This window comes from Fructobacillus fructosus KCTC 3544, assembly GCF_001438695.1.
In the GTDB taxonomy this organism is placed as follows: domain Bacteria; phylum Bacillota; class Bacilli; order Lactobacillales; family Lactobacillaceae; genus Fructobacillus; species Fructobacillus fructosus.
Genome location: NZ_JQBH01000011.1, coordinates 1 through 57,671, shown reverse-complemented (window position 1 = coordinate 57,671; position 57,671 = coordinate 1). Strand labels below are relative to the sequence as shown.

The following is a 57,671-nucleotide window of genomic DNA, read 5'->3' as shown; positions in this document are numbered from 1 at the left end:
GCGTTGACACCAACGACGGCGCCGGCGACTTTGGCATCGAGCTTGGTGTCCCAAGAGGTGTAGGAACCAAGACCGGCTGGCAGATTGGTTGCCACAACACGGATAACCCCACCGAGGGTGTCACCATCGCGCTTGGCCTGGTCGATACGGTTGTGGATTTCGTCGACCTTGCTTTGGTCTAAGATGCGAAGGTCATTTGATTGGATGAGCTGTTCGATTTCTAACACGTCAATTGATCGATTGCCGGCCGCTTGAATGCCACCGATTGATTCGACGTGGCCCACGATTTTCACGTCTAACGCTTCCAAGACTTGCTTACAGATGTTTCCGATGGCTACACGCATTGCCGTTTCGCGGGCTGATGAACGTTCCAATACGTTTCTCATATCTCGGTGCCCGTACTTCATGCCGCCAACCAGATCGGCGTGGCCGGGACGGGGACGGGAAACAGCCCGTAAAGTGTTTTCAGCATTAGCTGGGGTTATCGGGTCCATAATCTTGGACCACTGAGCGTGATCGCGGTTTTTGATTGTTAAGGCGATTGGCGAACCAAGCGTCACACCGTGTCGCACGCCGCCCGTGATGATGATTTGGTCATGTTCAATCTTTTGACGGTTGCCACGGCCGTAACCGCCTTGCCGAGCAGAGAGTGCTGCGTTAATTTCGTCGATGTTTAGGTGGAGCCCGGCTGGGATGCCAGTTAAGATACCAGAAAGTTCTGGTCCGTGTGATTCGCCTGCAGTAATGTAGTTGATCATAATGTTGTCCTTTATTTCAGTTGAGATATGGGGATGTAAAGTCGGTTATTGTCTCTGAATATCCAGGTAATCGATTCTTATTTATTCAGTTGGTTACTCTTTGCTGCCTGGTACTTTTTGGATTGATCCATAATTGCTTGAATAATGGCTTGGTTGTAAGGCACCAGTTCTTTTCTTGGGCTTTCCTTTGCGATTTTGTCTAAGACGATACCTTCGCGCTTCAGATCTTGAATCGCTAAGGTGCTCTTCTCCTTGTAAAAGATAACGTCTGAGACAGCGGTAAAACGTTGATCGATTAGTTGAAGAATTTCTTTGTCGATTTTGTCGATGGTTTTCCGAGCATCAGCTAGGCTCCGACTTTCGTTTGGTAGGCAAATGTAGACGGTGATGGCAACGAGCAGTGAAAGAATGGCCATTGAGGCATCGGCTAAGATGATGTTCAGGCCGGGCACCTTAATGAGCACCCCCGTGATAATTGGCACCGTGAAGGAGGCAATGGAACCGAAGATAAAGAAGGTACCGGTCATTAGCCCTTTTCGGTTAGGGAAAATCGTCAGCAATGAATTCAAGGCAATTTGCATCAGGCCGCCAGCGGCTGATAATCCAAAGAAGAAGGCTGCTAAGTTGGCAAGCAAAACATTTTTCGTTAAGGCAAGCGTGACGATTGCGACTAGGGAAAGAATGTTCAGACCAAGGAAGAGAAGCTTTTTCACGTTGAAGCGGCTGAGAGTCGAAGCAACGATTAAGACCCCGGTAATGGACCCAAGACTGTAGAGGGAGAGGAGGAAGTGGGCAACACTTTTGGAGAAGCCGATTCCTTCGGCGAAAATCGTAATCCACTGGGTAAACCAGATCATGACGGCCATGGAGGAAAAGCCGTAAACGAGCAGTGCGATGAGCAAGATGACTTTCTTGCCACTTGACACTTGTAGGGCTGGCTTGGTGGCTTGAATCGTTTTATCCCGAATTTCTTTAACCGGTAGCGTGATGATGTTGATTAAGTTCACGAGTAAGACGGCCGCGGGCACCATGAATGATAAGCCAAACCAGAGGTGTTCGTTTGCCAGAAAGAGGACAATCATTGGTAAAAGAAACTCGCCTGTCGAGATGAAGGCTTTTAGTAAAACGGTATTTGCCGTTCCTTTTTTTGACACTTCCTCCAAAAGGGGATAGGTTGCTGAATCTAGTGCAGAGTTGGCAATGCCCATCAGAACGGTCAGTGCATAAGCCATGGAAAGTGAATGGTTGATTGGGGTTAAGACCAGGAAAATCAAGTAGGTGCTGATTCCGATGAGAAGCGAAGTCTTTCGACCAAAATGGTCGGAAATGAAGCCCATCAAAAGGTAGGCGACCAAACGGCCGATGCCGATTCCGGAGAGAATGAACGAGGCGGTGGTCAAGGAGCTGGACCAGTTATGAGCGAGTTGGAGAAGGTTTTGGGTAAGAATAATCATTCCAAAGCCGTGGACGAAATAGTTGGCGTAGAGACCGGTTGTGAGTCGTATGTTCTGGCTAGCTTTCATTCGATTTCCCTTCTAAGATGTTTTGTATTTGCCTGAGTTCATTGATTCGGACTTGTCCTGGGGCGGATGCCTCCTTTTGACTGAGACAGGCAAAAGTAATGGCTGACTTGGAAATGGTCGTGGCTAGACGGCTGATGGTACCGATTTGGCCCATGGCCATCGAAACGACCGGTTGATCATGGAGCTTTGCTGCTTGTTCGCTGGCTGACATGGTCCGAAGGGCGTCTTCTGAATCATTTGCCATGGTGGCAATTTTGAGTATGTCGGCCTCGGCCTCTGCCATCTCGTCGAATCGCTCGGCCAATTGCTTCGCCGTGGGCGTTTTGTCAAAGTCGTGAGAAGAAGCAATGATTAATTTGCCAGCTTGGTGTGCTTTTTTAATCACCTTGTTAACTAGTGCTGGTCCCTTACCAATCTCGACATCAATGATGTCGACGTCTAGGTCTGTGAGATGAATCAGTAGTTGTTCGTAATCGTCCGGTATGATGGCAAACTGCCCGCCTTCATCCTTAGTTCGGAAGGTGGCAATGAGCGGTGTTTCCGGCATGACTTGGCGAATGATTTGGACGGCGGAGCTAAGTGCCTGTTCCTCTTGCCATTTTTTGAAAAAGTCGATTCGCCACTCAACAATGTCAGGGGATGCTTGCGCTGTATTGTTGGCATCGGTTACCAGGGCAGCGTCGTCAACTGAGGTAAGCGGAAGTGCGACTTTGGCTGATTCTTTACCGAGAATAATGTTTTTAATGGGAAGTTCTTTGCTCATTTTCTTTGTCCTTTGCTACCATGGCCGCCTCGACCTTATCGATTGGCATGTCTTGGCCGGTCCAGAGTTTGAAAGCGGCTGCGCCCTGTTCAATCATCATGCCTAAGCCGTTGTATACGGCTTGGAGTCCGGCATCCTTGGCCACTTCCATGAGTTTTGTCGTTCGTGGCGCATAAACTGTGTCGTAAACGACCAAATCTTTTTTCAACCACGTTGGGTTTTCAACCAGCGATTTGCCTTCCAACGGCTTCATGCCAACGCCGGTGGCATCGACGTAAATGTCGGCCCAGGCAAGGGCCTCCTTGAAGGCCTCCTCGTCTTCCAATGCCAAGGTCGAAGCCACTGCATCGGTTTTGTCGTTAATGGTTTGGGCAATATCTTTTGCATTTTGCAAGTGGTCGTCTTGTCGGTTGGCAACGCGAATTTCGACTGCTCCTTCAATCGCTGATTGAGCAGCGATTGGAATTCCGGCGCCACCAGCACCGACAACTAGTACCTTCTTTCCTTTGACATCGTGACCTTTTTTCTTCATGTCATTAACGAAGCCAATACCGTCGGTTGTGTAACCGGTCAAGACGCCACCGTCGTTGACCACGGTGTTAACAGCGCCTGTTAAATCAGCGGACTGGTCCAGTTGATCGAGATGCGGAAGGATGGCCTGTTTATTCGGCATGGAGATGTTGGCTCCCCGCATGTCCAGTGTTCGAAGTGCCTTGACACCATCTGCTAACTGCGGTCCATCGATGTCAAAAGCGAGGTAGGCGTAGTTTAAACCGAGTGCTTCAAAAGCAGTGTTGTGCATCGTCGGGGACATGGAGTGCCTTATGGGATAGGCCATTAGGCCGATTAAAATCGTGTGTCCATCAATTCGTGTCATGTGTATTTCCTTTCTTGGCAAACAAAAAAGCCGACTAGGTTAAACCTAGTCGGCCTGAAACGTGAGTAAGGAAAGACTTCCCGCGATTTCATGATTGGCGACTAGATTTCTTACACCTAGTCAGCCAAGTTAAAAATGACTCTTACTACCTAGATGCGAACGTGTCGGCACGTCCGCATCAAATCCGGACGTGCTATCTAAAGTAATAAAAGCCGTAGTAACGGTTCATCATGTTAATCGGTAATGATTTCATCGTCGGAATCCCTTTCCTGAAGTTGTCTCTATTAAAACATGCTTGAGAAATGAATGCAAGATAAAATTAAAAATATTTTCATTTTATTTCCATGGCGATTTGATGATTTCATTGGTAATATTGGGCATTATATGTAGAAAACGTTTTCTTTTAATTAGAAATCTTAATCAAATTCATTTCAAATGAGTATATTTTAATTTTACTCTTGACAAAGTTTTCTCTGCTGGTTAAGCTAAGAGCAATTAAATATTCGTCCAAACAAACCAAGGATGTGGAGATCAAGATTGTTGTGCACGCAAAGAGAGTCACCGATGCTGAGAGGGTGATCGAACGCAGGCAGTTAAATGGACCACGGAGGGTTCTTCTGAAAGAGTAATCAAGTAGGGGAAACGTCAGGCATACGTCAGTTGCCGGGGATATGTTGGTATCTCGCTAAGGAGGGGTTGAAATGACTAGTTTTTTTGGCTAGCTTCTTTTTCAACTCAATTAAGGTGGCACCGCGGAGTAATCCGTCCTTAACAAAGCACTTATTGTTTTGTTTTGGACGGATTTTTTAATGGATAAAAATCTGCGAGGTAGCTGAATTGAAAAAGAAAACAACTAATCTAAAGCAAGCAAGCCAAAAGAATCCCAATCCTGTAGTGCTTGTTGAAATGGCAACACCTGAATTTGATCCATACGCTGTTATTGAAAACTTTACTGAAACCGGTGAGCCAGCTATGGTTTTTGAACGAAACGGTCAAACGACGGTGGTCGTTAAGCCAAAGAAGGTATTGAGAATCAACAATGGTCAATTGTATGAAAAGAATGGTCACAATCAGACATTTTTAACCAGTGATCAACCGATTGAAACCCTAAAAAAGCGCTTCGATCAAACCAGTTATCAGCGACTGGAACAGGGGCCTTTTTTCCAGCAGGGCCTGATTGGTTACTTTGCTTATGACTTTGCCCGGTACAGTCCAGATGTTCATTTAAAAAAAGTTGAAAACGAACGTGACCTAGTTGATGCCGACCTGTTCTTACCAGACGTGGTGATTACCTATCAAGAGGAAGAAGCTAAATTAACCCTGACAAAGGTTATTGAGGCAGAGGAAAGGCCGCAGGACGTTGAAAAAGAATTGGTGGACTACGGACAAAACATCTGCAAGATAAGTAAACGGTCGGCTTCACAAGCGAATACAAAGGGAGAACTGACTTTTTCGCCGCGCTTTTCAATGGCAGCATTTGAAAAACGGGTAAAAGAAGCTAAGGCGCACATTGTCCAAGGTGACATCTTTCAATTAATTTTGTCTAACCCGTTAACGGCGGAAACGACTGGACAGCTCGATATGTTGTCATTCGGCCGACAGTTACGGGCGGGCGATCCTTCTCCCTATCATTTCTACTTTCGAGACGGCGATTTTCAAGTCTTAGGCGCTTCGCCCGAAACGCTCATTAAAAAGACTGGTGCCCAACTCTTTTCCTATCCACTGGCCGGGACGCGGCGTCGTGGGCGGACAGCTGAAGAAGAGGAACGTTTTGAAAAAGAATTGCAAAACAGTCAAAAGGAACAGGCCGAACACAACATGCTCGTTGACCTCGGTCGGAACGACCTTGGACGGGTATCGGAATTTGGCACCGTTCGCGTGACCGCCTTACAACGTTTACTGAAATTCCCGAACGTGATGCATTTGGGCTCAACCATTGAGAGTCAGGCCAAAAAGCAGCTAAATCCAATTGACTTGGTCTTAGCGACTTTACCAGCCGGGACCCTGTCCGGGGCACCGAAGATTTCTGCCATGCAAATCATCAATAAATTAGAAGGGCAAAAGCGGGGCATCTACGGGGGTGGTATTGGGACGTTGGATTTCAACGGGGATGTGGATCTAGCGATTGGCATTCGAATGGTTTACCAAAAGGGCGAGCAAGTCGTTATCCACTCTGGTGCTGGGATTGTTGCCGATTCTAAGGTGGAAGAGGAGTACTTGGAATTCCATAATAAAAGTGCCTTGATGATGAACCTACTCGGTGGAAGGGAAATGAACCATGATACTACTAATCGATAATTACGATTCCTTTACTTACAATTTGTACCAAGAAGTCGGGCGACGAACGGACCAAGTCATTCGAGTCGTTAAAAATGATCAGGTAACCATTGCTGATTTGGCGGAAAAGTCGCTGCAAGGATTAATCTTATCCCCAGGCCCTGGACGGCCAGATGAAGCCGGGCGAATGAATGAAGTGCTCAGAGCAGCCATTGGGAAAGTGCCCATTCTGGGTGTTTGCCTAGGGCATCAGGCAATTGGCCAGGTATACGGTGGCGAAATTACCTTAGCGCCACTCATGCACGGACGAACGTCTTTAGTGCACCAAAGTCAAGGTGGTCAATCCCCACTCTTTGCTGGTTGTCCGGCTGACTTTATCGTTGGTCGTTATCACTCGCTGATGATTAATCCGACGACATTGCCTGCCGGTCTGACCGTCACGGCCATGGCTGACGATGGCACGGTTCAAGCGGTGGCCGACGAAGCCAACCAAGTCTACGGTGTCGAATTTCACCCAGAATCGATTATGACTGATGAAAAAGTCGCAGATTTAATTTTTAGAAACTTCTTAAAGATGACGGAGGCCCCTCATGTTACAACAATTCACTGAAAAAATTCAAAACAAGCAGTCACTGACTTTTGACGAAAGCAAGGCCGCCATCCAGGCGATGATGTCTGGTGACGAAAGCGACGTGGCCATCGCCTCCTTCTTGACGGCTTTGGCCGACAAGGGCGAAAGCGATGTCGAAATCGCTGGCGGGGCTGCCGGAATGCGGGCCATGGCGAAGACCTTTCCAGCACAACCCGATGGGTTGGACATCGTTGGAACGGGTGGTGACCACTCAAACTCCTTTAACATTTCCTCAACGACTGGAATTTTGTTGGCTGCCATGGGGGTAAAAGTCGTGAAGCACGGTAACCGCGCTGCTTCCTCGAAATCTGGGGCAGCTGACGTTTTGGAGGCCTTGAACTTTCCAATCCACCAAAGTCAAGAGGCGAGTGAGTCGATGCTTACAAGGGAAAACTTTACCTTCCTTTTCGCACAGGATTACCACCCAGCCATGAAGGCGGTCGGCCCCATTCGCTCAAAGTTAGGAATTCGAACGATTTTTAATTTGTTGGGACCATTGGCTAACCCGGCGGCTCCTGAAAAGATGGTGCTCGGTGTTGCAAAGCCAGAATTATTGGAACCAATGGCACAAGTGCTACACCAATTGGGCGTTCAGCGAGCCAATGTCATTTATGGGACGGATGGCTTAGACGAAGCCTCGATTTCCGCGCCCACGAAGATTGTTAGCTTGCGTGGGGATGCCGTCACTTATCAAACGATTAAGCCGGAAGATGTCGGATTAAAGTCGGCGAAAAAGTCAGCAATCACCGGAGGTAGCGGGGAGGAGAACGCTCAAATCACCCAAGCTATCCTAGCTGGGAAGGAGAAAGGACCCCGGCGAGACGTTGTTTTATTAAATGCTGGTATTGCTTTGTCGGTTGTTGATTCATCAATCAGTATTGAACAGGGAATTAAACAAGCACAAGCAGCCATCGACTCTGGTGCGGCCATCGCGAAGTTAACGGCGTTGACAAAGAAGGAAGTGTTGCAATGATTCTAGACGATTTAGTGACCGCAACCAAAAAGCGGCTGGTGGTGGAAAAGCAACAACTGCCTCTGATTGAACTAAAAAAGCAGGCGGAAAGTCTACCGGTGATGAATCCGAACGAACTCTATCAGCGTTTTTTAGCACCAACGCTTTCGATTATCGCTGAGGTGAAAAAAGCCTCGCCCTCTAAGGGGTTGATTGCCGAAGACTTTGACTACCTGGCCATTGCTAAGGAGTATGAAGCGGCCGGGGCGACGGCCATTTCGGTGCTAACCGAACCGGATTATTTCTTGGGCAACATTGATTACTTAAAAACGATTGCCGAAGAGGTGCCAACTCCGCTCTTGCGGAAGGACTTCACCATCGACCCCTACATGATTTATCAGGCAAAAGTCGCTGGCGCCCGAATGATTTTGCTGATTGTCGCGATTTTATCCGATGAAGAGTTGTCGGCTTATCTGCAGCTGGCCCACTCCCTTGGGTTAGCAGTCTTAGTTGAAGCGCACGATGAAGAAGAAATTAACCGGGCTTTAAAAGTCGGCGCCCAAATGATTGGCGTTAACAATCGCAACCTCAAAGACTTTACCGTGTCCTTTGAGAATAGCAAAAAGCTGCGTCACCTGATTCCGGAGACCGTGGCCTTTGTGGCCGAGTCGGGTGTCTCAACCGTAGCAGATATTCAAGAACTAAAGAAACTGGGTGTTAACGCTGTCTTGGTTGGTGAGGCGTTAATGAAGGCGTCAGACAAGAAGGGTTTTATTAAAGAGGCGCTGGAGTAGTTCATGACAAAAATTAAGATTTGCGGGCTAATGACGAGAGCCGATGCCGAAGCTGTTAATCAAGCCCAGCCAGACTTTGCCGGTGTGGTCTTTGCAACTGGGCGGCATCGAGTCACGATCGAACAAGCCGAATTAATACGAACCACCTTGAATGATCAAATCCCCCTCGTGGGTGTCTTCACTGACCAGTCGATTGAGACCATTCTTTCTTTATATCGAAAAAAGATTATTCAAATCGTTCAATTACATTTACCAAGAGAGCGAAAGGATGTTGAAAGATTGAAGGCGGAAGGTGTTTCGCTTATTCAGGTTGCTGTGGGATTTGAACAGATTAAAAAAATGGTCAACAACCCCCAAGATGTTTCAGATTATCGGCTAGTTGATGCAGGCTCGGGGTCGGGCCAGCAACTGGATTGGGCGACTTTACCAGATTTAACCCGGAACAAAACGTTCTTAGCTGGCGGGTTGAACGTAGCCAACCTTCAAAAAGCGATTGACCAAGTTCAGCCGTACGGTGTTGACTTATCCTCCGGGAGTGAACAAAACGGTCAAAAAAGTCTAAAAAAAATGCAAGCACTCGTGGCGATTGCCCACGGAAATGGAGAGAAGAATGACTAATGAGAAAACCGGCCGCTTTGGCCAATTCGGGGGGCAATATGTGCCCGAAACCTTGATTCCAGAATTGAATCGGATGGCAGCAGCCTATGAGGAGGCAAAGCAGGATCCAGCTTTTCAACATGATTATCGCGAATTGTTGGCCAACTATGCGAACCGACCATCGTTGCTATATTACGCTAAGAACATGACGAAAGACTTAGGCGGTGCCAAGATTTACCTTAAGCGTGAGGACCTGAATCATACGGGAGCCCACAAGATTAACAACGTCATTGGGCAGGCGCTTCTGGCTAAGCGGATGGGTAAAAAACGTTTAATTGCTGAAACGGGTGCCGGTCAACATGGTGTGGCGACGGCCACCATTGCCGCGCTCTTTGGTTTTGAATGCGACGTTTATATGGGAAAGGAAGATACAGACCGGCAGCAGTTGAACGTTTATCGTATGGAATTGCTCGGTGCGACAGTTCATCCAGTCGAGACGGGTACCAAAACGTTGAAGGATGCTGTCAATGCCGCTTTACAGGCCTATGCTGCCAATCCGGATGACATCTTTTACGTCATGGGATCAGCGACCGGTCCTCATCCGTATCCAAGCATGGTTCGCAACTTTCAATCCGTGATTTCAGAAGAATCTAAGCTCCAGCTACAAAAGGCCGAAGGGCGTTTGCCTGATAAAGTCGTGGCCTGTGTCGGAGGCGGTTCCAACGCCATCGGGTCGTTTGCCGCTTACATTGATCAGCCAGCAGTCACCTTGATTGGTGTCGAAGCAGCCGGAAAGGGACTTCATTCAACGGACACGGCGGCGACCATTGAACTCGGTTCGACCGGAATCTTTCACGGGATGAAATCACTCTTCCTGCAAAACAAAGCAGGGCAAATTAATCCGGTTTATTCGATTTCCGCCGGTCTGGACTATCCGGGCGTCGGTCCGGAACACGCTTTTTTGGCAGCTACTAAGCGGGCAAAGTATGTGGGAATTACCGATGATGAAGCGGTAGGGGCTTTCGAGTACATTGCCAAACAGGAAGGTATTATCGCGGCGGTGGAGTCCTGCCACGCCATTGCTTATGTTCAGAAATTAGCACCGACTTTGCCAAAGGATGAAATTATTGTCTGCACGGTTTCTGGCCGTGGTGACAAGGACGTGGCAGCCATCGCAAAGTATCAAGGAGTCGAGATTAATGAGTAAAATTCAACAGTCACTATCCAATCAAAAGTCGTTTATCGCCTTTGTAACGGCGAACGATCCGGACCTGGAAACGACCGTGCAAAACGTTTTAGCATTGGCAGAGGGTGGGGCAGACTTGGTCGAAATCGGAATTCCTTTTTCGGACCCGGTCGCTGATGGACCCGTGATTCAAAAAGCCGATGTGCGAGCGCTGAAAGATCCGAATCTACCAGTCGATGACATTTTTGAGGCGGTCCAAAAGATTCGCCAGCAATCTGACGTACCCCTGGCCTTTTTAGTTTACTGTAACATGGTCTTTCAGTATGGTTATGACGCCTTTACCGCAGCCTGTGCAAAATATGGCGTGGACGGGTTGATTATCCCCGACCTACCTTACGAGGAACAGGGGGAACTGACCCCCTATACAAAAAAGCACGGAATTGACTTGATTCCGCTGGTGACTAGTCAGTCGGGCGACCGGATTCCAAGGTTGGTCAAAGGGATGACTGGCTTTGTTTATCTGGTATCATCCAACGGTGTGACGGGTCAGCGCTCAGAGGAAGACTTTTCACAGAACCTAGACCAGCTAGTTGATTCAGTTCGTCGGGCCACTGATTTACCAATTGAGATTGGTTTTGGTATTCACAGTCCGGAACAGGCAAACGAAATGGCTGCGTTAGCAGATGGTGCCATTGTTGGTTCTGCCTGTGTGGCAATTTGTGAGCAATATGGTCGACAGGCACCAGCCCATTTAAAGGACTATGCGCAAGAGATGGTCACTGCAATTCGAGGTTGATTAGCTTTGGTGATAGACTTTTTTAGTGAAAATTAAAAATAAATGAAAAAACTATTGCACTTCTCATTTTACTATGTATAATAAATAAAAAAGACAAGGAGAAAAGATGATGTTGAAGTCAAAGACGATGTTAAACAACTCAAACATTATTGTAGCCATTATTATTATTACCTAATAATGTTGGCTACTACTTTAAGCTGCCAGCATTTGTGAAAATGACTGGTGGCTCTTCAACAGATTTTTTTGTTAGACGCCAGTAAAATGGCGTCTTTTTTTGTTTTAAAAATACAGGAGAAAAAATATGACGAACGAAAATGTAACACAAGAAGCAGTTGCCGAACCAAACGCGCTGCCAGAAAAGAAAAAGAATTCCGTTGTTTATGAAGTGTCACAGGGTGTCTCCTATGTCATCTTGTCGGTATTGGGAATGGGCTTTCTCCTTTCCTCACTGGGAAACATCTTCCACTTGCCCGTTTTGGTACAGGCCGGTTTAATGGGGCAAAAGATGCTGGCACCCGCACTTGGTGTTGGGGTAGCCATGGCCATGCGTTCTAATATCTTGACAACAGGGGCCGCCTTAATCTCGGCCACAGTCGGATCAAACGCCGTTTACTTCGCGACAACGGCCGTACCACACGCTCAAACAGCAACCCACTGGGTAGCGAATCAACCGGTTGGCTCACTTGTCATGACTTCGGGACAGCCCGTTTCCGCCGTCTTTGCCGCCGTTTTCGCGGCCATGGTTGGTAACTACCTGTCGGGTAAGACGCCTTTGGACATGATGTTAGTACCTTTTGCCGCTGTTGTTGCTGGTACGGTGACTGGTTTATTCGCCGCTACCTACACGACGCCATTCTTGAACTGGATCTCTGAATCATTGGCCAAGACCATGGAAGTGAACCCATTCTTAGGGGCCTTCGTTGTTGCCTTCTTCTGGTTCCTCTTCTTAATGACACCCGCTTCTTCGGCCGCTTTGGCCATCGCTGTTATGCTTGACCCCTTGTCATCTGGGGCAGCAATGATCGGCACGACCGCTGGCTTCGTGATGTATCCCGTGATGTCTTGGAAGCAAAACAACCTTGGCGCTTTCGTTGCCCAAATTATCGTGACACCAAAAGTTCAGTTTGCGAACCTGTTGAAGAGCCCCCTGCTTTTCTTCGGGCCAGCCTTAATGGCCGCTGTCTCAGCCATGGTTGCGGTTGGTGTCTTCTCATTCAAAGTCCCTTACGCCCTTGCCGGCATGGGCTTGAATTCATTGGTTGCCCCACTGGCTTTGGCCGGGACAAACCTGCACACTTTCGGACTCTATGTTCTCTTCGGCATGTTGCTGCCAGCAGTGGCTGCCGTGGTTTTCTACTACCTGATGACAAAAATGGGTCTGACAAAGAAGAACGATTTGCACTTGGATTTGGTTTAATCAATGGTTACTAGTGAAACGTTTATGTAAAAAATGGAGGATTGAAAAATGACTGAAAAGCAAATGACGAAAAAGGGAATGGAACTCGCAAAGGCACTTTATGAAGCCTACAAAACGCAAAAGCCCTTGCAAATGGCCGACTGGACTGGTGTTGTGACGACTGACGATGAAGCCTATCAGGTTCAAGATGCTTTGATGAAGCAAAAGGGCGAAAAAGTCGGTGGCTATAAAGTCTCGTTGACGAGCCGGGAGACCCAGGACATGTTTGATTCCAACGAACCACTCTACGGAGCTCAGGTGGAAAGCCACTTCGTTAAGTCCGGCACTGCGTTGTCCTTGTCCAAGGATTTGATGGATCCACTGACAGAGGTTGAGTTGGTCTTTACTGCCAAGGAAGATTTGTCAGCCACTGATTCATTGGAAGAATTGGCGAAGAAAACAACCGTGGCACCCGGTGTGGAAGTGCCGGATTGCCGTTTTGCGGAATGGTTCCCTAGTTTGAACAAGTACTTGGTCATGTCCGATGCTGCCGTTGGTGGTTATGTTGTCTATGGAGAGGGCAAGGACACGACGGATTATTCCATGGATGAGTTGGCCAATGTGTCAACGAAACTTTTCCACGATGGTGAAAAAGTTGGCGAAGGAAAGTCCTCAGAAGTCCTTGGGAACCCGTTGAACTCCTTGCAATGGTTGGTTAAGAAATTGGCTAGTCAGGGGAAGACGCTAACAAAGGGGCAAAAGGTTTCCTCAGGAACCTTTTTGTTGCCACCTCACTTGACAGAGGGTAAGTGGGAGGCGACTTTTAACGAAGGCATGCCAACCGTAACGGTTGAAGTCACAAAGTAAGTAAAAAAACGCTGGTTATCAACCAGCGTTTTTTTTAGAAAATTAAGTTCAAACCGAAATAGATAATGACAAAGCCTAGCATAGGCGAAAGAAACTTATTCAGTTTCTTTTGATCAAAGAGGCGGAGTACGAGCGGTGTTAGGACGGAACCAGCAATGCCACCAGCCATCAGGAAGAGACCCGCGGTCCATGAAATTGGGGAACCAGCAGCTAAGTGACTGAACAAGCCAACGACGGCTAAAACCCAGAGAATGTAGGTTGTTGTTCCCGTTGCTTTAACGGCTGGCAAACCAATGATGGACAAGCCGGCCACGACCGCAGAACCACCCGATAGGCCACCAAAGCCAACCATCAAGCCGGAAATGAGACCGAAGAGAAGGGCAACTTTAGACTTTTCGTTAACCACCTGTTCTTTTTTCTTCTTGCGAAGGTTTTTGTAAAGGACAACACAGCCCATGAAAGTTAATAGGCAACCAATGGCTGTTTGATAGATGACTGCGGGAATGAAGCGGGAAACGGCGGTTCCGATGATAATGCCGGGAATGGCGGCGAAAATGAGCCGATTACCAATCCGTAAATCAACGTTTTTAAGTTTTAACTGTGTTAGGAAGCCCGAAAGAAGGGCAAACACCGCAATGAACAGAGAAGTTGGCACCGCCATTTCCGTTGACATCGCCAGTGAAGAGGTCAAGACACCCAAGTAAAAAGTCGCGCCGCCGCCACCAATTAGCGTAACGAAGCAACCGATTAAGAAACCATATAAAATAATTAACATTTTTTTCTCTCTTGTAATGAAATAATTGCTTTTTTTAGTCTAACAGTTTCCTTTAAAAAGAACAAAAAAAGGCCGAATATTCGGCCTCTCTTTTGCTATCGTGGCAGTTGGGAAATCAAAGCATTTGTTAACATGACTTAATTAGGTAAATCGTTAAAATTTTAGGAAGTATTTTCAAACGGTTGGGTGTCCGTTTGAAAACATGAATCGTACTAAACCAAGTTTAGTCAATTGAATGTGTAATTGAATGAAAAATAGAATAGGGTTTTAAGACAGTAATACTAGGAGTATCTGCCACGATTTCTAGCAAGTTCAGTGTAGCACTACCTAGTGATAAATACAAATATTTTAAAATATTATACATTTTTAAAAATAAAGTTTTGCAGAAAAAAACAACCCTAAGCTGGGTTGTCATGATGTTTATTTACCAGGCTCACGAAGCCATGGTTGATCGCTCTTTTCGTTAATTGTCAGGATGCGCTCCAACGTGTTTTGCGCAGCAGGAACGAACATTTGTGGTCGGGGATTAACTGGGATAAAGGCGACATCAAGTGTTTCATCACCATCCGCCTTTAGATGGCTAGTATCTGTGCCCGCCACCAGTTTCACTTCAAAGCCCATTGAAATGGTCTCCTGAGCATCGCCCCAAGAGTTCTTGGGATTAACGTGAGTGGCGATTCCTAGTAGACGAACCACTTCAACGTCTAAATTCGTTTCTTCCTTAAATTCGCGAACAACGGCTTGCATTGGAGAGTCTCCATATTCGAGGAAGCCGCCGGGGAAACCATAGCCCACCTTGGAATCACCACGTTTTTCCAAAAGAATGGCATCGTGTTTTTCGTTCCATAATACGCCAAAGGCAGAATTGAAAATCATGCCTTCGTGACCGACTTTGGCACGCATCCGTGCAATGTAATTTTCTTCCATTTCATCTAGTCCTTTCGCTTCTAAATATATTTTAAGCTTCCGCTATCATAACGCTGTCAAGGTGAAGAAACAACTGCGGAGAGGTGTCCGTGTTACAATGAAAGAAGTAAAAAGAAACAAGTGGGTAAAACATGACAGATAAGAAAGTAGCCGTTTGGTACGAGCATCTTCATACAGAAAAGCATACTGGTGCACGAAGGGGACGACTCCATACACCACATGGCACCTATGAAACGCCGATGTTCATGCCCGTTGGAACCCAGGGAGCGGTTAAGGGTGTTAACACTCGAACATTGAAGGAAATTGGTTCTCAGTTTATCCTAGCCAACACCTATCATCTCTGGGTTCGTCCCGGAGACGAACTGATTGCACAAGCCGGTGGGTTACACAAATACATGGGTTGGGACCAGGCGATTTTAACTGATTCGGGTGGATTTCAGGTCTTCTCCCTTTCCGATGCTCGCAAGCTGAAGGAAGAGGGGGTGACGTTCCAAAACCATGTTAACGGCGACAAGATGTTTTTGTCCCCGGAAGTGGCCATGCGAATACAAAACAACCTAGGTTCAGACGTGATGATGCAGTTGGATGAGGCAATTCCGTATTTTGAAACCTATGATTATATTAAAGATTCCATGCAACGGTCGCTTCGCTGGGCAGATCGAGCACAAAAATACCACCAAAAAACGGATACACAAGCTCTTTTTGGCATTGTTCAGGGAGCGGGTTTCCGAGACTTGCGGACTGAATCCGCAACTGAATTAGTTAAAATGGATTTACCTGGTTATGCCGTTGGGGGACTTTCTGTTGGTGAATCTAAAACAGAAATGAACCGTGTTTTGGACTTTACCGTGCCGCTCTTGCCGGAAGACAAGCCACGTTACTTAATGGGAGTGGCTGCTCCCGATTCGCTGATTGATGGGGTCATTCGTGGTATCGACATGTTTGATTGTGTTTTACCAACTAGAATTGGCCGGAAAGGTACACTCATGACCTCAAAGGGTCGTGTGGTCATTAAAAATTCCCGTTATAAGGCCGACTTTTCACCAATCGACCCAGATTTGACTTATTATTCCGATAATCCAATTCGAAAGAATCAGTTCGGCAATTTAGCCCAATATGATTTACCCAATTACAGTCCTTACCAGAATTTGTCCCGCTCCTACTTGCACCATCTCTTTAACGCTAACGAGCGTTTGGGGGCTCAAATTGCTTCCGAGCATAACCTTCGCTACCTCCTCCACTTAATGGAAGAAATGCGGACGGCAATTGAAGAAGATCGGTTATTGGAATTTAGGGAACGGATTTTGGAAGAGTACGGTTATAATAAAAAGAACGCACGACTTTTTTAAAATCTGGTACAATGTAACAAATAACTAGAAAAAGGAAGCAACTCATGCAAAACTTTATCCTCCCCTTGATTTTGGTTGTTGCCATGGTCTTTTGGATGCAACGCACACAAAAGAAGCAGCAGGCACGCCAAGCAGAAATGAAGAACCAAATGGTGAAGGGCTCTGACGTCATCACTATCGGCGGTTTGCACGGTAAGGTTGACCGCGTGAACGAAGCCGACAAGACGGTTGACTTGGACTGTGAAGGCGTTATCTTGACTTTTGAAGTAACGGCTATCCGTTCCGTGAAGAACGCCGAAGCAGCAAAGCCTGCTGAAACAGCAGCACCCGCTGATGAAAAGGAAGCAGACGATGCTGAAGAGAAGAAGGAAGACTAAGGTCTGATTTCTTAAGCAAAAGCAGTACCCTTTTGGGGGCTGTTTTTTCTTTTCCAAGTTTAAAAGGGCCGTTGTCAGAAATGGGTCAAATGAACATTTTTGACTATCATCTGCCGTTTATCTTTTAAAATTTTGGTGGTAAGCTAATAATCACAGAATATTGTAGAGGGCGTAATGCCTGTAAATGAACGATTCAGAGACGTTCAAGGACTCTTCTTAAAGAAGAGTCCTTTTTAAAAAAAGATGATTGAATGGGGAGAAATCGATGGAACTACTAATCACCTATGCAAGGCCCTACTGGAAAAAAATAACGGTTGCTATTTTAGCAGTGACGATGATGGCTTTAGCAACACTGACGCAACCACAGTTTTTGGAAAAAATGATGGCAGCGATCATTGCTGACAAGAGTGACTTGATTTTAAAAAATGGTTTTTATCTGTTATTGCTTGCTTTGGTCGGTATCGTCGCCGGTGTAACCGGTACCTACTTTGCTTCGCAAGTATCACAATCCGTGGCTGCTGATATTCGTCAGGCCGAATACGAAAAAATTCAACAATTTTCACTGGAACAGGTGCAGTCCTATAGTTCGGCCAACCTGGTCGTTCGATTAACCAACGATATTAACCAGGTGCAACAGTTGGTGATGCAATCCCTACAGATGGTGCTGCGAGTGCCTATTCTTTTTGTTGGGGCCATTATTTTGTCCATCTGGACCTTACCTTCCCTCTGGTGGGTGGTGCTCCTCATGATTGTCTTGATTGTGCTTTCTTCCAAACGGATTTTTGCCATGATGGGCCGTTATTTTGGGAAAATACAGCAACTAATTGACCAAAATAACACGCTCGCACAGGAAAACTTGAGTGGTGTTCGGGTCGTGAAATCGTTTAATCAGCAAGGGCAAGAGGAAGCATCCTTTGCCCAAAACACCCAGGAACTAACGGATGTAAACCGTCGAATCGGCTACCTCTTTAACTTGATGTTCCCAATTTTCATGTTGATTTCCTACGCAGCAATCGCGGCTGCAATGCTCTTTATTTCGACGTCGATTAAAGAAACGCCAGATCAGTTAGCTAAAATCACACCGTTCATTACCTATTTGAATCAGATTTTGATGGCACTTTTGATGTTGGGCATGATTTCGACTTTTGCTTCCCGTGGCTTTGTTTCATTGAAACGAATTGCGGGGATTATGGCGGAAAAGACGGAGCATCAGAAAAAGGGCAATCAGCTAGCAATGGCTAAAGAGCACTTTTTAACCAAGGAACTGACAGTTCGAGATGTTTCCTTTACCTACCCGAAAGCCGAAAATGCCGTTCTACATGACCTCTCTTTTACACTTCCTGCTGGGCAAACACTGGGTGTGGTCGGTTCGACCGGCTCTGGAAAGTCCACACTGGCCTTGCTACTAGCACGACTTTATCAGGCAGATGCTGGGCAGATTACGGTAGATGGCCATGCCATTGAAGAAATTGCTTCCTCTGATTGGCACCAGTCGGTGGCCATTGTGATGCAAAAGCCAGTTCTGTTTTCAGGAACAATTGCTTCTAATCTAAAGATGGGCAAGGAAGACGCTAGTCCGGAAGAAATGGCTGAAGCAGTTGATGCAGCTCAGGCTGCTGACTTTGTTGATGCTTACCCGGATGGATTGGAACATGAAATTGCGGAACGTTCTGCGAACTTGTCAGGGGGGCAAAAGCAACGCCTTTCTTTGGCCCGGGCCTTAGTGAAAAAGCCCCGCTTGCTCATCTTAGATGATGCAACCTCCGCCTTGGATGCTCGTTCAGAGCGCCGTGTGCAAGATGTTTTGGCTAACGACTTTCAAAAGACAACGAAGGTCATTATTGCCGAAAAGATTGCTTCAATCATTCATGCAGATCAGATTATTGTGCTTGATGCTGGTCAAATCGTCGGCGTTGGTTCACACAATGAGCTGCTATCAAACAGTCCGGTCTATCGAGAAATTTATCAAAGTCAAAAAGGGAAGGGGCAAGAAAATGATTAAACGCGCGGTTCGCTATTTTACAAGTTATTTAACGCCCTATTGGAAGGGCTTGATTTTGGCGGCTACCCTCGTGTTGTTGGGGACCTATGCCCAGATTAAGGCGCCACTTTATCTTGGGGATGCTATTTCCGGCTTAACAAAATACTTGACGGCCTCCTTTACACCAGGTGCCCATGCGTCTTTACATGACTTTTATCAGGCATTGATTGGAATGGTGCTCTTTTACTTGCTTTCAGAAATTGGATTGGTTCTGTCCGGGCTGATTATTTCACGGGTCTCCTCCGATTCAGTTGGTGAGATGCGAACCGGCCTCTTCGCTAATTTGCAAAAGAAGACGATTCGTTATTTTGATTCACACCAGGACGGGAAGATTTTGTCTTTGTTCACTTCTGATTTGGATAACGTGTTCAATGCCATGAATTCTGCCGTTTTTCAAATTTTTTCTCAAGGTGTCCTTTTCCTTGGCATCATCTGGATGATGCTTGAAAAGTCGTTGACAATGGCGCTTGTAACGATGGCCCTTTCACCGGTTGCCATCGTAGTTGCGTTGGTCATTGTTAATCAGGCCTGTAAGCAAATTGAAAAGCAGCAGCAAGCTACCGGTGATTTAAATGGTTACATTAATGAACAATTATCCGGTCAAGCGGTCTTACTGGCGGAAGGTCGGCAAGAACAATCGATTGAATCGTTCCGCCCATTTAACGAAACGCTTCGTCAAGCCAGCCAAAAGGGGCAGTTCTATTCAGGACTCCTCTCACCCTTGATGCAGGGCTTTTCACTCTTAAACTTAGCCATTGTGATTTTCTTTGGTTCGTGGTTAGTGCTCCATAATGGAATGGATAAGGCCGCTGGTCTGTCCTTAATTGTCGTTTTTGTTACCTACTCTCAACAATATTTCCAGCCAATTTCTCAGTTAACGGCCATTTATAACCCACTTCAGTTAGCCATTACTGGGGCAAACCGGATTCGAGATGTCGAGGAGATGCCAAATGAAGTGAACGTCGGTCATTTGCAGGCTGGTCCATTAAAACGTGGTGTGGCTTTAAGGCATGTTGACTTTGCCTACCAAGAAGGACGCCCCATTCTAAAGGATGTCTCCATTGACGTGAAGAAGGGGCAGATGGTGGCCCTGGTGGGACCAACCGGTTCAGGAAAGACCACGGTCATGAATTTGCTGAACCGCTTCTATGACTTGAACTCAGGTGAGATTACCTATGATGGGACACCAATAAAAGACTTTGATTTGGAATCGTTGCGGCGCCGTGTTGGCATTGTTTTACAGGAGTCCGTTATTTTTTCAAAGTCGATTCGTGAAAACATTGCCTTTGGAAAGCCCGAAGCGACTTTGGCAGAGGTTGAAGATGCGGCCAAACAGGCCAACATTCATGACTTTATCATGAGCTTACCCGATGGCTACGATACGCAGGTGACGGGGGCGGATAACCTATTCTCGACTGGTCAAAAGCAATTGCTGTCGATTGCTCGAACCATTCTGACAAACCCTGATTTGCTAATATTAGACGAAGCGACGGCCAATGTTGATACTGTGACGGAAGCGAAAATCCAATTAGCGATGGAAAACGTCATGAAGGACCGTACGTCCTTTGTGATTGCTCACCGGTTAAAGACAATCTTGTCTGCCGATCAAATCGTTGTTTTAAAAGACGGTCGGGTCATTGAAAAGGGGACACACGAGCAGTTGCTGTCCGAAAAAGGCTTTTATTCCGAACTCTATTACAACCAGATGGTCTTTGATTAGATATGGGCTTTTGGCTGCCATTTCGAAAGATGGTATAATATTGGCACTACGTTTAACTTCGCGAATGAATGGGGGCTTGGCATGAATATCGGATTATTTACAGATACTTATTTTCCGCAAGTATCAGGTGTGGCAACGTCTATCCAAACCTTAAAAGATGCACTCGAAGCTCAGGGGCACCAAGTTTATATTTTTACAACAACGGATCCAAAAGTTAGTAAAGATGCTGATGAACCACATATTTACCGCTTTTCTTCCTTACCATACTTTGGATTTAAAGACCGCCGTTTGACTTTTCGCGGGTTAATCCAGGCTGTTGAAATTGCCAAAGAGGTGAAGCTGGATATTGTGCATACTCAGACGGAGTTTTCACTTGGTCTAATTGGGAAGTACGTTGCCCGGCGATTGAAGATTCCGGCTATTCATACCTATCACACCATGTATGAAGACTATACTCACTATGTGGCAAAGGGAATGCTAATTAAGCCTTCGACCGTTTCCCATCTGATGAAGGCCTATCTCAAGTCCATGGACGGTTGTATTGCCCCCTCTGAACGAGTGAAAGAAAGCTTACTTTCATATGGCGTCGATGATATTCCGATTCCGGTTATTCCAACCGGTGTTGCCATTAAGGAACTAGGTTCTGGTAGGGAAGACTTACACGCGAAGTACGGGATTAAACCCGGTACCCCAGTTGTTTTGTCACTCGGGCGTTTGGCCTTTGAGAAAAACATTGCCATGACGATTTCGGCTTTTTCTGAAATCTTGGAACAAATACCCGATGCACGCTTGTTAATTGCGGGGGATGGTCCCGCTAAAAAATCACTTCAGGATCAAGTAGAAGAACTTGGTCTGCAAGACGCGATTACTTTCACTGGAATGGTGGACCACGACCAAGTGGCTGATTACTATCGTTTAGCAACGGTCTTTGTTTCTTCGTCTGATTCTGAAACCCAGGGCTTGACCTTTATTGAAGCCCTAGCCTGTGACCGCCCCTTCGTGGCCATTCACTCACCATATCTTGATCAGCTGGTGACGGATTCAGCCATTGGAAAGCTGGTTGACGACTATGACGGTTTCATTGATGCTGTCTTGTCTTACCTAAAGCGCCCTGATTCGAAAGAAGATGAGCAAGTTCGCCGAGCAGCCGTTAAGAACGTTGACGCAGACACCTTTGCGAACCGTGTTCTTACCTTTTACAAAGAAGTAATCCAAAACTATAAACAAGATGAACAGGCCGATGATTCTGACCAATTGAACGATGACGAAATTGGTTATATCAAACGCCTCTTACGAAATCCTTTTAGGAGAAATTGACTTGAAAGTCCTTTTATACTTTGAAAACCAAAACTTGATTGCCCAATCGGGGATTGGCCGTGCAATGCGCTTGCAATTGGCTGCGCTTGGTCCAGTGGCAGATGTCACTGTAACTACTGACCCCAAGTGTGTCGACTACGACGTTTTACACATCAATACCTACGGTTTGCGATCCATGCAAATGGTTAAAAAAGCACACAAAATGGGTAAAAAAGTTATTTATCATGCCCATTCAACTTATGAGGACTTTCGTAATTCTTTCTTCGGTTCAAACCTGTTGGCGCCATTTTACAAGAAATACCTTGTGTCACTTTACAAACAAGGAAACGCCTTGATTACCCCGACTCCGTATTCCAAGTCCTTACTTGAAAATTACGGGTTAACGCAACCAATTTATCCAGTATCCAATGGGATTGATTTGGCCAAGTACGGCTATAAAGAAGAACAAGTTCAGGCTTACAAAGAATATTTCAATATTCAACCTGATCAAAAAGTCGTGATGTCTGTCGGTCTTTTCTTTGAACGAAAGGGGATTTTCGACTTTGTCGAGCTGGCCAAGCGTCACCCAGAAATCACCTTTATTTGGTTTGGTCATACAAACTTGGCCATTGTACCCGGGAAGGTTCGCCATGTCATCGAGCATCACCCGGCTAATTTGATTTTTCCTGGTTACATTACTGGTGACATTATTAAAGGGGCGTTCGCCGCTGCTGATTTATTCCTTTATCCTTCTTATGAAGAAACCGAAGGTATTGTGGTGTTAGAGGCCTTGGCCTCTAAGCAGAAACTGTTAGTGCGTGATATTCCGGTATACGATGGGTGGTTAGTCGACCAGGAAAACTGTTATAAGGCAGAAAGCTTGGATGACTTTGATAAGCAAATGCAAGCGATTTTGGCTGGTAATCGCCCTGACTTGACTGAGGCCGGTTACCAGGTGGCGAAAGAGCGTGATTTGCATCAAATCGGACGGGTGCTCGATGATGTTTATCGAGCAACGCTGGCAGACAAACGCTTACCACTCAATGATAACGGGACGGTTGATATCAACTTGTCCGATCAAACAGTCTAAGGAGTCTGACATGTCACGCCGAAACCAACTTTCTGCTCTCGTTGTCCTCTTGACAACCGGACTAGTGATTTACTATTTGGTTAACGAACTGTCCGGTCGGGGAAAACAATTGGAAGCTGCCTTAAAGGTACTTGATTGGCGTTTTCTGCTCATCGCTTTTTCGATGATGATACTCTCCCTAATTCTTGAAGCCTTTGCTACCCATGCCTTGTTAAGCAAGCAAGACCGGTCGGATACCTCGTTTGGTACGTTGATGCGGGTCCCGCTGATGAATCAGTTGGGTGTTGGTTTAACACCCTTTGCAACGGGTGGTCAACCTGCACAACTCTACGGGCTGACTCGTGGTAACATCCCAGCCTCACGAGCGCTTTCCGTTATTTTAATGAAGTTCTTGGTGTACCAAGTGGTGGTTGTCTTGTTTTTCATCGTTGGCTACTTTGCTGCAGATCACTTCATTTATGAAAACGTGAATCCGGCTTTTGCAACATTTATTCCCTTTGCCATTGCCATCCATGCCGTTGTGATTATCGGGATTTTATTGGTGATGTTTTGGCCGACTTTGTCCTTGAAAGTCGTGGACATGGGTGCTAAATTAGTCTCAGGGTTTTACAAGGGTGACAGTATTTCGACCTTTAAGAAGCGTTCAGAAGAAAAAATCCGTAGCTTCCATGAGGAATCAAAGCGGGTGATTCGTTCAACACGTTCATTGTCGATTGCTACGGTTTATACTGGATTGCAATTGATTGCGCTTTACGTGGTCCCTTACTTTGTTATCCGAGCTTTTGGCTACAGTACGGTTAATCCATGGTTGATTATCGCCATGAACATTATGATTGTGATGGTTATTTCCCTCTTTCCAATTCCTGGTGGAGTGGGTGGGGCTGAAATTTCCTTTCAATTACTCTTTACACCATTCGTGAAAAACCCGGCAACGCTGGTCTTAGTGATTTTGATCTGGCGTTTGATTACCTATTACTTTGGTTTGTTTGCTGGAATCTTGGCTTATGTCATTCCAACAAAAGAACAAAAAGAAGGACATCATGCCTGAAAAAACGAGTCAATTACAAGATATTTTAAACCGCCTTTCTGCGATGCAAAAGTCAAAGGATGGTCGGTATCAAAAACGACGTTTTGACCTCTATGGATTGGAACTGTTACAAGTCACCTATGATCAAGAAAACCAAGAGTGGGATGTGCTCGACCATCGATTAAAAAAGCACTACCATTTTGATGATATTGATTTAGTGGCAATTGAAATATACGATTTACTTCGTGATGTGCAACTGACCTTTTAGGTCAGTTTTTGTGAGGAATAAAGAAATGTTACGTAACTTTATGGGGACGATTAAACAGCGCTTGAATTGGTCAACAGTGAAAGCGTCAAAACATTGGTGGTCGAGCCTGACTGGCTTTTTTGTCTTAAATTTAATTCTCGTTTGGTTGAAGACCTATCTCAATTACTTCTTTAACTTTTCTTTGGGGGCTTCCGGTCCCATTCAGTTGTTTTTGCTAGCGCTAAATCCAATTCCAACCGCCATTATTCTACTTGGCATTGGTCTTTATTTCCGTGGACGGCTAGCCTACTTCCTCGTCTGGCTGTTCAACTTAATTCAGACCATTTGGCTTTTTGCCAACATGCTCTATTATCGTGAGTTTTCAGACTTCCTGTCATTCGGCATTCTTGGTTCGGGTTCATCAACGGGGAATAACCTTGGAAAGTCCATTGCGGCTATTATTAGGCCAACCGACTTTCTTGTGTATGTCGATGTAATTATTTTAGCCGTGTTCTTACTCTTTAAGCTCTGGCCAATTGACAAGAAGAAAATTTTAAAGCGCTACGCCTTCTTGACCACTTGCCTGGGTGTTGCTTTGATGCTGGTTGATTTTGGGATTGCTTCGGTTGATCGCTCGGGCTTGCTGACACGGTCCTTTGATAATAACTACATCGTTAAGTATCTTGGTTTGAATGAATACGCGGCTTTCAACGCCTTTCAAACGAAGAAGCAGTCTGACTCTCGTAAAGAGGCGACGGCTAGCGATTTGAAAACGGTTCAGAACTTTATTAATCAAAACAACATTCCGGCCAATGCCAGCTACTATGGCAGTCAAAAGGGGAAGAACGTCTTTGTCATTCACTTAGAGTCCTTCCAACAATTCTTGATTGATTATAAAGTCGATGGGCAGGAAGTAACGCCGAACTTGAATGCTTTCTACCATGATCAAAACACCCTTTCTTTTGATAATTTCTATAACCAAGTTGGACAGGGAAAGACTTCCGATGCTGAAATGATGCAGGAAAATTCGCTGTATGGTTTGGCAACCGGCTCGGCCATGACAAAGTACGGAACGGCCAATACCTTCGAGTCCATGCCGGGAATTCTTGGTCAGCAGGGCTACACATCCGCTGCCTTCCACGGCGATGTTTCAACATTTTGGAACCGGAATAACACCTATAAGTCCTTTGGTTATAACTACTTCTTCTCAAAGAACTACTATCCAAACGCTGACAAGGCCAATTACTCCGTTGGGTATGGTTTGAAAGATAAGATTTTCTTGAAGGATACGGCGCAATACATTGAACAATTGCCTCAGCCGTTCTATGCCAAGTTAATCACGGTTACCAACCATTATCCATATACATTGGATAAGGAGAACGCCACTTTCCCAGCAACCCAGACAGGGGATTCAACAGTGGATGGTTACGTACAAACGGCTCACTACTTGGACCAAGCCTTTGGTGAATTGATGACCTACCTGAAGAAGACCGGCCTCTACGATAATTCAACCTTTGTTTTGTATGGTGACCACTACGGAATTTCTGAAAACCACCAACCGGCCATTGCCAAGTTACTTGGTAAGGATTCCGTTGATAATTATGATTTGGCCAACTTCCAAAAGGTTCCGTTCATGATTCACGGCACTGGCTTGCAGGGTGGCATTAACCACACTTATGGTGGCGAAATTGATATGATGCCAACCCTCTTGCATTTGCTTGGAGTATCAACGGATGGCATGACGATTTTTGGTCATGATTTGCTTTCACAGCAAAACCCACAAACGGTTGTCTTCCGAAATGGTGATTGGGTGACCCCAACCTACACAAAGTATCGAAATGACTATTATGATACTCAGACGGGCCAAAAGCTGTCCATGAAGTCTAATCCGGCTTTGAAAGCAACGGCTGCACGAGTACAGGCATACGCGGATAAGTCTTTGTCTTATTCCGATAAAGTCATTACAGGCGACTTGCTTCGCTTCGATAAATCGAGATTGAACTCCTATACAGTGAATAAGTCATCCTATGACTACCAAAAGGCTTCTGCGCTCAAGCAGTTGAAGCAAAACCAAAAATCAAACCCGACCTCTTTGCTTGCTAAAAACAACGGCCAGTCGACGGTGAACGAATACGAAACCGATGCACCGGAACTAAAGTAAGCTTCTTGATTGGATATTGAACTCAAAAACGAACAGATTTGTGTTATAGAACATCTGTTCGTTTTTTGCTATAATAAAATAAGTGTTTTAACAGTTTGGAGGCCTCATGGTAGCACCAAAACGAGAGAATGAAAAATTTGAAGTTGTTTCAAAGTACCAGCCCACTGGTGACCAACCAAAGGCCATCAAGCAGTTAGTGAAAGGGTTGAAGGATGGCGAAAAGGAACAAATCCTTCTTGGTGCCACTGGTACCGGAAAGACCTTTACCATTTCCAACGTCATTGCTCAAAATAATAAACCAACCTTAGTGTTGTCACATAACAAAACCCTAGCGGGTCAGCTCTATTCCGAATTGAAAGAGTTCTTCCCGAATAATGCGGTTGAATACTTCGTTTCCTACTATGATTATTATCAGCCAGAGGCTTACGTGCCTTCTTCTGATACTTTTATTGAAAAGGACTCGGCCATTAACGATGAAATTGATCAGTTGCGAAACTCGGCGACGGCCTCGCTTTTTGAGCGCAATGATACCATTGTGGTGGCTTCAGTTTCTTCAATCTTTGGATTGGGTGATCCGCACCAGTATAAGAATCACGTCATTTCCTTGCGCGTCGGCAGCGAGTACGGTCGTAACCAGTTAATGCACGACCTGGTAGACGTCCAGTTTGCGCGTAACGACATTGACTTTCAGCGTGGAACCTTTCGTGTTCGCGGTGATGTTATTGAGATTTTTCCATCTTCACAAGATGAATTGGCTTTGCGGGTGGAGTTCTTTGGTGATGAAATTGATCGGATTCGTCAGATTAATGCCTTAACCGGACAGGTTGTTTCCGAAAAAGACTATGTAGCGGTTTATCCCGCTAAGCACTTTATGACCGACGATGACCGGATGAAGAAGGCTCTGGTTGGTATCCGCGAGGAAATGGAAGAACGTCTAAAGGAATTCGAAAAAGAGGGGAAGCTACTCGAAGCACAACGCCTTCGTCAGCGAACGGAATACGACCTGGCCATGCTCCAAGAAATGGGCTTTACGCCAGGAATTGAGAACTATTCGCGTTGGATGGACGGTCGCCAAAAGGGAGAAGCGCCCTATACACTGCTTGACTTCTTCCCAGATGACTTTTTGATTGTTGTCGATGAAAGTCACGTGACGATGCCGCAGGTTCGTGGTATGTATAATGGCGATAAGGCCCGCAAGGAAACACTGGTTAATTACGGGTTCCGTTTACCTTCTGCCTTGGATAACCGGCCGTTAACGTTGCCGGAGTTTGAAAAGCACGTTAACCAAATTATTTATATGTCGGCCACCCCTGGTGACTATGAACTTGAACGAGTCCCCAAAAAAGACGTGGTGGAACAAATTATTCGACCAACTGGTCTGCTTGATCCGGAAGTGGAAGTTCGACCAGTTATGGGGCAGATTGATGATTTAGTTGGCGAGATTAACAAGCGAGTTGAACGTGATGAGCGTGTCTTCATTACGACATTGACCAAGCGGATGTCAGAAGACTTGACGGATTATTTGAAAGATGTCGGGATTAAGGTTGCTTATTTGCATTCCGATATTAAAACGCTGGAGCGAACGAAGATTATTCGCGAATTGCGTCTTGGTAAGTACGATGTCTTGGTCGGCATCAACTTGCTTCGAGAGGGAATCGATGTGCCGGAAACGTCTTTGGTGGCCATTTTGGATGCCGATAAAGAGGGCTTCTTGCGTAATCCTCGTTCCCTTATTCAGACCATTGGTCGTGCGGCTCGTAATGCCAATGGTCACGTGATTATGTATGCGGATAAGGTCACCAGGTCCATGAAGGAAGCCATGGATGAAACGGCTCGTCGTCGTGAGATTCAAATGGCTTACAACAAGGAACATGGTATTACGCCACAAACCATTAAAAAGGACATTCGTGACTTGATCCGTGTTGATCGGCCAAGTGAGGAAACGGAGTCGGTCGACATGACGGAGGTCGACTTTGCCGACTTACCAAAGTCGGATCAAACGGATATCTTGGAGAACTTGTCAGCGCAAATGAAGGCGGCTGCCAAGGAACTCGACTTTGAAACCGCTGCGAAAGTCCGTGATAACATCATGAAATTAAAAAAACAGGCCGGCCGCTAGTTAGTGAGTCTGTTTAAACAGGAAGCCCAGTGATGGGCTTTTTAGCAAGTAGAGGAAAACATGGCTAAGAATAAAATTGAAATTCGTGGTGCTCGGGCCCACAATTTAAAAAACATCGATGTCGATATTCCAAAGGACTCCTTGACCGTTGTGACTGGCTTATCCGGTTCCGGTAAGTCCTCTTTGGCTTTTGACACACTCTATGCCGAAGGGCAACGTCGTTACGTGGAATCACTGTCGGCCTACGCCCGGCAGTTTCTGGGGCAAATGGATAAGCCGGACGTCGATTCCATTGATGGCCTTTCACCGGCCATCTCGATTGATCAGAAAACAACTTCGAATAACCCGCGCTCAACCGTCGGAACGGTAACCGAGATTGCCGATTACTTCCGTTTGCTCTTTGCTCGTGTTGGAAAGCCGGATGATCCAGCTGATGGCACCAAAATTCTGCAATCCATCGATCAAATGGTGGATTACGCACAAAAAAATTTACCAGAGGAAACGCGTTTACAGGTCTTTGCACCCGTGATTGAACATAAAAAGGGAACACATCAAAAGACCTTTGAAAAGATGCAAAAGCAGGGTTACCTCCGTGCCAAAGTCGATGGCGAAATTATCGAGCTCGACGGCCCTGATGATGTCAGCCTCGACCGTAACAAGTTTCACGACATCTCGGTCATGGTCGACCGAGTGGTGATGCGGGACGGTTCACGCTCGCGACTGTTCGATTCCATCGAAGCCGCCACTGGCTTGGCCAACGGTCTTGTCGTTTTGGAACCAGTCGCACGCGGTGATGAGGAAGCGCAAGCGCCAATTCGGATGTCGGACCACTACCTGGGTGACTTGAAGGATTTCCGTCCTGGTCGCCTGGAACCCCGACTGTTCTCCTTTAACGCGCCCGACGGGGCCTGCCCGGTTTGTCAGGGCTTAGGTTCGAATCAGGAAGTTGACATTGATTTGGTCATTCCAGACGATACATTGACGCTTCGTCAGGGAGCAATTGCGCCTTGGAATCCGATTTCGTCGAATTACTATCCTGCATTGTTGGAACAGTTCTGTGAGCAGTTTAAGATTGACATGGATACACCCTTTAAGGACTTGAAGAAGGACCAGCAGGAGCTGATTCTCTATGGATCGGGTGACAAGAAATTCCACTTCCACTTCAATTCTGACTTTGGTGGGGTTCGCGATGTCGACCAACCTTTCGAAGGGGTCATGAACAACATCGCCCGCCGTTTCAAGGAAACGAACTCGGACTTTACCCGTGATGTCATGGCCCAGTACATGACCAAGTTGACTTGTCCGGCCTGTCACGGCTACCGGTTGAACAAGGCGGCCTTGTCCATCAAAGTCGCTGGACAAAACATCGGTGACGTGGCCAACCTACCAGTCAACGACGAAATTGACTACTTTAACAGCATTACACTCGGTCAGCAAGACGAGGAAATTGCTAAGCCAATCCTGAAGGAAATCAAGGACCGCCTGGGCTTCCTCCAGTCCGTTGGCTTGGACTATTTGACTTTGTCACGGTCCGCTGCCACGTTGTCCGGTGGGGAATCCCAACGAATTCGCTTGGCTACACAAATCGGGGCCAACCTGTCCGGTGTTCTTTACGTCTTGGACGAGCCATCGATTGGTTTGCACCAACGCGACAACGACAAGCTGTTGGCTTCCATGCAAGCGATGCGTGACTTGGGGAACACACTGGTCGTGGTTGAACACGACGAAGACACGATGAACGCGGCCGATTATTTAATCGACGTCGGCCCGGGCGCTGGTTCCCTTGGTGGTAAAATTATGGCGGCCGGGACACCGGCAGAGGTGATGGCTAACCCGAACTCACTGACGGGTCAGTACCTGTCTGGTAAGAAGTTCATTCCGGTCCCAAAATCGCGTCGCAAGGGTAATGGTGAGGAAATTATCATTCGCGGAGCCAAGGAAAACAACCTGAAGAACGTGACGGCCAAGTTCCCACTTGGTAAGTTCGTGGCCGTGACTGGTGTTTCGGGCTCTGGAAAGTCGACTTTGGTGAACACCATCTTGAAGCGTGTCTTGAAGCAAAAGCTAAACAAGAACTCGAATAAGCCTGGTGCCTACCGCAAGGTGGAGGGAGTCGAAAACGTCGAACAAGTCGTCGATATCGACCAGTCGCCAATTGGACGGACACCCCGTTCGAACCCCGCAACCTACACCGGTGTCTTTGACGACATTCGCGAACTCTTTGCCCAAACCAACGAAGCCAAGCTGCGTGGTTATGCCAAGGGCCGTTTCTCCTTTAACACCAAGGGTGGTCGCTGTGAAAACTGTCGTGGTGACGGGGTCATCAAGATTGAAATGAACTTCCTGCCTGATGTCTACGTGGCCTGTGAAGTTTGTCATGGCACGCGCTATAACTCCGAGACCCTGGAAGTGACGTATAAGGGCAAGACCATTTCCGACGTCTTGGATATGACAGCAGAAGAAGCCTTAGACTTCTTTGCTCCCATTCCGAAGATTGCTCGTCGTTTGCAAACAATCGTTGACGTCGGCTTGGGCTACGTCAAGTTGGGCCAGTCGGCGACGACTTTGTCAGGTGGGGAAGCACAGCGAATGAAGCTGGCTTCCGAACTGCACCGACGCACAAACGGTAAGACGATTTACATCCTAGACGAGCCAACGACTGGTTTGCACACCGACGATATCGAGCGCCTGCTGGTTGTCTTGAACCGTCTGGTTGACAACGGCAACACCGTGACCGTCATTGAGCACAACCTGGACGTAATTAAATCCGCCGATTGGATCATCGACCTAGGTCCTGAGGGTGGTGCCGGTGGTGGCCAAATTATCGCCACGGGTACTCCCGAAAAAGTCGCTAAGAGCAAGGACTCCTATACAGCTAAGTACCTCAAGCAAATCATGGAACGTGATATTGCACGGGAAAAGGCGGAGAAGAAGTCATAAAGGTTTTTAAAAACAGCAGAAATGCTGTTTTTTTTATTGTTCAAAAAGAAAACAAAAAGGCTTCAACTAGCTGATTTCTAATCGAAAATCATCCTTTTTTTATTTGTGAAGAAAAGGACTTTGTAACCTTTTTTACCACTTAGATTAAAAACATGTTAAAATACTTAAAGTTTAAATCTGTGCAAAAAAGGAGGTCGCAGAATGGAAAAAGAAGAACTAAACCGGGGGTTTGGTCTTTGGTCCTCACTCGCTTTGGTAATTGGGACGATCATTGGCTCCGGAATATTCTTTAAGCAGGGATCGGTCTTACAAACGGCTGGTTCAACATCCTCGGCCTTGCTGGCCTGGTTGGCTGGTGGCATTTTGACTTTGACAGCTGGGATGACCGTTGCCGAAGTTGGGTCTCAAATGACAGAGACGGGTGGAATTTATATCTACCTAACGAAGCTTTACGGAAAAACGATTGGTTATTTGGCCGGTTGGATGCAGGTCGTTTTTTACGGTCCTGCCATGATGGGAGCCATTGCGGCATACCTTGGCTTGCTCTTCACGTCGCTTTTCGGCATTAATCACGTTTGGTCGGTACCGGCAGGAATGGTTGGCTTGGGATTCATTGGCTTGATTAATTCTTTGCCAAACAAGAACTCGGCTTCTTTCCAGGTGTTGACGACAACGATTAAGTTGTTGCCAATTGTGGCCTTGATTATTTACGGTTTGTTCTTTGGAAAAGAAGACGCGCTGTCACAAACGGTTTCAACAGCCATGCAAACTTCTGGCGGTGGTTTCGGTGTTGCCGTCTTGGCGACACTCTTTGCCTATGATGGTTGGGTTACGTTGGCAAACATTTCAGGTGAAATTCGCAACCCACAAAAGACAATGCCAAAAGCCATTGTCTACGGTATTTTAATTGTAATTGTGGCCTTCGTTGGCGTTTCTTATGGGACTTACCGGGCTTTACCGGCTGATCAAATTGTTTCCTTAGGTTCCAACGCCACGGTCCATGTGGCTGAACAAGCCTTTGGCTTATGGGGAGGTCGCTTACTTTCGGTCGCTATTTTGATTTCGTTGTTAGGTACTTTGAACGGAAAAGTCGTTTCATTTCCGCGCGTGCTCTTTGCCATGGCGCGAAAGGGTGACTTTCCATTTGCCAAAACCTTTGCCAAGTTGAACCAACGTTCCAAGACACCGAACACGGCAATCTGGTTCATGATTTTTATTGGTTATGCCATGATGTGGCTAACGGATCCGAACCAGTTGACGGATTACGCGGTTTTCATCACGTTTTTGTTCTATATTTTGGCTTTCATTGGGGCTTTCATCCTACGCCGAAAAGATCCAGCAGGTGAAAAGCGTGACTTTTCGATGCCACTTTACCCATGGATTCCTATCGTTGCGATTATTGGTTCTATCTATGTTGAAATCTCAGAATTAATCAACGATTTGCATGGCGTACTCATTTCAGTTATCATAGTATTATTGGGTTGGCCAGTGTATTACTGGCTGAATAAGAAGAAAAATTAAGAACACCACACAAACGCCCGCCATTTGCGGAGTTTACGAAAAGATTACGGAGGTTTGATTACATTATCCTTTGATTTCCGAAGATTAAATTTTGTTTTAATTTTCATATAATCTACGACAGGGATACTGTAAGACATGATGTTTAATAAAATTTTACTTACGAGCGTTGCAGTTGCCGGTCTTGCATTGACAGCTGTTCACCAACAATTTCATAATTCAAAGTCCACGACTGACCAAGCCGCAAAGGTTTCAAACTCAGTTAATGGTAAGACGGTTAAGACTGCTGTGTCTTCACTTGATAACATTAAGAGTTTGGAAACAACGGCTGCCAGCCAAGATGTAGCGACTGATCAAGAAGCAACAACTCAAGATACTGCTTCTGACACTGCTAGCCAATCATCTGATAGTAGCGCCGCTACTGTTCAGACAACGGCAGTAAGTACGCAGCCAAGCACGGCTACTTCGACGGCAGCATCGTCTTCTTCAGCAGCTAGTTCAACTACTGCTGCTGCGACGACCACTGCCTCAACATCATCCGATGCATCTGGTGACATTAACTGGTTGATTCAACGCGAATCTGGTGGTAATGTCAATGCACAAAACGGCTCATTCTACGGAATCGGTCAGTTGTCAGCATCAGCTTATGCAACCTATGCCGGCGGACAAGATTACCATGGTAACTATGCCGTCCAGTTGCAGGCTATGCAAGGATACATTGCAGGACGTTATGGATCTGTTGCAAATGCGATTTCCCATTTCCAATCAAACGGTTGGTATTAAAATAAGTTTCTTTATTTATGAAAGGACTCCCTTGGGGGTCTTTTTTTGTCGCAGTAGGGTCCGTTTTTCGTGTATAATAAGGCTAAATCAAAAAGAGAGTAGAGCCATGGTCCTAAATTTCTTAAAACCCACTTACTGCGTGAAATCCGTGTATGATTTATCCGTGGATGAGTTAAAAAAGCATAGTATTAAGGCCGTGTTAACTGATTTGGATAATACGTTATTGGCATGGAATAATCCTAATGGTACGGCAGAACTGCATGAATGGCTGAAGGAGACACGAGAGGCGGATATTGAGGTCATTGTTGTTTCAAACAATACTTGGGATCGCGTAAAAAAAGCAGTCGGTGGATTAGAAGTCGATTACGTGGCTTGGTCCTTGAAACCGTTGCCCCGCGGTATTTTAAAGGTGCTACATGACCGTCAATTAAAAAAAGACGAAGTGGTCATGGTAGGCGATCAGATGCTAACTGATGTTTGGGCTGCTCATTTGGCCGGTGTACCTTCTGTTCTGGTTGAACGACTGATTGAGTCTGATATGTGGCAAACCTGGATTAACCGTTTTATTGAAAACCAGGCGAAGAAGATTATTTATAAAAAAGATGGTGTTATTTTCTACGATTCCTTAACAGATGCCATCGAAGCAAAGAAAGATTAAGGCGTTCATGCTAGAAAACGAAACGAAACAAGTTGCCAGCAAAGAAGAGGTGGAAGAGGCCTTGCAGGATGGTCTCTACTGCATTGGTTGTGGTGCTCGAATGCAGACGACTGATCAACAAGAAGCGGGCTATTTGCCAATGTCTGCTCTGCAAAAGCAATTGGAGTCTGAACAACTGCTATGTCAACGTTGCTTCCGGTTACGGCATTATAATGAAATCCAGCCAGTGTCTTTGACGGATGATGATTTTATTAAGTTACTCCATCAGGTTTCTGAATCGAAGGCTCTAATTGTTTATGTCTTAGACCTTTTTGATTTTTCTGGATCAACGATTCCTGGGTTGCCACGTTTTGTCGGTCAGGATAACCCAATCTATCTGATTGGAAATAAGGTGGACTTGTTACCAAAGTCTTTGAAAGCCAACAAAATTAAGGACTGGGTTCGTGGTCAGTTAAAGGATCAGGGAATTAAACCAGTGGCAGTTGATTTGACCTCGGCTGCGCATCCAGCTAATTTGGATGCGATTTTGGATAAGATTGATGAACTGCGAGCAGGTCGAGATGTCTATGTGGTTGGAACTACGAACGTTGGTAAATCGACTTTGATCAACCAAATCATTAAATCCAAGACTGGCGTGCAGGAATTAATCACAACCTCACGTTTTCCTGGAACGACTCTGGATCAGATTGCCATTCCATTGGATGATGGTCGCTCATTGATTGATACGCCCGGTATCATTAAGGCTGATCAGTACGCACATCAGGTAACTGACAAGGACTTGAAGTACGTGCTTCCTAAGAACGAAATTAAGGCCAGAACGTACCAATTGAACGATGGGCAGACTGTCTTCATCGGTGGACTGGCTCGTTTCGATTTGATCACTGGTCTGGAAGATGCCAAGACTGGTGTCACTTTTTACTTTGAAAACAACTTAAACTTGCATCGGACAAAGTTGGTCGGTGCTGACGAATTTTACGAGAAACATCAGGGTGGTTTGCTGACCCCTGTACCAAAATCAGCAGATAGCGGACTAATTAGTCACGAATTTAAGACCAAAACAGCCGCTGACTTGGTGATTGCTGGATTAGGTTTTATCACCCTTCCTGCCGGTGTGACCGTTAAGGGGTATGCACCTACTGGTGTTTCTGTATTTTTGAGAAAGGCAATGATTTAATGCAATTAACTGGAAAGCAAAAGCGCTACTTGCGCTCACAAGCAAATACCATGACGCCCATTTTTTCAATTGGAAAAGCCGGTGCTTCGGAAGAATGGTTGGCTGAAGTTGAAAAAGCCTTGGCCAAGCGAGAATTAGCTAAAGTTAATGTTCAACAGGGAGCGGAATGGACTGCTAAGGAGTTAGCCGCTTTTATCGAAGAGCACTCAACAATTACGGTGCCACAGGTCATTGGAAAGACCGTTCTCTTATACAAAGAAGCAAATGACGCCAAGTACGTGAAGTATTCGATTGAAGTAAACCGCTTGGCATAGGAGTGATGAACATGGTTGCAGTTGATCAAAAGGAACTAGCAGCATTAAAAGAAGCTGTTCGAACACATTTGTCCGAACATCGCTATGAGCACTGTCTGCGGGTTAGTGACTATGCTGTGAAATTAGCCAAGCAAAACGGCTTGGATGAAAAGCAAGCTGCTGTGGCGGGCTTAGTCCATGATTATGCAAAAGAACGAACGGCAGCAGAATTTTTGGCAAAGATTGATGAAAAGCACTTGCCTACATCATTAAAGAAGTGGGGAAACCCCATCTGGCATGGTGTGGTTGGCGCTGAATTTGTTCACGATGAATTAAAAATTGATGATCCGGCTATTTTGGAAGCCATCCGTTTACACACAACGGGGGCTGGCCATCATGACATGACCACGCTCGACAAAGTGGTTTTCATGGCTGACTATTTGGAAACTGGTCGCCACTTTCCGGGTGTTGAAGAGGCGCGAAGAATTACTGATGAATCATTGAATCAGGGTGTCTTTTACCAATTAGCACATACCTTGTCATATTTGGCTGGAAAAGAACACGTAATCTATCCAAAGACTTTTGACGCCTACAACGATTGGGCAGAATACCTAAGTAAATAAGGAGATTCTATGACGGACGAAAAAAATGGTTTGTTGCACACGGTGTTGCAAGCAATCGATGACAAAAGAGGTGAAAACATCACGGCGTTAGACATGCAGGGTGTTTCGCTCTTAGCCGATTACTTTGTTTTGGCCTCCGCTGGGTCAACACGTCAGGTGCAGGCCATTGCACGTGAAGTGAAGGAGGCGGTTGTTGAAGCTGGCTATCCAATTGATCACATCGAAGGATTTGAACAAGCCCATTGGGTGGTTTTGGATTTGGGTGACGTGATTGTTCACATCTTTGATGAAGAATCGCGCGACTTTTACCACCTTGATAAATTGTGGTACGACGCTAAGAGTATTGACATTGATCAATACGTGACAGCACAATAATTAAAATGGCCATTTGGGATGCAGTTTCCTGAGTGGCCTTTTCTACGGAAAGGGGAACTCAATGGCTTCAGAAGAACAACCATACCAAACCTTTGCTAGTTTGTACGATGCACTTTTTGATGGTGATTTGTACCTTGAGTGGGCAGAGTTTGTTAAAGAGAACGTGCCGGTTGGAAAAATCTTGGATCTTGGTGGTGGCGCTGGCCGCCTAGCCGTTTTATTGGCTCAGGCTGGTTATCAGGTTGACTTGCTTGATATTTCGGCACCGATGCTCACGTTAGCCCAGGAACATGCAGCTGATGCCAAAGTCGATTTACGACTTTTGCAAGCGGATATTCGGGATTTTTCTGATTGGGAAGAGCGTTATCCAGCCATTGTGTCCTTTGCCGATACCTTGAATTATTTGCCTGGGCCCGCTGATTTTGAAGCGGGATTAAAACAAGCTTACGAACATTTAGAAGAAGGTGGCAGCTTCCTTTTTGACGTCATTACGCCCAAAATGGTGAACGTTGATTACGATAATTTCTGCTATAACAACGATGAAGATCCTGAAAAAATATTTATGTGGATCGCTTATTTTGGAGAAGAACCGGACTCGGTCGATCACGATTTGAAATTCTTCCTCTACGATGAACGGTTGGATGCCTTTAAGTTGGTTCGTGAAGTGCATCATGAGCAAACTTATCCGTTGGCTGATTATTTGGCTGCACTGAAGCGGGTTGGCTTTACAAGAATACAAGCACTAGCCGACTTTGGTGAAAAGAAAGCTGATGATGGCGATAGTCGTTGGTTCTTCATCTGTCAAAAAGGAGAAAAAGCATGAAAGCCGTTGGAATCATTGCAGAATACAACCCTTTTCATAACGGGCATGCCTACCACTTGCAGGAGGCCAAAAGGGTAACAGGAGCTGATGTGGCGGTCGTTGTCATGTCTGGTAATTTTGTGCAACGTGGTGAGCCAGCTATTCTGGATAAGTGGGAACGAACAAAGTTAGCACTGCATAATGGTGCTGACTTAATGGTTGAATTGCCGGTTTTTGATGCCGTTCAACCTGGTCACTTATTTGCACAGGGAGCCGTTCAAATTTTGGCGGCTTTGGGTGTTCATGACTTAGTCTTTGGTTCAGAGCATCCGGACGTCGACTTTATGGATTTAGCCAAAAAAGCGGCGGCGATTGAATCGGAGGGGCAGTTTACGGATCGGACACAGACCTTCGCATCGGCTTATGCAGCTCAGCTGGAAGAGAAAACTGGCTTTAAACTAGAGGATCCGAATGATATTCTGGCTTTCTCTTACGCCAAAGCGGTATTGGCAAGTGACGTCGAGATGGACTTGCATCCGATTGCTCGTAAACAGGCGGCTTATCACGATCAATTAATTGACGAAGCACAAGACATTGCCTCGGCCTCTTCCATAAGACTTGCCCTGCACAAAGGTAAGTGGGAAAAGGTCGAAAAAGTCGTTCCGGCTGATACCTTGAAGGCATTGAAGGAAAAGCCAACAAGCCTTGGCTTTGAAAAGCCTTTCTTTGATTTACTCCGTTATCGCCTATTGACGGACACGGTTGGTCAGTTGGGGCAGGTTTATCAAATGGCGGAAGGACTTGAGTATCGTCTGGTGGGGGTTGCCACTGCCAAAGAGGCGCCACAGTCCTATCAGTCCTTTATCCGCGCTGTGAAGTCTAAACGGTATACCTTTGCAAGAATGCAACGGACGATGCTGTATACTTTGCTAAATATAAAAGTTGATCAGATGCAGGCGGCGATGGCCGATTCCTACATCCGATTGCTTGGCTTTACGGACGAAGGACAGGCCTATTTGTCTGAAGTGAAGCGGCGCGCTCGATTGCCAATTATTTCTCGTGTTGACCAGGGGCTAGCCAAGGCGAATCTGCGCTTGGACTATAAAGCTGGCTTGGTTTGGCAACTCTTGGCAGGACAAGCGGCCAGCCAAGAGGGGCAGGATTTAGCTCGTCGCCCCATTCACTATATCAAGGAGGAAAATTAATTCATGAAATTTCCACGTCAACAATTACAAAAGTACCGTAATGAACCACTTCACTTTGAAGAAACGTTGGATTTAAATCCAGCCATTCAAGAACGTTTTTCTGATTTGATTCTTTCGGCAAAACCCGTCAAGGTAACGGGGACGATCCAGATGGATGATCAAGACGATTACTTGTTAATTGCTAGCTTTCACGCGGATTTGACTTTGCCATCTTCTCGATCACTTTCCCCCGTTGAATGGGCAACGGACCTCGCAATCCATGAAACGTATGTAGAAGATCCTAAAAAAATTAATCGGTTTGAAGAAGATGAGGCGGTCTTTCCACTGGTCAACAATGCTGTTGATTTGAGTCAGGCTGTTTTAGATAACATTGTTTCAGCACTACCACTACAAGTGTTGACGCCTGAGGAAGAAGCTGGTGCACCTTTACCGGAAGGAAAAGATTGGCAAGTCATTTCCGAAGCAGATTTCATGCAAGAACACCCTGTGGAAGCAAGTGAAGGTGAAAACGCTGAAAATGATGCAAAATTGGATCCGCGCCTTGCAAAATTAGATGATTTTTTCAAAAAATGAGATAATGGCCATTCTTATGGTAGAATAGCATTAGAAGAAATTCATTTTAGGAAATAGGCTGAACTGCCCTTAGCAGTTTGATAAATTTGTTAACGGAGAAGACGATGAGCCGTATTTTAATTGTTGAAGATGAAGAAAACTTGGCAAAGTTTGTTAAATTAGAACTGGAACACGAGGGTTATCAAGTTGAGACTGTTCTGAACGGTCGTGAAGGCTTGGATTTAGCTTTGAAGGAAGATTTTGATTTGATTTTGTTGGATTTGATGCTGCCAGAATTAAATGGATTTGAAGTTGCCCGTCGTTTGCGTGAAGTGAAGAAGACGCCCATCATTATGATGACCGCCCGTGATTCCGTTATCGACCGTGTTTCTGGTTTGGATTATGGGGCCGATGATTACGTTGTAAAGCCTTTTGCCATCGAAGAACTTTTGGCTCGTGTTCGATCGCTCATGCGTCGTATTGATATCGAGAAAGAGCCAGCCGCTTCTTCTTTGAACGTGATTTCCTTCAAAAACTTGAAGTTGGAAAAGGAAAACCGAACGGTTCGACGTGATGATCAAATTATTTCACTAACCAAGCGTGAGTATGATTTGCTTTTGATCTTGCTCGAAAACATCGACGTCGTACAGCCCCGTGAAAAGCTTCTAAAGAAGGTTTGGGGTGTGGATACAAAGATTGAAACGAACGTGGTGGATGTATACATTCGTTACTTGCGTAATAAGTTAGATGAACCAGATTCAAAGACTTCTTATATCCAAACGGTCCGTGGTACGGGCTATGTGATGCGGAGCTGAGATGGTAGAAGAGAAAAATAACAATCAAAAACGCTCACCGTTAACTAGTACCCAGGCGATTTTAACGCTGGGACTAACGGTGGGCTTTTTGCTCATTGCCTGTGGCATTGTTTTAGGATTGATGGCGATTCAGGGACCGGATTTATCGAAGGCAGTTTTTGAGGCCATTGGTCATTGGTGGTGGAGCTTCCTCTTTTTTGCGTTAGGTGGTATTTTGCTGCTTGCTTTTTTGTTGGCCCAAGTTTTTGTTTGGCCGGTCAAAAAATTAGAAAAAGTTATGGAGACTTTTGAAGAAGACCCATTGACCAGTAACCGTGTGCAACCGGTTGCCTATAACAAGGAACTCGACAATCTGGGTTCCGTCATAAATGAAACGATGAACCAAGTTCAAAACTTGATGCAGTCACAACAGGATTTTGTTTCGGATGTTTCCCATGAGTTGAGAACACCTGTTGCTATTGTGAAGGGGCACCTAAACTTGTTGGAACGTTGGGGAAAGGATGATCCCGAGGTTCTTGAAGACTCACTCTCCTCTTCGTTAGCTGAGATTAAGCGAATGGAAGTGTTAGTCAACGAGATGCTGGAGCTGACTCGGGCGGAAAAGCTAACGGTCAACACGGAACAAGACCATACCGCAGTTTGGCCGGTGGTCAGTCGTGTTTATCATGATTTTCAAGTCTTACACCCAGAATTCTCTTGGACTTTTGATAACGGTTTGGATCAGACATCAGAAATCGCCATTCGCCCAGACCATTTGGAACAGTTATTGATTATCTTGATTGATAACGCACTAAAATACTCAACGGAACGAAAAGAGGTCCACTTAGCTTTGGCGAAGGCCGGGTCATGGGTCGAAATTGGTGTTCAGGACTTTGGGCAAGGCATCGCAAGTGAAGACCTCGACCGCATTTTTGATCGTTTTTATCGTGTTGATAAGGCGCGTGTTCACCAACCTGGTGGGAATGGCTTGGGTCTATCAATCGTCAAAAAAATGGTGGCTGCCTACGGCGGACAGGTTCAAGTGGAATCAGCCCTAGGGTCTGGTTCATCATTCCGTCTTCGTTTTCCAATCGTTCAACCATCCACTGAAAGCCAGAGCGTTAGCGACCAGGGTAAAAAGGACACGAAAGATAGTGAATCTTTGCTATAATAGTAGGGATTGATAGAATTTTTTCTTCCATACTGTTTTTAGGAGTATTCATGAAACAATTGAAACGTTATGCCACTGTCTTAGTGGTTCTGTTCGATATTTATTTGTTTACGGGCGGCTACGGCATCCATGGGCGTATCTACAATATGGTAGCGAAGCCAATTGCCAATATTTTAATTGACATTGCGCACATGGTTGGCGGCGTAAACGCTATTGGTTGGGCTATCATTATTTTGACTGCTATTGTTCGACTTTGTTTGCTACCAATCATGGTTAGCCAATCAAAGAAGACCACAATTTCGCAATTAAAGATGCAAAAGTTGCGTCCGGAGTTTGAAAAGGTACAAGCAGCGGTGAAAGCCGCTAAGACCCCTCAAGAACAGCAGGCAGCTTCCATGGCCTCCATGTCGCTTTACCGTGAAAATAACATCTCTTTGACGGGTGGTGTCTCATGGTTGACGATGGCCATTCAAATGCCAATCTTTTCTGGTTTGTATTTGGCAATTATGCATGCCAACGGATTGAAGTCAGCGACCTTCTTTGGTTTTAGTTTGTCTTCCCGTCAGATTCTTTTCTCTGTACTGGTCCTAGTGATTTATCTGGCGCAGGCCTACATGACCCAACTTCACATTCCAGCTGCACAGAAGAAGCAGACGGGTATGTTGATGTGGTTTATGCCAATCATGATTGCTGGCTTTACGTTGGTTTCATCTGGTGCACTTGGGCTGTATTTCATGGTAGGTGGAATCTTTGTGTTGGCTCAGGCGCTGATTAACCATTTATATTACGATCAATTACAGAAACATGTTGATCAAAATTTTGTTATTCAAAAAACAGCTGATGATCTCTTAAACCAACAAGTCAATGCTGGGACTAATTCATCAGCAAAAACAACTCGTGTTCGACCAGAAGACTTGCGCCCAAGGGCCGTGAGTGAGGACGTAGCACATGGTGGACGCAATGCTGGAAAGCAGCACCGTTCAAACGACCAATAGGTCGAGAAAAAGGAAGTAATATGGAACGAATTTTATCGAAGCAAAACAGCAAAGTGAAGGCTTGGGCAAAGCTAGCTACGAAAAAGGGACGTCTTGAACAAAAGACCTATCTTTTGGATGGCTGGCATTTAGTTCAAGAGGCCATCAACGCTAAGGCAAAGTTCCATGCCATCATGGCAACCGAGGAACAGATGCAGGAGCATTTGCCCGATGTGCCACACGGCGTTCCCGCTTTTGAAATTTCGAAAGAAGTCGCTGCTCACATTGCTGGTTCGAAGACACCACAGGGTATCTTCGCTGAAGTGACTTTGCCAGAAAAAACCTTTGATCCAGCATACGTACATGATGGTCTTTGGCTCTTCTTGGATGCAATCCAAGACCCAGGTAACGTTGGGACATTAGTTCGTACAGCCGATGCTGCTGGCTTCAAAGGGGTTGTTCTCGGAACGGGTACAGCTGATTTGTACGCACCCAAAGTCGTTCGTGCCATGCAGGGATCAAATTTCCATTTGGAGGTTTTGCAAGGTGATTTGAATGATTGGATTAAAGCCTTTAAGGATAATGCCTTACCGGTTTATGGTTCAGAATTGAACGAAGATGCCAAGCCATACCAAGACATTCACGGTTTGTCAGCCGGCGCTTTGATTGTTGGAAACGAAGGACAGGGATTGAATCCTGAGTTGGCTAAGCAAACAACGGCTAATCTTTATATTCCATTGATTGGTTCAGCGGAATCGCTCAACGTGGCGGTCGCTGGTGGAGTCCTGATGTTCCGTCTGTCACTTGGAAATTAAAAGAAACTTTGCTATACTAAAAAGTATGAATTGCGAGTGGAGGCGTGCTAGTGACTAATATTTTAACCATTCTCTTGCTGGTTGTTGGCTTCTTGCTGATTGTTTCAGTCATGATGCAGCCTAGCAAACAACAAGATGCATTGTCAGCGTTGTCTGGTGGTGCAACTGATTTATTTACAGAACGAAAGTCTCGCGGCTTTGAAGCAATTATGCGTCGTATCACGACCATTTTAGGAACCATTTGGTTTATCATTGCTTTGGTACTCATGTACTTAGCCGCTCATTAATTAATAAGGTCAGTTTACTTTTTTGTAGACTGATTTTTTATTAGCATTTTTTAGAAAGAAACATTTATGGAAACAAAACAAGTAAAAGAACAATTAGAAGGGTTCTTAAAGGCCAACCCTAAGCAGGCCTTTTCGGCACAAAACTTGGCCGATGGTTTACGATTGGAAGGCGCTTCCGGTTACCGTCAGGTTCTGTCGGTCCTGGAAAACTTAGCTGATAATCAAATCGTTAAAAAAGTCGAGCAGGACAGCTACCAGTTTCAAGGTAAGAAGGGGGACATCGTTGGTGAATTTAAGGCCAATGATAAGGGTTTTGGCTTTGTCCGCTATGATGAAAATTTGCCTGACTACTTTATTGGTCCAGATAATACGATGCAGGCCATGCAGGGGGATACGGTTCGTGTTTCAATGGTGAAGCCCGCTCAATCAGCCGATCGTGGACCAGAAGGAAAAGTAGAAGAAATTCTCGAACATGCCTATTCTCGTGTTGTTGGAGTCTATACATCAGATTCAGCTTATCAGGGCATGCTTGGCCAATTACGCTTATCAGACAAAAAAGCGGCTTCATTTCAGGTGTTAATTGACTCTTCTAGTGCCGAACAGGATTTGCACGATGGACAAGTGGTCGTGGCAGAAGTTACGGCTTATGCTGATGATTTGCATCCGAAGCAATTAGTGGCAACAATTACGCAGGTGCTTGGTTACGAAAACGAGCCTGGCATGGATATCATGCAAATTGTCGAAAATAAAAAAGTACCCAACCACTTTCCGGCAGAGGTGATGAAGGAAGCCGATGCCATTCCAAATGAAGTGCTACCATCCGAATGGGAGGGCCGTCAGGATATCACCGATCAACCATTGGTCACCATTGATGGTGCTGATACCAAGGATATCGATGATGCTGTTGTGGCCTGGAAGTTAGATAACGGGAATTACCATTTGGGTGTCCACATTGCTGATGTTTCACATTATGTACGCCCAGGTTCTGCTATTGATGCGGAAGCATACAATCGGGGGACTTCTGTTTACTTAACAGATCGTGTTATTCCGATGTTGCCACAAAAACTGTCCAACGGGATTGCTTCCTTGAATCCGAACGTGACTCGTTTAGCCATGTCGGTTGAGATGGAAATTAATCCTCACGGCGAAGTTGTGAAACATCGTCTGGCTCAGTCGGTTATTGAGTCCCACGCCCGTATGACTTATGACAAAGTCAATGACATCTTGGCCGGTGACGAACCAGCACGTAACGAATATGCTGGGCTGGCTGACATGTTCGATACAATGGGTGAACTACACAAAATTTTAGCTAAAAAACGTGAAAAACGTGGTGCAATTGAATTTGATACACCGGAAGCATCCATTGTTGTCGATGAAAACGGCAAAGCCATTGACGTTGTCGTTCGTGAACGTGGAACGGCTGAACGAATGATTGAATCCTTTATGTTGACTGCTAACGAAACCGTTGCAGAACATTTTGATAAGAAAAAGGTACCATTCCTTTATCGTGTTCACGAAACCCCGGATGAGGAGCGAGCAAAGTCCTTCTTTGAATTTGCGAAAGCACTCGGACACCCCGTTAAGGGAGATCCTGCCAATGTCACGCCAATGATGTTGCAGACTTTAATGAATCAAGTCAAGGATGATCCTGCTGAGCAGATGATCTCAACAATGATGTTGCGCGCGATGAAGCAGGCCAAGTATTCGCCAGAACCACTGGGGCACTTTGGTTTGGGTGCTAAGTATTATACGCACTTTACGTCACCAATTCGTCGTTACCCTGATTTGACGGTCCATCGTTTGATTAAGTGGTATGCAGCCAATGGTTATGGCACAGATGCTCAAGAAAAGTATGCTTCTTCACTTGGGCAAATCGGAATCGACACATCAACCCGTGAACGTCGTGCCATCGATACGGAACGTTTAGTTGACGCCATGAAGAAAGCCGAATACATGGAAGACAAGGTGGGCAATGAGTATGAAGGTGTCGTGAACGCTGCTTTGAAATTCGGCCTCTTTGTTTCGCTCGAAAACACTGTTGAAGGGCTGGTTCACATTTCCAACCTGACCGATGACCACTACGACTATGATGAGAAACACGCAGCCTTAATTGGTCGTTCAAAGCACCATATTTTCCAAATTGGTCAAAAGGTCAAAGTCAAGGTAATCCGTGCTTCGAAGAAGGATTCGACGGTTGACTTTATGCTGGTCAATCCGGAAGAAGCACCAACGACCGACATCAAGGTGCCACAACCAAATCGTGGTCAATTCAATCGCGATAAAAAAGGTGGTCGTCGTAACGGTGGAAACGGTCAACGTGGACGCGATCGTTCGAAAAATCGTTCAGACAAATCCGGAAATAAGAAAGCAGGCGATGGGCACAATCATCGACAGCATGGGACTAAAAAACCGGCACGTGGAAATGGGCAACAAAAGCATCCCTTTTCCATTAAACAAAAGTAGTGTAAAGAAGTGAGGGGTCGCCATGGCAAAGAAAAAGAATATTCAAAACGATGCTTTGGCAACCAATCGAAAGGCACGCTTTAATTATGCAATTGAGGAAACCTTCGAGGCAGGCATTGTTCTAACTGGAACTGAAATCAAATCAGTTCGAGCTGGTCAAATAACGATTGGAGATGGCTTTGTCACCATCCATGACGGACAGGCTTACTTGACCAATGTTCATATTGCTAACTATGAACAGGGAAATCAATTTAATGTTGATCCTTTGCGTTCTCGTATTCTCTTACTTCATAAGCGACAAATTCAGCAATTAGCTGCCTTAGTCAAGGAAGCGGGTGTGACGATTGTTCCGCTTAAGGTGTACATGAAGAAGGGCTTTGCAAAAGTCTTGATTGGTGTTGGCCGTGGGAAGAAACAATACGATAAAAGGCAGTCAATCAAAAAACGCGATATGGAACGTGAATTGAATCGACAGTTTAAACGCTAAAGAAAAGTCCGCTTGGCGGACTTTTCTTTTTGTTAGGGTAAAAGTACGTATTTAAAAAATTTTTCTGGTATATAGAATGGGCAGATAGACTGTCACAGCGGTTTCAAAGACTTTTATTAGGGAAAGCGCCTTGTGAATCTAATTGACCCAGGGCCTAAAGTTGTCTATACTGGATATGTGAATTAAATCCAATTCACTCTGAAAGGAAAAGAATATGCTGACAATTATTATTTCAGCACTCTTTGCTCTTTTAATCGGCTTAGTTGGTGGTTATTTAGCGAAAAAAATCGTTGATCAGATTCGCTTAAATAACGCTAAGCAGATGGCTACAAACATTTTAAAGCAAGCAAACGAGGAAGCTAAGAGTATCAAGAAAGCTGCGGATGTCGATGCAAAGGGTTATGCTCAGGAGTATCGTCGTCAAGTTGAGGATTCTTTGTCTAATCGGCAAAAACGAGTGGAAGACCAAGAAGCTCGTGTACAGGTCCGAATTGATACCTTAGATAAAAAAGATGCAACGTTGAACGAACGCGATGCTTCGCTCATCAAGAAGGAATCGCAAGTTCAGAACCGTTTGGATGCTGCCGTCAAAAAAGATGAATTGGCTCAGAAAAAACTATCCGAGCAGGAAGACAAGTTAGTTGAGATTGCTCAATTAACCCGTGATCAGGCTCAGGATGTTATTTTAAGTTCATCAAAGGCGCAGCTTGAAAAAGAACGTGCTGCTCTTATTCAAGAGTATGAACAAGACGCCAAGAATGAAGGAGAGAAACGGGCTCGAAACGTCATTGTAGAGGCTATTCAGCGCTCTGCGGCGGATACTGTTTCAGACGTTACTGTTTCGGTTGTCAATCTTCCAAACGAAGACATGAAGGGGCGGATTATTGGCCGAGAAGGCCGAAACATCCGAACACTGGAATCGTTGACCGGGATTGACTTAATTATCGATGACACTCCTGAATCAGTGGTTCTATCTGGTTTTGATCCCCTAAGACGTCAAATCGCTAAAAACGCACTGGATGCGCTGATAGCTGATGGACGGATTAATCCTGCTAAAATTGAAGAGGCCGTCGAGAAAGCCCGCCGTCAGATGGATGAAAACATTCGTCAAAAGGGTGAGTCAGCAGTCTTTGAATTAGGTATTCGTGGGCTCCACCCCGACTTAATTAAGTTGGTTGGACGAATGAATTATCGGACATCTTATGGTCAAAATGTCTTGCAACACTCAATGGAAGTCGCTAAGCTAACTGGTTTAATGGCTGCCGAATTTAAAATGGATGTCGCACAAGCAAAGCGTGCTGGTCTTTTGCATGATATTGGGAAAGCAGTTGATGCCGAAGTTGAGGGTTCTCACGTTGAACTCGGGGTTCGGATTGCAGAAAAATATCATGAAAAGCCTGACGTCATTAATGCTATCGCCGCCCACCACGGTGACACAGCAGCAACATCACCACTTGCCGACTTGGTTACAGCAGCTGATGCCATTTCTGCTGCACGTCCAGGTGCTCGTTCTGAGTCATTGGAGAATTATGTCCAACGATTGACTGATTTGGAACACATCGCGAGTGATTACTCCGGCGTAAAATCCGCCTATGCCATTCAGGCAGGACGAGAAGTTCGCGTGATTGTCGAACCTGATCAGGTTTCAGACATTCAGGCAACGGTTCTTGCCCACGACATTAAGGCGGAAGTAGAAGATCAGCTTGAGTATCCTGGCCACGTTAAGGTGACGGTTGTTCGAGAAACAAGAGCTGTTGATTATGCTCGTTAAAAAAAGTCCCTTTGGGGGCTTTTTTTATTTCAAATCCCTAAAAAAATGTAGGGACACGATTTTTTTGTTACAATGGTTTTGATTATTATTTAGAACAACATAACAAGATAGGAGAGATTATGACGGTTGGACAGATTTCGCTATTAATCTTTGCCTTAGCCTTTTTACTTTTGGTTTTGGCATTGACAGTTTTCATTCTTCGCTTGACACGCTCAGTGTCAGTTTTGACGGATGATCTTGATTCAGTTGTTCGTTCATCGAACGAATTGATTGTTAATACCAACGAATTGGTTGAGGACATTAACGGTAAGATGGTAACGTTGAATGCAACGGTACAGGCAGCAGCAGACTTGTCAGAAACCATTTCAAGTTTGAACAGCTCAGTTCGTCGGAAGTCTTCGTCCGTTTCTGGCTTCGGAACCGCGACAAAGACTGGCTTTACTTTGATGTTATCAAAGCTCTTTAAAAAGTCACCAAAGAAAACTTCGAAAAAGACAAAGTGAAAGGATCACTCATGAAGGCAAGCACGAAAGTAGTAGCAGGTTTCTTTTTCGCCATGGCCGCTTCAGCGACTTATAAGGTTTTGAAGTCTGAACAAGACCAGGCTAAGTTGAAGGCGAAGCTGGACCAAGTACAAGGACAAGTTCAGGATGTTATCGATAAGGCAAATGCTGCCGTTTCGCCATACGTTGAACAGGCGAAGGCTTCCTATGCTTCTTCGAAGTCTGTTCTTTCTGATTCCATCAGTGGACAGGATGAGGATGCGCAACCAGATATCGAAATCGAAGAACAAGATCTTGATTTAGAAAAGTAAAAAAGCAATGGGGTTTACCCATTGCTTTTTTTATGACTTGATTTTAGCTAATCTTTCTGCCTTTTCAGTGTTTTTAAAATGAAGTTTGGCGAAGTGACCGAGCTGCTTTCCTTGCCTTATCAAGACAGCAGCCTTTTGATCCACTTCTTTACCCGCACCGATTGGCAGGTTCATCCCTGCTTCTTGACTGAGTTCTTTCATCGTTTGTAGCTCAACATAGCGAGCAAGAACAGAGGCAGCGGCTACCGCGACGTGCTCGGCTTCTCCTTTCGTAATGAAGTAGCTTTTGACATTTGGCAGTTGCTGATTGTTTCTTTTAAGATAGCGGAAGTAGCTACTTTCCTGAACAAATTGATCGACAAGAATGGCATCGGGCTTTTTTTGTGAATCAAGTTTTGCTAATACTTGGTTATGGGTAAAGTTGTGTGAAAGGGCCTTCATGGCCACGACGTTTTGACCACTTTGCTGCTTTTGGTTATAAAAGTCGGGTGTTAGGTTCACAACATGGTAAGGAAAGTGATTAATAATATATGGTGCTAATTCCTGAATCCGGTCGTCTGTTAACGTTTTTGAGTCGGCAAAGCCAAGCTTCTTTAGTTCTGCCACTTTGGACCGGGGAACGTAAACGGCCGCTGTTGTTAATGGACCAAAATAGGCACCTGCGCCAACTTCATCTGATCCGATAACCCCCCATTCAGAGAAGCCCACCGGTAAAGTCGTGCGAACTTTCGTCCCGGTTTTGCTGGTCTCACCAAGCTTTTGAAAGCGTTCTGCTTCTTCTCGATGATACTTGCCCTGAAAGAGAACTTTACCTGAGGGATAGGCTGTAATGGTCACACCATTATTTTTTGCCTGAAAGAGACTGTGAGGTGGTGCCTTGTGAACAAGGGCACTTTTGTAGGCAGCTTCTAGTTTTTTGAGGGCTGACTTTGTTAGAATAATTACGGTTTGCATGCCTTAATTATAGCAGTTTTAATGGTATAATTGACGGTATTCGGGGAGGCAATGTGCTTCTCTTTGTGCAAGGAGGGACCCATGATACTCTTATGGATTGTCGTTATTTTTATTCTTTTAATGGCCTATTCTGGTTACCGAACGGGATTTGTGACGGCATTGACGCGCCTCATTCTTTGGGCTGTCATTTTTTATGCGGCCACTGTGCTTTCAAAGCCGCTATCCAGCTTGTTTGCAGGCTGGACGACCGGGCAGTTTGCCAGACCATCCGTGCCAAGTTCATGGGCAAGCTCAGGATCAACTTTCTTGGCATCGGGCATTGCTTTCGCATTGATACTGATTATTGGTTCACTGATTGGCCATTTTTTGCTACGTCCGGTTCACTTCATCCGACGTGTGCCATTCCTAGGACAATTAGATGGTCTTTTAGGTGCAACGCTATCAATTATTTTTGCGTTAGTGCTCGCTTTCTTTTGCTTGGAATTACTGTCAGTTATTCCTAACGCATGGATTCAGGGACAGTTCACGGAAAGTTCACTTTTAAATGAATTTTTGGATCAGTTTCCCATTATTTCAAATAAGATTTACCAATGGTGGTTATAAAATAAACGAGGCATCATGAATTCAAAAGTACTACAAACACTCGAATATGAAAAAGTAAAAGGGGAGCTTTTACCCTTTATTCAAACGGAACAGGGCGCGAAAATTGTGGCCGCTCTTCAACCATCGTCTGACTTTCAGGAAGTGTCTCGGTGGCTTGAAGAAACAGCTGAGGCAGCCATGGTGGAACGCTTGCATGGTGGGTTAGCCCTGCTTGATTTGACGGATATAAAAGAGCAAGTTCGTCGCTTACAAATTCAAGCTTCGTTGAATGGTAAGGAAATTGTCGCCTTAGCAAAGGTTTTAAAAGCCACTGCGGCCGTTGCCCACTTCTTTCAAAGGATACAAGCCGATGACATGCAGGACTCCGTGCCAAGGCTTCAGTCAATGGTTGATCAATTGGTTCTGTTACCAGAGTTAACAAAAAGAGTGGAACAAACCATTGACGATAATGGTCGTGTTCTAGATTCGGCATCGACAGCATTGGCATCTTTCCGTCGACAAATGGCGGGAAAAGAAGAAGCGATTCGGCAACGATTAGCAAATTACACGCGTGGTAAGTCTGCTCGCTACTTGTCCGAAACGATTGTGACCAAGCGGGCTGATCGCTATGTGTTGCCTGTAAAAGTTGAGTATCGACACCAAGTTCCTGGAATCGTCCACGACCAAAGTCAATCGGGTCAAACATACTACATCGAGCCACAATCGGTCGTTGAAATGGCCAATGAATTGTCGGAAACGCGTGTATTAGCTTTGGCAGAAGAAGATCGCGTGTTAGCAGAGCTATCGGTGATGCTCGCTGACCATCTGGAAGATTTGCGGCAAAATGCCATGGTTCTTGGGAAGCTTGATTTTGTCAATGCAAAGGCACGTTTGGCTAAGGCGCAAAACGCCATGGCCCCTGAGCTTTCTGAGAAAAAGGAAGTTGTCTTAAATCAAGCCTGGCATCCCTTAATTGGCGAAAAGAAGGCGGTTAAAAATGATATTGCACTCGGAGAAAAATATGAGACGCTGATTATCACCGGACCGAACACCGGGGGAAAAACCATTACGATTAAAACCCTTGGTTTGTTACAGTTACTGGCACAGTCTGGTCTTTTTATCACGGTGGGGCGTCCATCAGTGGTGGCTGTTTTTGATGAGATTTTTGCAGATATTGGGGATGAGCAATCAATTGAACAGAACTTATCCACTTTCTCCTCACACATGGAGAATATTAAGGGGATTTTAACCCGAACAGACGAAAACAGTTTGCTCATTTTCGATGAGTTAGGTGCTGGAACCGATCCAGCCGAAGGAGCTGCTCTTGCGATGGCTATCCTGGATCGTGCTAAGGATTTGGGGGCACAAACCATTGCAACGACCCACTATCCAGAATTGAAACTCTACGGTAATGAACGGTCAGGTACGGAAAACGCCTCCATGGTTTTTGATGTTAAGACGTTGAAACCGACTTACCAGTTGTTGATTGGGGTACCGGGGCAATCAAATGCGCTGGCGATTGCTTCGCGCCTTGGCTTTGATCAACAACTATTGGCAGACGCCAAAACGATGGTCAATCCTGAGAATCAAAAGCTTAACGAGATGATTAAAGATTTGGTTGATCAACGACAGGCAGCCAAAACTGAGCGGGAACGCTTGGCTCGTGACCAAAAAAATTTGGTTGCAACACAGACTGAGTTAGAAGAAAAAACATTGAAGCTTGAAAAAGAGCAAGCAAAAGTGATGTTGGATGCCAAGAAGCGGGCCAATGAATTGGTTTCAAAAACGAAGCGGGAGGCCGAGCAACTCATTAAAGAGATTCGGTCCGAACGATTAGCCGGCGGGCAAAAAAACAAGCTTTCCGAACAAGATTTGCAGAAGCAAAAGCAAGCCATTGCCGCCTTGCAACAATCCGATAAGTTGGAGAAAAACAAGGTATTGCAAAGGGCTAAACGGGTCAAAGAGTTGAAGCCTGGCGATGATGTGATGGTTTCTTCTTATAATCAACAAGGGACTTTGGTTAAGAAGCATAAGAACGGTCAATGGGAAGTCCAGATGGGAATCTTGAAGATGCTCGTTGATGAAGATGATTTGAAAAAAACGGAAGCAACGGCCAAGGCGCAAAAGGAAAAGAAAACGAAGAAGCGACAGAAGGTGGCTAAGAATGCTGCACGGTCGGGGAACACCGGTCGAGTACAGGCAAAGTTAGATTTGCGAGGTGTACGCTACGAAGCAGCATTGACTGACTTGGATCGTTATTTGGACTCAGTTGTGTTGGCCAACCTATCCTCTGTTGAAATTATTCACGGGAAGGGTTCAGGTGCACTGCGTCAAGGGGTGACTCAGTTCTTACGTTCTGATCGTCGTGTGAAAGACTTTCATTTTGCCTCCGCTAATGCAGGTGGGGATGGCGCGACAATTGTTACACTAAGGTAAGTAGCCAGTGGCATGAATGATTTTAATTTGTGTCGTTATCGTTAACAGAATTTTTAAAAGAGGGTGTAAGCCCATAAGGGGAGAAAAATGGCAGAGAAGAAGTACCCAGCTGGACAATATTTATCGGGATTGTTTGGCTATGCTCACGACTTTAACTACAATCACTTGGTTTTTGAAGTGAACCGATTTAAGGTTTCTGTTTCTTTGCAACGCCGTTCGAATACCTACGGGAATGCTGATTTATTCTATTCATCAGCCGATCCCAAGGCCTTTGCGCCCGTCCTATCAGCAATTAATCAAGCAATCGAGATTGCTGAACTGGAGGGCGACCGCCAGGCGACAGTTAAAACGCCAGATTTGAAAAGGACGGAACAAATTTTTCAGTTTAAATTAAAGGAATTTGGTCACGGCAAGTACTTATTAGATTTGAGTATTTAAGGAGGTTTGTATGAAACAGGGAAAATCAGCACAAATCAAAGCATTTAAGAAGCAAAAAAGCTTGCAAAAGTTTCAGGAAAAGAAGAAGTTATCCCCATTTGACTATAATGAGTTTGCAGGGTTTTTAAGAGCACGTTTCTTCTTAACGAAGCAGCACACTTATCAAAAGGAAACCTTCGAAGTGGCTTCATTCTTCTTAGATGATTTAATTGCCACCATGGTTCAACAGAACTTCTCTGATTTTACGTCTGATAAACGGGTCATTGTGAAATTAAACGAAGTCATGCAAGCGACGTTAGTACAGTCAGCGGATCGAGATTGGCGTTATTTTATTCTCCTTATGCCTGTTCTGTATGATATTCAATCATTCTTAGCTAATGAAGGACAAGTTTCAGATCGGTTTTCTGTTCAAACAACTTCGTTTGATCCAAACTTCTGGCGCATGATTATCCGAACGGTCTTAGCGGTTAACTATTTCCGTTTTCAAGGACAAGATGTTGCCAAGGTCATGTCGGATAGTAATGCCATCGATGAGCTTCAGTTCAAATTTTTGAATCAAAACGATCAAGACGATGATTTTGACCTAAAAACCATTGCTGAGGTGTACAAGGGCTTGAAGGTGACCGAGCCAAAGTTGTCGGGTAAGGTGGCTTCACCGAAGGGTGAAAAGCTTTCTAAGGAAGCAATTGATGAAGAAATCGCCTTTGGTGAACGGATGGTGGCGACTTTCCAAAAGACAGCCATTAAGGATTTGGTATCAGAACAAGAAGTGCAGATGTTATTGGCATTCCATAAAGGACTGGCCGAAAAGTACAATGTAACCCATCGCGAATGGACCAATGATTTGATTAACACTTTTGCAAAAGAGGACTTGATGAATTATTGGCAACCAGAATGGGATTCACTTGATGGACTTGGTGGTGAGGTCGCTCGCTACATTAAGTTCTTAGACAAGAAGAAAGCAGTTGATACTGTTCGAATAGCTGAATTGGAAGCAAGTGGTTTGGACCACTATATTGATATTAAGGCAGTGAATACATTATTGGCACAGTTGAATGATGCTGGTGTCGAAAAACTTCTGCAAGAACCAAAGCGTTCGGTAGAAAAGTAAATAAAAAAGGCAAACTTAGCTAAGTCTGCCTTTTTTATTTTGATTTTCTACAAATATAGCGTACGAGGAATTAACCGATATGGCGTAGCAAGCCTGGAATGAGGTGTTGGCATTGCTTGCTTCGAGTGTCCTCGATAATTAAAGCACCAGATTCATCTTGGAAAAGCACTCCGTAAAAGTCTTGAATGTTCTCTTGATTAAATCCCTGATTCATTTGAACGGCAACAGGTCGCCCATTGTTGATGGCTGTTTCAAGACGGTTGATTAATACCGTACTTGTCTGCTGTGTTTTAAGTGGAACAACAGCGAAGTGTTCTTTAAGGTTAAACCAGTTTTGCTTTAATTGGTTCATGAAATTGAATTGTGGTTGGGCTGAAAGCTTCATTTGCATCAGGCCGCCTCCTCTTTATCTCGGTGACTTTAGTATACGAACAAATGTTTGGAAAAGCAAGCGTTTTAAATGGTTAAAATTTTTATAAGGAACCATAATCGTTGGTATTAAAGACTTTTACAAACTTTTTATAGGTGGGGAACAAAGTTTCTTGAACCGAACAAAAGGAGAAAAGGGATGGCTCACTCATTTCTGATAAAGTTACTCATCGGTAATTTAATTAAGTGGTCAACGCTTGCTTGGTAGGATGTTTTTCAGTTGAAATAGCCCCCTGTTCCTGTTAAAATACGATTATTAGATACTAGTTAAGATAAAGAGGATAGTGATGACTGAACGTGGCTTGTTAATCGTCTTATCAGGGCCATCTGGTGTTGGTAAGGGGACGGTTCGAAAGGCAATTTTTGAAGACGATGCTGTTGATTTTCGTTACTCGATTTCAGCAACTACGCGAAAGCCTCGAACAGGGGAAGAAAACGGTAAGGATTATTTCTTCGTTTCCCGTGAAGAGTTTGAAGATAAGATTCAAGCGGGCGATATGTTGGAGTATGCTGAGTACGTTGGAAATTACTATGGAACCCCGCGTTCCTTCATTGAAGAAACGCTGGCATCTGGACGTGATGTCTTTTTGGAAATTGATGCTCAAGGGGCACTTCAAGTGAAGGCCAAAATGCCAGAAGGGGTTTATATCTTCTTAACTCCTCCTGACATTAAGAATCTGCGAATGCGCTTAGAGGGTCGGGGTACCGATTCTGCTGAAGTTATCGAAAAGCGTGTTGCAGCTGCCAAAGATGAACTAAAGAAAATGATTAATTACAACTACGCAGTCGAAAACGATGTTGTGGATAAAGCGGTTAATCGTATTAAGGCCATCATCACTGCAGAACGTTTGCGTGTGACTCGTGTCATTGATGAAATCACTGACTAAATAAAGGAGAAATTATGTTACTTTACCCATCTGTTGATAAGTTACTCGAAAAAGTTGACTCACGTTATAAGTTGATTGCCTTGGCCTCAAAGCGTGCACGTGAATTGGATGCCGGCATGCCAGCTACGCAAGTAAGGTTTGAATCCGTTAAATCCGTTGGTAAGGCGCTGGAAGAAATCGAAGCTGGTGACGTGGTCATTAATCCAGTTGTACAGGATTCAGAGGATTAAGATGACTGACTTTCCACAATTAAACCTTAGTCAAAAGGATGTTTCGGCAGTTCTAAAGACGAGCTATGGAGATATTTCGCTAGCACTTTTCCCAGAACAAGCACCGAAAGCGGTTGAGAATTTCTTGACTCATGCTAAACAAGGCGATTATGACCAGGTGATTTTTCACCGTGTAATTAACGATTTTATGGTGCAGACTGGTGATCCTGATGGTACAGGTCGTGGTGGTCAAAGTATTTGGGGAAAGCCATTTGAAGATGAGTTCTCAGATGAGCTCTTTAATATCCGTGGCGCTTTGTCCATGGCGAATGCTGGTCCAAATACAAACGGTTCACAGTTCTTCATTGTTCAAAACAAGCATTTTCCAAAGCAAATGAAACCATATCTCGGTCGCTATCCCGAAGCAATCGCAAAGGTATACCAAGAAGAGGGTGGTACGCCATGGCTTGATGGGAAACATACGGTTTTTGGGCAAGTTGTTGAAGGAATGGACGTTCTGGATAAAATTGCTGCAGCAAAGGTTAACCGTGCTGATCAGCCATTAAAAGATATCGTGATTGAAAAGGTAATCCTCTAGCCAATGGCTGAGGATTTTTTATTTAAAAGAGGAGCTTGTGATGACGTATCGCATTGGGCAAGAAGTGACCGGTGTTGTGACAGGAATACAACCATACGGCGCCTTCGTTAAACTAGATGAAGAAACGCAGGGATTAATCCATATTTCAGAACTAAAGTCTGGGATTGTAAAGAATCTATCGGATGAACTTTCGGTTGGGCAGAAAGTGACGGCCATTGTACTTGATATTGATCAATACACACAAAAGATTTCGTTATCCGTTCGGCAGCTTGCGTTGATGTCTTTAGTGGATACACCTATTATCAAAAACAATAACGTTAAACGTCGTTTTTGGACGAACTATCATTTAAATTTTGGTTTTGAACCAATCGCCCTTGCGATGCCCGGTTGGATTGCAGAAGCCGTTAACCGACTTGACTTGAATGATTCGAAGAAGGGAAGTAACTAATCATGACAATGGTTGCAGCTACAGTAATTGCTTATCAAAACGATCTACCTTACTTCTTGGTTGAGGAAGTAGATGGCAAGCCATCGTTTTTAGTGGTGAAAGTGCATCAGCACCACGAAGAAACTTCCCTGGGCATGATTCTCAAGTCATTTTCTGAACTAGGTATTAAGGACTTTGATGATTGGCGATTAGGTGAATTGGCGACAATTCGTTTGCCACATGAAGAACAGGCGCCCCTGTATTCTTTTCATGTAACGGACTTTCAAGAGGTCCAAGAAAGTTTACCAAAAGCACTTTCTTTTAAGTCGGGGGATGAAATTCAGAGTTTGTTAACAAGCATTCAGCCAACGACCTTCACTTCTTTTGACGAATGATTAAAAGATAACTGGTGAATAAAGAGCGTTTTTAAGTTGGAAGACGGATGTTGTGACGGCTTGGTGTGTCTCTTATTCGCTTTCTGAAAATTCACTAGAGAAGTTCAAAAAAAGCATTGACCAAGAGGAAGAAAGTCAGTATACTAATTATTGTTCCTTG

57 protein-coding genes (1 of these 57 running past the window's edge) are annotated in these 57,671 nt (G+C 45.1%); 49 read left to right on the top strand and 8 right to left on the bottom strand.

What is annotated here, in order from left to right; genetic code table 11:
• From aroC to aroE, 4 genes are all read right to left on the bottom strand, one after another.
• Positions 1-758, bottom strand: partial view of a chorismate synthase gene (aroC, locus tag IV71_RS06065; protein WP_010690591.1) — the 5' portion only. It extends 412 nt beyond the left edge of the window; only the first 758 of its 1,170 coding nucleotides appear in the window; its start codon is at positions 756-758; the stop codon falls past the left edge of the window.
• Between the two features lie 77 nt (positions 759-835).
• Positions 836-2,281, bottom strand: a complete 1,446-nt coding sequence (locus tag IV71_RS06060) for an MFS transporter (RefSeq protein ID WP_010690589.1) — start codon at positions 2,279-2,281, stop codon at positions 836-838.
• Positions 2,271-3,044, bottom strand: a complete 774-nt coding sequence (gene aroD / locus IV71_RS06055; protein ID WP_010690588.1) for a type I 3-dehydroquinate dehydratase — start codon at positions 3,042-3,044, stop codon at positions 2,271-2,273. The genes IV71_RS06060 and aroD overlap by 11 nt, the downstream gene beginning before the upstream one ends.
• Positions 3,022-3,921, bottom strand: a complete 900-nt coding sequence (aroE, locus tag IV71_RS06050) for a shikimate dehydrogenase (RefSeq protein ID WP_010690587.1) — start codon at positions 3,919-3,921, stop codon at positions 3,022-3,024. The genes aroD and aroE overlap by 23 nt, the downstream gene beginning before the upstream one ends.
• A gap of 837 nt (positions 3,922-4,758) precedes the next feature.
• Here aroE and IV71_RS06045 point away from each other — a divergent pair.
• The 9 genes from IV71_RS06045 to IV71_RS06005 all read left to right on the top strand — a co-directional run bounded on the left by IV71_RS06045 (position 4,759) and on the right by IV71_RS06005 (position 13,417).
• Entirely contained in the window at positions 4,759-6,219 is a 1,461-nt protein-coding gene (locus IV71_RS06045) for an anthranilate synthase component I family protein (RefSeq protein ID WP_010690586.1), read from the top strand.
• Complete coding sequence (locus tag IV71_RS06040) at positions 6,200-6,808, top strand: anthranilate synthase component II (protein ID WP_010690585.1); 609 nt, start codon at positions 6,200-6,202, stop codon at positions 6,806-6,808. Before IV71_RS06045 ends, IV71_RS06040 begins: the two co-directional genes overlap by 20 nt.
• The gene (gene trpD / locus IV71_RS06035) at positions 6,789-7,802 is read left to right on the top strand and encodes an anthranilate phosphoribosyltransferase (RefSeq protein ID WP_010690584.1); all 1,014 of its coding nucleotides are present in this window, start codon (positions 6,789-6,791) and stop codon (positions 7,800-7,802) included. Before IV71_RS06040 ends, trpD begins: the two co-directional genes overlap by 20 nt.
• Positions 7,799-8,575: an indole-3-glycerol phosphate synthase TrpC gene (gene trpC / locus IV71_RS06030; RefSeq protein ID WP_010690583.1), complete on the top strand. Its 777-nt coding sequence runs from the start codon at positions 7,799-7,801 to the stop codon at positions 8,573-8,575. The genes trpD and trpC overlap by 4 nt, the downstream gene beginning before the upstream one ends.
• Before the next feature lie 3 nt (positions 8,576-8,578).
• Positions 8,579-9,193 (top strand): phosphoribosylanthranilate isomerase, encoded by a 615-nt coding sequence (locus IV71_RS06025; protein WP_056995037.1) that lies wholly within the window; start codon positions 8,579-8,581, stop codon positions 9,191-9,193.
• Positions 9,186-10,379 (top strand): tryptophan synthase subunit beta, encoded by a 1,194-nt coding sequence (gene trpB / locus IV71_RS06020; RefSeq protein WP_420889349.1) that lies wholly within the window; start codon positions 9,186-9,188, stop codon positions 10,377-10,379. Before IV71_RS06025 ends, trpB begins: the two co-directional genes overlap by 8 nt.
• Positions 10,372-11,154, top strand: a complete 783-nt coding sequence (trpA, locus tag IV71_RS06015) for a tryptophan synthase subunit alpha (protein ID WP_010690581.1) — start codon at positions 10,372-10,374, stop codon at positions 11,152-11,154. The genes trpB and trpA overlap by 8 nt, the downstream gene beginning before the upstream one ends.
• A gap of 301 nt (positions 11,155-11,455) precedes the next feature.
• Positions 11,456-12,571 carry a PTS sugar transporter subunit IIC gene (locus IV71_RS06010; RefSeq protein ID WP_010690580.1) on the top strand — a complete coding sequence of 372 codons (1,116 nt, stop codon included), beginning with the start codon at positions 11,456-11,458 and terminating at the stop codon, positions 12,569-12,571.
• Between the two features lie 48 nt (positions 12,572-12,619).
• A complete protein-coding gene (locus IV71_RS06005; protein WP_010690579.1) occupies positions 12,620-13,417 on the top strand; it encodes a 2-keto-4-pentenoate hydratase in 798 nt (265 codons plus the stop codon).
• A 34-nt stretch (positions 13,418-13,451) separates the two neighbouring features.
• Here IV71_RS06005 and IV71_RS06000 read toward each other — a convergent pair whose 3' ends face one another.
• Entirely contained in the window at positions 13,452-14,192 is a 741-nt protein-coding gene (locus IV71_RS06000) for a sulfite exporter TauE/SafE family protein (RefSeq protein WP_010690578.1), read from the bottom strand.
• A gap of 420 nt (positions 14,193-14,612) precedes the next feature.
• On the bottom strand, positions 14,613-15,119 hold the full coding sequence (locus tag IV71_RS05995) for an NUDIX domain-containing protein (RefSeq protein ID WP_010690576.1): 507 nt from the start codon (positions 15,117-15,119) through the stop codon (positions 14,613-14,615).
• A gap of 131 nt (positions 15,120-15,250) precedes the next feature.
• On the opposite strand from IV71_RS05995, the gene tgt reads away from it, so the two are divergent.
• The 31 genes from tgt (at position 15,251) to IV71_RS05840 (ending at position 49,045) form a co-directional block, all read left to right on the top strand.
• Positions 15,251-16,468, top strand: coding sequence for a tRNA guanosine(34) transglycosylase Tgt (gene tgt, locus IV71_RS05990; RefSeq protein ID WP_029489755.1), 1,218 nt, complete (start codon positions 15,251-15,253; stop codon positions 16,466-16,468).
• Between the two features lie 44 nt (positions 16,469-16,512).
• A complete protein-coding gene (yajC, locus tag IV71_RS05985) occupies positions 16,513-16,845 on the top strand; it encodes a preprotein translocase subunit YajC (RefSeq protein WP_010690573.1) in 333 nt (110 codons plus the stop codon).
• 265 nt (positions 16,846-17,110) lie between these two features.
• Positions 17,111-18,847, top strand: a complete 1,737-nt coding sequence (locus IV71_RS05980) for an ABC transporter ATP-binding protein (protein ID WP_010690572.1) — start codon at positions 17,111-17,113, stop codon at positions 18,845-18,847.
• The gene (locus IV71_RS05975) at positions 18,840-20,606 is read left to right on the top strand and encodes an ABC transporter ATP-binding protein (protein WP_010690570.1); all 1,767 of its coding nucleotides are present in this window, start codon (positions 18,840-18,842) and stop codon (positions 20,604-20,606) included. Before IV71_RS05980 ends, IV71_RS05975 begins: the two co-directional genes overlap by 8 nt.
• An 81-nt stretch (positions 20,607-20,687) precedes the next feature.
• Positions 20,688-21,923 (top strand): glycosyltransferase family 4 protein, encoded by a 1,236-nt coding sequence (locus IV71_RS05970; protein WP_010690569.1) that lies wholly within the window; start codon positions 20,688-20,690, stop codon positions 21,921-21,923.
• Between the two features lies 1 nt (position 21,924).
• Positions 21,925-22,992, top strand: coding sequence for an LTA glycolipid anchor biosynthesis glycosyltransferase, IagA/BgsA family (locus IV71_RS05965; RefSeq protein WP_010690567.1), 1,068 nt, complete (start codon positions 21,925-21,927; stop codon positions 22,990-22,992).
• A 10-nt stretch (positions 22,993-23,002) separates the two neighbouring features.
• Positions 23,003-24,040 (top strand): lysylphosphatidylglycerol synthase transmembrane domain-containing protein, encoded by a 1,038-nt coding sequence (locus IV71_RS05960; RefSeq protein ID WP_010690565.1) that lies wholly within the window; start codon positions 23,003-23,005, stop codon positions 24,038-24,040.
• Positions 24,033-24,287, top strand: a complete 255-nt coding sequence (locus IV71_RS05955) for a YkuJ family protein (protein ID WP_010690564.1) — start codon at positions 24,033-24,035, stop codon at positions 24,285-24,287. The genes IV71_RS05960 and IV71_RS05955 overlap by 8 nt, the downstream gene beginning before the upstream one ends.
• 25 nt (positions 24,288-24,312) lie before the next feature.
• Positions 24,313-26,427, top strand: a complete 2,115-nt coding sequence (locus tag IV71_RS05950; RefSeq protein WP_010690563.1) for an LTA synthase family protein — start codon at positions 24,313-24,315, stop codon at positions 26,425-26,427.
• Between the two features lie 106 nt (positions 26,428-26,533).
• Positions 26,534-28,546 carry an excinuclease ABC subunit UvrB gene (uvrB, locus tag IV71_RS05945; RefSeq protein ID WP_010690561.1) on the top strand — a complete coding sequence of 671 codons (2,013 nt, stop codon included), beginning with the start codon at positions 26,534-26,536 and terminating at the stop codon, positions 28,544-28,546.
• 60 nt (positions 28,547-28,606) lie between these two features.
• Positions 28,607-31,486, top strand: coding sequence for an excinuclease ABC subunit UvrA (uvrA, locus tag IV71_RS05940; protein ID WP_010690559.1), 2,880 nt, complete (start codon positions 28,607-28,609; stop codon positions 31,484-31,486).
• Positions 31,487-31,687: 201 nt separating this feature from the next.
• A complete protein-coding gene (locus tag IV71_RS05935) occupies positions 31,688-33,007 on the top strand; it encodes an APC family permease (RefSeq protein WP_010690558.1) in 1,320 nt (439 codons plus the stop codon).
• A 135-nt stretch (positions 33,008-33,142) separates the two neighbouring features.
• Positions 33,143-33,787 carry an aggregation-promoting factor C-terminal-like domain-containing protein gene (locus IV71_RS05930; RefSeq protein WP_010690557.1) on the top strand — a complete coding sequence of 215 codons (645 nt, stop codon included), beginning with the start codon at positions 33,143-33,145 and terminating at the stop codon, positions 33,785-33,787.
• Positions 33,788-33,893: 106 nt separating this feature from the next.
• On the top strand, positions 33,894-34,445 hold the full coding sequence (locus IV71_RS05925; RefSeq protein WP_010690556.1) for a YqeG family HAD IIIA-type phosphatase: 552 nt from the start codon (positions 33,894-33,896) through the stop codon (positions 34,443-34,445).
• Between the two features lie 7 nt (positions 34,446-34,452).
• Complete coding sequence (yqeH, locus tag IV71_RS05920; RefSeq protein WP_010690555.1) at positions 34,453-35,619, top strand: ribosome biogenesis GTPase YqeH; 1,167 nt, start codon at positions 34,453-34,455, stop codon at positions 35,617-35,619.
• The gene (yhbY, locus tag IV71_RS05915) at positions 35,619-35,933 is read left to right on the top strand and encodes a ribosome assembly RNA-binding protein YhbY (protein ID WP_010690554.1); all 315 of its coding nucleotides are present in this window, start codon (positions 35,619-35,621) and stop codon (positions 35,931-35,933) included. The genes yqeH and yhbY overlap by 1 nt, the downstream gene beginning before the upstream one ends.
• An 11-nt stretch (positions 35,934-35,944) precedes the next feature.
• Positions 35,945-36,535, top strand: coding sequence for a bis(5'-nucleosyl)-tetraphosphatase (symmetrical) YqeK (gene yqeK / locus IV71_RS05910; protein ID WP_010690552.1), 591 nt, complete (start codon positions 35,945-35,947; stop codon positions 36,533-36,535).
• Positions 36,536-36,544: 9 nt separating this feature from the next.
• A complete protein-coding gene (gene rsfS, locus IV71_RS05905; protein WP_010690551.1) occupies positions 36,545-36,910 on the top strand; it encodes a ribosome silencing factor in 366 nt (121 codons plus the stop codon).
• Between the two features lie 61 nt (positions 36,911-36,971).
• Complete coding sequence (locus IV71_RS05900; RefSeq protein WP_010690550.1) at positions 36,972-37,733, top strand: class I SAM-dependent DNA methyltransferase; 762 nt, start codon at positions 36,972-36,974, stop codon at positions 37,731-37,733.
• The gene (locus IV71_RS05895; protein WP_010690548.1) at positions 37,730-38,917 is read left to right on the top strand and encodes a nucleotidyltransferase; all 1,188 of its coding nucleotides are present in this window, start codon (positions 37,730-37,732) and stop codon (positions 38,915-38,917) included. The genes IV71_RS05900 and IV71_RS05895 overlap by 4 nt, the downstream gene beginning before the upstream one ends.
• 3 nt (positions 38,918-38,920) lie before the next feature.
• Positions 38,921-39,490 carry a YceD family protein gene (locus IV71_RS05890; RefSeq protein ID WP_010690547.1) on the top strand — a complete coding sequence of 190 codons (570 nt, stop codon included), beginning with the start codon at positions 38,921-38,923 and terminating at the stop codon, positions 39,488-39,490.
• Between the two features lie 104 nt (positions 39,491-39,594).
• A complete protein-coding gene (locus IV71_RS05885) occupies positions 39,595-40,284 on the top strand; it encodes a response regulator transcription factor (RefSeq protein ID WP_056995036.1) in 690 nt (229 codons plus the stop codon).
• Between the two features lies 1 nt (position 40,285).
• Complete coding sequence (locus IV71_RS05880) at positions 40,286-41,434, top strand: sensor histidine kinase (protein ID WP_010690545.1); 1,149 nt, start codon at positions 40,286-40,288, stop codon at positions 41,432-41,434.
• Between the two features lie 50 nt (positions 41,435-41,484).
• The gene (gene yidC / locus IV71_RS05875; RefSeq protein ID WP_010690544.1) at positions 41,485-42,429 is read left to right on the top strand and encodes a membrane protein insertase YidC; all 945 of its coding nucleotides are present in this window, start codon (positions 41,485-41,487) and stop codon (positions 42,427-42,429) included.
• A 20-nt stretch (positions 42,430-42,449) separates the two neighbouring features.
• Positions 42,450-43,223: a TrmH family RNA methyltransferase gene (locus IV71_RS05870; protein ID WP_010690543.1), complete on the top strand. Its 774-nt coding sequence runs from the start codon at positions 42,450-42,452 to the stop codon at positions 43,221-43,223.
• 50 nt (positions 43,224-43,273) lie between these two features.
• Positions 43,274-43,510, top strand: a complete 237-nt coding sequence (secG, locus tag IV71_RS05865) for a preprotein translocase subunit SecG (RefSeq protein WP_010690542.1) — start codon at positions 43,274-43,276, stop codon at positions 43,508-43,510.
• A gap of 66 nt (positions 43,511-43,576) precedes the next feature.
• Entirely contained in the window at positions 43,577-45,973 is a 2,397-nt protein-coding gene (gene rnr, locus IV71_RS05860; RefSeq protein WP_010690541.1) for a ribonuclease R, read from the top strand.
• Positions 45,974-45,995: 22 nt separating this feature from the next.
• Positions 45,996-46,460: an SsrA-binding protein SmpB gene (smpB, locus tag IV71_RS05855; protein WP_010690540.1), complete on the top strand. Its 465-nt coding sequence runs from the start codon at positions 45,996-45,998 to the stop codon at positions 46,458-46,460.
• 214 nt (positions 46,461-46,674) lie between these two features.
• Positions 46,675-48,231, top strand: coding sequence for a ribonuclease Y (rny, locus tag IV71_RS05850; protein ID WP_010690539.1), 1,557 nt, complete (start codon positions 46,675-46,677; stop codon positions 48,229-48,231).
• A 119-nt stretch (positions 48,232-48,350) separates the two neighbouring features.
• Entirely contained in the window at positions 48,351-48,734 is a 384-nt protein-coding gene (locus tag IV71_RS05845) for a DUF948 domain-containing protein (RefSeq protein ID WP_010690538.1), read from the top strand.
• 11 nt (positions 48,735-48,745) lie between these two features.
• Entirely contained in the window at positions 48,746-49,045 is a 300-nt protein-coding gene (locus IV71_RS05840) for a hypothetical protein (RefSeq protein ID WP_010690537.1), read from the top strand.
• 30 nt (positions 49,046-49,075) lie between these two features.
• Here IV71_RS05840 and rnhC read toward each other — a convergent pair whose 3' ends face one another.
• Complete coding sequence (gene rnhC, locus IV71_RS05835; RefSeq protein WP_010690536.1) at positions 49,076-49,999, bottom strand: ribonuclease HIII; 924 nt, start codon at positions 49,997-49,999, stop codon at positions 49,076-49,078.
• Between the two features lie 81 nt (positions 50,000-50,080).
• On the opposite strand from rnhC, the gene IV71_RS05830 reads away from it, so the two are divergent.
• The 4 genes from IV71_RS05830 (at position 50,081) to IV71_RS05815 (ending at position 54,566) form a co-directional block, all read left to right on the top strand.
• The gene (locus IV71_RS05830) at positions 50,081-50,602 is read left to right on the top strand and encodes a CvpA family protein (RefSeq protein ID WP_010690535.1); all 522 of its coding nucleotides are present in this window, start codon (positions 50,081-50,083) and stop codon (positions 50,600-50,602) included.
• Positions 50,603-50,617: 15 nt separating this feature from the next.
• Entirely contained in the window at positions 50,618-53,017 is a 2,400-nt protein-coding gene (locus tag IV71_RS05825) for an endonuclease MutS2 (protein WP_010690534.1), read from the top strand.
• Between the two features lie 87 nt (positions 53,018-53,104).
• Positions 53,105-53,455 (top strand): hypothetical protein, encoded by a 351-nt coding sequence (locus IV71_RS05820; protein WP_010690533.1) that lies wholly within the window; start codon positions 53,105-53,107, stop codon positions 53,453-53,455.
• 10 nt (positions 53,456-53,465) lie between these two features.
• Positions 53,466-54,566, top strand: coding sequence for a hypothetical protein (locus tag IV71_RS05815; RefSeq protein WP_010690532.1), 1,101 nt, complete (start codon positions 53,466-53,468; stop codon positions 54,564-54,566).
• A gap of 70 nt (positions 54,567-54,636) precedes the next feature.
• Here IV71_RS05815 and IV71_RS05810 read toward each other — a convergent pair whose 3' ends face one another.
• Entirely contained in the window at positions 54,637-54,957 is a 321-nt protein-coding gene (locus IV71_RS05810) for a hypothetical protein (protein WP_010690531.1), read from the bottom strand.
• 325 nt (positions 54,958-55,282) lie between these two features.
• On the opposite strand from IV71_RS05810, the gene gmk reads away from it, so the two are divergent.
• From gmk to IV71_RS05785, 5 genes are read left to right on the top strand one after another with little or no spacing between them, the layout of a single operon-like run.
• The gene (gene gmk, locus IV71_RS05805) at positions 55,283-55,882 is read left to right on the top strand and encodes a guanylate kinase (protein WP_010690530.1); all 600 of its coding nucleotides are present in this window, start codon (positions 55,283-55,285) and stop codon (positions 55,880-55,882) included.
• A gap of 14 nt (positions 55,883-55,896) precedes the next feature.
• Complete coding sequence (gene rpoZ / locus IV71_RS05800; RefSeq protein WP_010690529.1) at positions 55,897-56,112, top strand: DNA-directed RNA polymerase subunit omega; 216 nt, start codon at positions 55,897-55,899, stop codon at positions 56,110-56,112.
• A 1-nt stretch (position 56,113) separates the two neighbouring features.
• On the top strand, positions 56,114-56,689 hold the full coding sequence (locus IV71_RS05795) for a peptidylprolyl isomerase (RefSeq protein WP_010690528.1): 576 nt from the start codon (positions 56,114-56,116) through the stop codon (positions 56,687-56,689).
• Between the two features lie 40 nt (positions 56,690-56,729).
• Positions 56,730-57,137: a CvfD/Ygs/GSP13 family RNA-binding post-transcriptional regulator gene (locus IV71_RS05790; RefSeq protein ID WP_010690527.1), complete on the top strand. Its 408-nt coding sequence runs from the start codon at positions 56,730-56,732 to the stop codon at positions 57,135-57,137.
• A gap of 2 nt (positions 57,138-57,139) precedes the next feature.
• Positions 57,140-57,511 carry a hypothetical protein gene (locus IV71_RS05785; RefSeq protein WP_010690526.1) on the top strand — a complete coding sequence of 124 codons (372 nt, stop codon included), beginning with the start codon at positions 57,140-57,142 and terminating at the stop codon, positions 57,509-57,511.
• Positions 57,512-57,671 lie beyond the last annotated feature (160 nt).

Bases quoted from the DNA above. Each gene is read 5' to 3' on its own strand.
- uvrA (WP_010690559.1), top strand. From the start codon at position 28,607: ATGGCTAAGAATAAAATTGAAATTCGTGGTGCTCGGGCCCACAATTTA.
- IV71_RS05820 (WP_010690533.1), top strand. From the start codon at position 53,105: ATGGCAGAGAAGAAGTACCCAGCTGGACAATATTTATCGGGATTGTTT.
- trpA (WP_010690581.1), top strand. From the start codon at position 10,372: ATGAGTAAAATTCAACAGTCACTATCCAATCAAAAGTCGTTTATCGCC.
- IV71_RS05795 (WP_010690528.1), top strand. From the start codon at position 56,114: ATGACTGACTTTCCACAATTAAACCTTAGTCAAAAGGATGTTTCGGCA.
- IV71_RS05810 (WP_010690531.1), bottom strand. From the start codon at position 54,957: ATGCAAATGAAGCTTTCAGCCCAACCACAATTCAATTTCATGAACCAA.
- IV71_RS05885 (WP_056995036.1), top strand. From the start codon at position 39,595: ATGAGCCGTATTTTAATTGTTGAAGATGAAGAAAACTTGGCAAAGTTT.
- IV71_RS05845 (WP_010690538.1), top strand. From the start codon at position 48,351: ATGACGGTTGGACAGATTTCGCTATTAATCTTTGCCTTAGCCTTTTTA.
- yajC (WP_010690573.1), top strand. From the start codon at position 16,513: ATGCAAAACTTTATCCTCCCCTTGATTTTGGTTGTTGCCATGGTCTTT.
- IV71_RS06040 (WP_010690585.1), top strand. From the start codon at position 6,200: ATGATACTACTAATCGATAATTACGATTCCTTTACTTACAATTTGTAC.
- IV71_RS06005 (WP_010690579.1), top strand. From the start codon at position 12,620: ATGACTGAAAAGCAAATGACGAAAAAGGGAATGGAACTCGCAAAGGCA.
- IV71_RS06010 (WP_010690580.1), top strand. From the start codon at position 11,456: ATGACGAACGAAAATGTAACACAAGAAGCAGTTGCCGAACCAAACGCG.
- IV71_RS05960 (WP_010690565.1), top strand. From the start codon at position 23,003: ATGTCACGCCGAAACCAACTTTCTGCTCTCGTTGTCCTCTTGACAACC.
- IV71_RS05935 (WP_010690558.1), top strand. From the start codon at position 31,688: ATGGAAAAAGAAGAACTAAACCGGGGGTTTGGTCTTTGGTCCTCACTC.
- uvrB (WP_010690561.1), top strand. From the start codon at position 26,534: ATGGTAGCACCAAAACGAGAGAATGAAAAATTTGAAGTTGTTTCAAAG.
- IV71_RS06000 (WP_010690578.1), bottom strand. From the start codon at position 14,192: ATGTTAATTATTTTATATGGTTTCTTAATCGGTTGCTTCGTTACGCTA.
- aroE (WP_010690587.1), bottom strand. From the start codon at position 3,921: ATGACACGAATTGATGGACACACGATTTTAATCGGCCTAATGGCCTAT.
- IV71_RS05840 (WP_010690537.1), top strand. From the start codon at position 48,746: ATGAAGGCAAGCACGAAAGTAGTAGCAGGTTTCTTTTTCGCCATGGCC.
- IV71_RS05790 (WP_010690527.1), top strand. From the start codon at position 56,730: ATGACGTATCGCATTGGGCAAGAAGTGACCGGTGTTGTGACAGGAATA.
- IV71_RS05895 (WP_010690548.1), top strand. From the start codon at position 37,730: ATGAAAGCCGTTGGAATCATTGCAGAATACAACCCTTTTCATAACGGG.
- rsfS (WP_010690551.1), top strand. From the start codon at position 36,545: ATGACGGACGAAAAAAATGGTTTGTTGCACACGGTGTTGCAAGCAATC.
- yqeH (WP_010690555.1), top strand. From the start codon at position 34,453: ATGCTAGAAAACGAAACGAAACAAGTTGCCAGCAAAGAAGAGGTGGAA.
- IV71_RS05980 (WP_010690572.1), top strand. From the start codon at position 17,111: ATGGAACTACTAATCACCTATGCAAGGCCCTACTGGAAAAAAATAACG.
- IV71_RS05925 (WP_010690556.1), top strand. From the start codon at position 33,894: ATGGTCCTAAATTTCTTAAAACCCACTTACTGCGTGAAATCCGTGTAT.
- trpB (WP_420889349.1), top strand. From the start codon at position 9,186: ATGACTAATGAGAAAACCGGCCGCTTTGGCCAATTCGGGGGGCAATAT.
- yhbY (WP_010690554.1), top strand. From the start codon at position 35,619: ATGCAATTAACTGGAAAGCAAAAGCGCTACTTGCGCTCACAAGCAAAT.
- gmk (WP_010690530.1), top strand. From the start codon at position 55,283: ATGACTGAACGTGGCTTGTTAATCGTCTTATCAGGGCCATCTGGTGTT.
- IV71_RS05830 (WP_010690535.1), top strand. From the start codon at position 50,081: ATGATACTCTTATGGATTGTCGTTATTTTTATTCTTTTAATGGCCTAT.
- rnr (WP_010690541.1), top strand. From the start codon at position 43,577: ATGGAAACAAAACAAGTAAAAGAACAATTAGAAGGGTTCTTAAAGGCC.
- IV71_RS05785 (WP_010690526.1), top strand. From the start codon at position 57,140: ATGACAATGGTTGCAGCTACAGTAATTGCTTATCAAAACGATCTACCT.
- IV71_RS05880 (WP_010690545.1), top strand. From the start codon at position 40,286: ATGGTAGAAGAGAAAAATAACAATCAAAAACGCTCACCGTTAACTAGT.
- IV71_RS05890 (WP_010690547.1), top strand. From the start codon at position 38,921: ATGAAATTTCCACGTCAACAATTACAAAAGTACCGTAATGAACCACTT.
- IV71_RS05955 (WP_010690564.1), top strand. From the start codon at position 24,033: ATGCCTGAAAAAACGAGTCAATTACAAGATATTTTAAACCGCCTTTCT.
- IV71_RS05970 (WP_010690569.1), top strand. From the start codon at position 20,688: ATGAATATCGGATTATTTACAGATACTTATTTTCCGCAAGTATCAGGT.
- IV71_RS06060 (WP_010690589.1), bottom strand. From the start codon at position 2,281: ATGAAAGCTAGCCAGAACATACGACTCACAACCGGTCTCTACGCCAAC.
- rpoZ (WP_010690529.1), top strand. From the start codon at position 55,897: ATGTTACTTTACCCATCTGTTGATAAGTTACTCGAAAAAGTTGACTCA.
- yqeK (WP_010690552.1), top strand. From the start codon at position 35,945: ATGGTTGCAGTTGATCAAAAGGAACTAGCAGCATTAAAAGAAGCTGTT.
- IV71_RS05950 (WP_010690563.1), top strand. From the start codon at position 24,313: ATGTTACGTAACTTTATGGGGACGATTAAACAGCGCTTGAATTGGTCA.
- tgt (WP_029489755.1), top strand. From the start codon at position 15,251: ATGACAGATAAGAAAGTAGCCGTTTGGTACGAGCATCTTCATACAGAA.
- aroD (WP_010690588.1), bottom strand. From the start codon at position 3,044: ATGAGCAAAGAACTTCCCATTAAAAACATTATTCTCGGTAAAGAATCA.
- IV71_RS06025 (WP_056995037.1), top strand. From the start codon at position 8,579: ATGACAAAAATTAAGATTTGCGGGCTAATGACGAGAGCCGATGCCGAA.
- yidC (WP_010690544.1), top strand. From the start codon at position 41,485: ATGAAACAATTGAAACGTTATGCCACTGTCTTAGTGGTTCTGTTCGAT.
- rny (WP_010690539.1), top strand. From the start codon at position 46,675: ATGCTGACAATTATTATTTCAGCACTCTTTGCTCTTTTAATCGGCTTA.
- IV71_RS05975 (WP_010690570.1), top strand. From the start codon at position 18,840: ATGATTAAACGCGCGGTTCGCTATTTTACAAGTTATTTAACGCCCTAT.
- rnhC (WP_010690536.1), bottom strand. From the start codon at position 49,999: ATGCAAACCGTAATTATTCTAACAAAGTCAGCCCTCAAAAAACTAGAA.
- IV71_RS05825 (WP_010690534.1), top strand. From the start codon at position 50,618: ATGAATTCAAAAGTACTACAAACACTCGAATATGAAAAAGTAAAAGGG.
- IV71_RS05930 (WP_010690557.1), top strand. From the start codon at position 33,143: ATGATGTTTAATAAAATTTTACTTACGAGCGTTGCAGTTGCCGGTCTT.
- IV71_RS05815 (WP_010690532.1), top strand. From the start codon at position 53,466: ATGAAACAGGGAAAATCAGCACAAATCAAAGCATTTAAGAAGCAAAAA.
- trpC (WP_010690583.1), top strand. From the start codon at position 7,799: ATGATTCTAGACGATTTAGTGACCGCAACCAAAAAGCGGCTGGTGGTG.
- smpB (WP_010690540.1), top strand. From the start codon at position 45,996: ATGGCAAAGAAAAAGAATATTCAAAACGATGCTTTGGCAACCAATCGA.
- IV71_RS05870 (WP_010690543.1), top strand. From the start codon at position 42,450: ATGGAACGAATTTTATCGAAGCAAAACAGCAAAGTGAAGGCTTGGGCA.
- IV71_RS05900 (WP_010690550.1), top strand. From the start codon at position 36,972: ATGGCTTCAGAAGAACAACCATACCAAACCTTTGCTAGTTTGTACGAT.
- trpD (WP_010690584.1), top strand. From the start codon at position 6,789: ATGTTACAACAATTCACTGAAAAAATTCAAAACAAGCAGTCACTGACT.
- IV71_RS05995 (WP_010690576.1), bottom strand. From the start codon at position 15,119: ATGGAAGAAAATTACATTGCACGGATGCGTGCCAAAGTCGGTCACGAA.